Raw genomic sequence first — 55,444 nt, forward strand, 5'->3', positions numbered from 1 at the left:
ACCTGGTCTTCGAGACGAGCGCCGGGGTGTACCGCGTCCGCCGCACCCCGCCGTACGACCGCCCGAAGCAGCGGGGGACCGGCACGATCCGGCAGCAGTCCTCGGCGCAGCTCCTCCGGCTGGCCGACCCGTCCGACCTGGTCGGCGAACCGATCTCGCACCGGGCGCCGGAGATCGGCGTGGAGATCGCTCGCGTGGTCGGGCTGAACCGGGACCAGTTCCTGCAGACCGTGGTCCTGCCGCAGGGGGAGTTCGCGCGGTTCCTCCGCGCCCCCGGCGAAGACCGCCGCAAGCTCCTGCAGTCGCTGTTCGGCACCGCGATCTACGACCGGACCGCCGACGAACTCGCCGCCCGGCGCCGCACGGCCGTCGCGGAGGTCGAGGCAGCCGACGCCCGGGTACGGGACGCCCTCGGGCGGTTCCGGCAGGCGTCCGGGGACGACGACGCCGACGAGTCCACCGCCACCGACGTGGTCGCCACGCTGCACCGGACGGCGACCGAGCTCGAGCAGGCGCGGACGCATGCCCGGGTCGATGCCGAACAGGCCGTCGCCCACCTGCACGACGTGACCACGCGGCTCGCCGCCGTCGACCGACGACGCGCACTGCTCGCCCGTCAGGAGGCCCTCGCCGCCGACGCCGCGGCGGTCGCCGGACACCGTACCGCCCTGGGCCTCGCGGACCACGCCGCGGTGGTCGTCGCCGTCGCGGACGGAGCGGCCGCAGCCGAGGACCGCCTGACCGCGCTGGTGGGGGAACGCTCCGCCGTGCGTGACCGGCACGAGGTCACCGATCCCGTCCCGCGGGAAACACATGACCGGCTCGCGGCGGTCCGGTCCGAGGTCCGGCACCCGGTCGACCTCGAGCAGTCCATCGACCAGCGGGTCTCCGCCGTGCGCACGGCCACGACCGACCTCGAGCGGACGCAGACCCGGCTCGCCGAGGCGGCCACCGCGCTCGCGGTGCGGCCGGACGAGCGTGCCGAGATCGTCCTGGCTGCCGGACGGTCCGCGGCAGCCGCTGCCGACGCGCCCGCTGCCGAACGCGCGGTGGAGGCGGCGCAGGAGCTGGCCGTCCTGCTCGCCGCACACCGGGTCGCGTCCGGACGGACGTCGGACCTGGCCGCTGCCGTGACACAGGCCGCCACGACGGCCGCTGCCGCCCTCGCCACCGAGAACGACCTGCGGGCCCGACGCATCGCCGGGCTCGCCGGCGAACTCGGTGCAGCGCTCGTCGCCGGCGACCCCTGCCCGGTGTGCGGTGCCGTCGAGCACCCGGCCGTGGCCCGGCCGCAGGACGACCACCCGAGCGCCGACCAGATCGACGACGCCGCCGCGGCGCGTGCCGACGCCGAGCGGGCCCTCGCGGCCGCGACCGCCGACCACGCCGTCGCCCGGGCGGAACTCCTCCGGCTGACCGAGGCCGTCGGTGAGCACGATGACGAATCGGTCGCCCGGCAGCGCACCGACGCCGACGCTCGACTGGCCACCGCCCGTGCTGCGGCCGCCGCGGTCCAGGAGCACGAGCGACGGCTGCAGGCCCACGACCGCGCGACCCGCGCGCTCGAGGACGACCACACGGACCTGGTCACCCGGAGCCGACTGCTCGCCGACCGGATCGAGGGCGCCCGGTCACGCCTGGACGAGGACCGGGCCCGTGTCGACGAGGCCCGACGCAGCGTCCGCCTGGTGCTCGAGCAGGCCGTCTCGGCGGGTGCGGGGACCGAGGCGCGGGCCGCGGCCGAGGTCGACGCCCGCGACGGCTCGACCCTCGCCGAGGTCGTCGCGCGAGTCGCCGCAGCCGGGACGGTCCTCCGCACGGTGGCCGACCTCGACGACCGCGTGACCGCCGCCGAGCGCGAGGTCGCCGACCGCAAGGCCGAGGTCGACGCCGCACTGCAGGCCCAGGGCTTCACCGACGTCACCGCTGCCCGCGCGGCCGCGCTCAGCCGGACCGACGCGGACCGGTTGCGCGGGATCGTCGCCGCGGCGGACCGTGAGCAGGCCGTGGTGGAGGCCGGGCTCGCCGAGCCCGCGGTGGTCGCCGCAGCCGCCGACTCGTCGACGGGGACGGGCCCGGGGACCGTGCTCGACCGGGACGCCGCGCAGGGCGCACGGGACGCCGCTGCCGTCGCCCTCGACGACGCCACCCGGGCCGCCGCGGCCGCAGCCGACCGAGCGAGCTCCGCCGACGAGTGCGCCACCGGCCTGGCCCGGGCCGTGCACGCGCGAGCGACCACGAGCGCCGAGAGCCGGGCCGTGGTCCGCCTCGCCGACATCGCCGCCGCCGCTGCCCACGTCAACCCGACCGGCATCACGCTCGGCACCTACGTGCTGATGCGCCGGTTCGAGGACGTCGTCGCCGCGGCCAACGACCGACTCCGTGCGATGCTCGCCGGCCGGTTCACCCTCGAGACCTCCGACGAGCGGGAGTCCGGCACCCGGGCTCGCCGGACCGGGCTGGCGCTGGCCGTCCGCGACCACCTGACCGACAGCACGCGGGACCCGCGGAGCCTGTCCGGCGGCGAGACCTTCACGTTCTCGCTCTGCCTGGCGCTCGGGCTCGCGGACGTCGTGCAGGCCGAGGCCGGCGGGGTGTCGCTCGGCACGCTGTTCGTCGACGAGGGGTTCGGCACCCTCGACCCGGAGACCCTCGACGACGTCATCGGGCAGCTGTCCCGCCTGACCGCCGGCGGACGCCAGGTCGGCATCGTCAGTCACGTCGAGGAGCTCAAGCAGCGTATCCCGGAGCGCATCGCGGTGCGCCGGACCCCCGAGGGCGGCTCACGCGTCACGACCACGGTCTGACCGGAGCACCCGCGGGGGCGTCAGGGGTGCGGTGTCGCGTCCACGGTCCCGTCGGGCGGCGGCAGGATGTCGGCCGCGATCCACGGGAAGACCCACGTGAAGAGCACGAAGACGATGGCGACGAGGAGCACGAGGAGCTCCAGCACCTTCACGGCGGTCGGGCCGGGCAGCACGCGCCAGACGAGGGGGAAGATCACTTGGCGGCCTCCGTCAGTTCCTTCGGCGTGCCGTCGGACGCCTGCATCCAGTAGTCCATCTTCGCGTGCACGACGTACCGCTGGGCGGCGGACCACATCGGGTGGCAGGCGGTGAGGGTGAGCCAGCGGTCCTCGGCGGAGGGTTCCACGCCGGGCTTGTTCGGGACCGGTGCGATGGTCTCGATGTGGTCGGGGGTGACGATCTGACTGTCGGTGACCTTGTACACGTACCAGACGTCGAACTTGGTCTTCGCGTCGGTGACCCGGACGACGATGGGATCGCCGGACTTCAGGTCGGCGATCTGGTTCAGGGGCTTGCCGTAGGTGACGCGGTGGCCGGCGACGGCGAAGTTGCCCTCGGCGCCGGGCATCGCGGTGTCCTGGTAGTGGCCGAGGCCGATGGTGTTGAGGACCTGTTCGCGGTCGGTGCCCTCACCGATGGGCCGGTTGTAGTCGGCGCCGAAGCGCGGGATCTGCATCGTCCCGAACACCGTGGAGAGCCCCGGCGGTTCGCTGAGCACGGGGGCTGCGTCACGGCGCTCGGTGCCGACGACCTTCTTCGGTTCCGGCTGGTCGAGCGTCTGCACGAGCTTCGTCTGCTCGTTCACCGCGACGACGTCGGTCCACCACGCGGTCCAGATCACGTAGAGCCCGGTCCCGGCACCCGCGATGATCAGGAGCTCGGCGAGCAGGGCGACGAGCGCTCCGCCGACGGTCTGGCGTGGACGCCGACGTCGGGGCTGTCCGGGGACGTCGTCGTCGCGGGCATCGCGCCGCGACGGCAGCGTGTCGTGAGAGGTCACAGGGGCTCCGGATCGGTGAGGTCGGCGCAGTAGGTCTATCAGACCACGACGACGGCGTGCTGCGGGCACCTTCCACAACTCGGTCCGGCATCGGCGTCCGATCCACGGCCGGGATGCTCGGTACCGTTGTGCGGATGGAGTCCGTCATCCGTCCCTTCCGCCCCGCCGACACCGAGGCCGTCGTCGCGCTCTGGCAGGCCTGCGGCCTGGTCCGTCCGTGGAACGACCCACGCCGTGACATCGCGCGGAAGGCCTCCGTGCAGCCCGAGCTGTTCCTGGTGGCGACCGACCGGGAGGCCGTGGTCGCCGCCGGCATGGCCGGTTTCGACGGGCACCGGGGCTGGGTCAACTACCTGGCGGTGTCACCGGACCGGCAGGGCAGCGGACTCGGTCGGCGGCTGATGGGCGAGTTCGAGCGGCTGCTCACCGACCTCGGCTGCCCGAAGCTGAACCTGCAGGTGCGCGCCGGGAACGAGCGGGTGATCGCGTTCTACGAGTCGCTGGGGTACGCCGACGACCACACCGTGTCGCTGGGCAAGCGCCTGATCCGCGACGACCTGGCCTGAGCCGATCCGCAGGCGGACGGTCAGGCGGACGGTCAGGCGGCTCCGGGCGGGACCGGTCCGTCAGGACAGCGCGAGCCCGACCGACGCCGCGAACGCCAGCCCGATGCCCGTGGTCTGCAGTGCGGTGAGCCGTTCGCGGAGCACGATGCCGGCGAGCACCACCGTGCCGATCGGGTACAGCGCGTTGAGGACGCTGATCACCGGCAGGGTCGAGGGGTCGTCGCTCGAGTGCAGCCCCGCCTGGATGAACACGTTCGCCATCGCGTCGAGCACACCGCACCCGACGAGCACGAGCAGCAGGGCGTGCGGAGGTCGTACCCGACCGGCCGCGGGGCGGCCGTCGGTGGTCGTCGGGACGGTGGGTGAGCCTCCCGTCCGGATCCGGAGCGTGACCAGCGCCGCTGTGCCGAGCAGCACCACCTGCAGCGTCCGCGCGACCAGCAGGGTGGCGATGCCGGAGTCCGCCGGCGCGGCGTCGTAGCCGAGCACGACACCGCCGAAGCCGCACCCGGCCACCGCGGCGGTGACCACACCGCGGAGGGTGAGTCGGGCGCCTCCCGGGTCGGGGACGGCCGCGACGAGCGCCACCGCGACCACCGCCACGACGAGCGCGACCACCCCGAGCGGTGACAGCACGGTGCCACGGAACAGGGCGACGACGACCGGGACGACCGCGGAGAACACGGCGGTGAGCGGCGACAGCACGCTCATCGGTCCGATCGCGAGCGCCGCGTAGAGGAGGAGCACGCCGACCGCGCCGGAGACCCCGGCGACCACGCCGGCGACCGCGGCCGGTCCGGAGAACCGCCCGCCGAGGACCGCGAAGCCGACGAGCAGCGGCACCAGGCCGACCAGGGCCGCGACGGCCGCGACGGTCACGGGTCGGACCCGGCGCGACGCGAGCCCACCGAGGAAGTCGGCGGCGCCGTAGACGAGGGCGCCGCCGAGGCCGAGCAGGACGGTGATCACGGGTCCCATCCTGCCCGCACCGGTACTCTGCACGGCGTGAGCGTTCCCTACCACCGGTTGCCCCGTGTCGATGCGAACTGGCGGTGGTGGCGGCCACTGGTCGCTGTGGCGGTGTTCCTCGGCTTCTACCTGGTGTCGCAGTTCGTGATCGCGATCGCCTACTTCGTGCCGATCGGCGCGCAGCGCGGACAGGCCGGGCTCATCGACCTGACGGACAAGCTGTCCGCCGGCGCGCTCGACCCGACCGACCCGCTCGTCCTGTCGCTGACGCTGGTGTCGCTCGTGGTGCTCCTGCCGGCGGTCATGCTGTCCGCGAAGATCGCCGGACTCGGTCCGTACGGGCTCCTGTCGTCGGTGCGCACCCGGATCCGCTGGGGATGGCTCGGCTGGTGCCTGCTGCCGCTCCTGGCACTCGCGATCGTGATGTTCGCGGTCCAGGGCCTCGGGTACCTGGCGTTCGACGGCGGCCTGCACTGGAACACCGCTGCACTCGGGCAGTCGACCGTGACGCTGCAGACGCTGACCCTGACGATCCTGCTGGTGGTCCTGCTCGTGCCGTTCCAGGCCGCGGCCGAGGAGTACGTCTTCCGCGGGTTCCTCATGCAGACGATCGGCTCCTGGATCCCGGTCCGCGCCGTCGGCGCGGTCGTCGCGGTCGTGGTGTCGACCGTGCTGTTCGCCGTCCTGCACGTGCCGAACGGCTACAACGTCTGGGGCATCCTCGACGTCGGCTCGTTCGGCTTGGTCGCCGCGATCATCGTGCTGCGGACCGGGGGGCTCGAGGCGACGGTCCTCCAGCACGCGCTCAACAACATCATGATCTTCGTGCTGCAGGCGCCGGGATGGTCGAAGGTGGACCTCACCGGCGAGGGGGCGCAGGGCACGTGGCAGGGCTTCGTCGTGACGCTCGCGACCTCGCTCGGGTACTGGGGGCTCGTCGAGCTGATGGCGCACTGGCGGCGCTTGGACCGCCGGTTCCCGGGGCAGGAGGCACCGCGGTTCCGCGGGCACACGCCGCTCTGGGCGGGTGGCCGCCAGTGGCTCCGGCCGGGAGGCGCGGGCTGGTCGATCACGCCCGCTCGCGGCGACGAGACGGGCTCGTGCGGCGACCCGGTGCTGGTCGAGGCGGGTCAGGCTTCGCCGGTGGCATCCCCTGTCGAGAAGTCCGGTGGTGTCGGCCCGCGGCCGTAGGCTCGTCGCATGAGTTCGACTGGTGTCGCTGTGCCCGGCGTCGAGTCGGCAGGCTCCCGGTCTGCTGCCCTCGACGTGCTCCACCGGGTGTGGGGGTACGACGCGTTCCGCGGCGAACAGGCCCGGATCATCGACCGCGTGGTCGCCGGCGGCGACGCCCTCGTCCTCATGCCGACCGGTGGCGGCAAGTCCCTCTGCTACCAGGTCCCGTCGCTCGTCCGCGACGGCATCGGGGTGGTCGTCTCGCCGCTGATCGCCCTCATGCAGGACCAGGTCGACGCGCTCGCCGCCAACGGTGTCCGGGCCGCCTTCCTCAACTCCACGCAGGCTCCGGACGAGCGCGCCCGGGTCGAGCGTGACGTCGTCACCGGCCAGGTCGACATGCTCTACCTGGCTCCCGAGCGGCTGAAGATCGAGTCCACCCGCTCCCTGCTCGACCGGGCCCGGATCGCACTCTTCGCGATCGACGAAGCGCACTGTGTGGCGCAGTGGGGGCACGACTTCCGTCCGGACTACCTGGAACTCAGCGTGCTCCACGAGCGCTGGCCGGACGTCCCCCGGATCGCCCTGACCGCGACGGCGACCCCGCAGACCCACCGCGAGATCTCCGCCCGGCTCGGACTCGACGACGCCGCGCACTTCGTCGCCGACTTCGACCGGCCGAACATCCAGTACCGGATCGAGCCGAAGACCGGGGCGCTGCAGCAGCTCCTGACCTTCATCCGCACCGAGCACAGCGGCGACGCCGGCATCGTCTACTGCCTGTCCCGCAACTCGGTCGAACGGACCGCCGCGGCGCTCGTGCAGCAGGGCATCGCCGCGCTGCCGTACCACGCCGGTCTCGACGCCCGGGTGCGCGAGCGCAACCAGGCGCAGTTCCTCCGCGAGGACGGCATCGTCATGGTCGCCACGATCGCGTTCGGCATGGGCATCGACAAGCCCGACGTCCGCTTCGTCGCGCACCTCGACATGCCGAAGTCGGTGGAGGGCTACTACCAGGAGACCGGCCGTGCCGGGCGTGACGGCCTGCCCGCCACCGCGTGGCTGGCGTACGGACTGAACGACGTCGTGCAGCAGCGGCGGATGATCGACCAGTCCGAGGGCGACGCCGCACACCGCCGGCAGCTCAGTGCGCACCTGGACGCCATGCTCGCGCTCTGCGAGACGATCGAGTGCCGGCGCGTGCGCCTGCTCGCGTACTTCGGGCAGGAGTCGTCCGCGTGCGGCAACTGCGACACGTGCCTGGCCCCGCCGGAGTCGTGGGACGGCACGGTGCCGGCGCAGAAGCTGCTGTCGACCATCGTGCGGCTCGACCGCGAGCGCGGGCAGCGCTACGGCGTCGCGCACCTCGTCGACATCCTCACCGGCAAGCAGTCGCCCCGCGTGACCGAGCTCGGACACGACTCCCTCGCCACGTTCGGCATCGGCCAGGACCTGTCCGACGCCGACTGGAAGGCCGTCGCCCGGCAGCTGCTCGCACAGGGGTACGTCGCCGTGTCCGGCGACGGGTACGGCACACTCGTCCTCAGCCCGACGAGCGCCGAGGTCCTGGCCGGACGGGTCGATGTCCGGATGCGCCGCGACCCGGTGAAGGCCCCGCGTGCCGGTCGGACCCGGCGCTCCGCCGTGGTGTCGGACATGCCGCAGGAAGCCATGCCGCTCTTCGAGTCCCTGCGGCAGTGGCGTGCCGGGCAGGCCCGCGAGCAGGGGGTGCCCGCGTACGTGGTGTTCAACGACGCCACCCTGCGCGGCATCGCCGCCGTGAAGCCGTCCGACCTCGACGAACTGTCCGAGATCTCCGGCGTCGGTGCCGCGAAGCTCGAGTCCTACGGGCGGGCCGTGCTCGACGTCGTGGCGGCCGCGGTCTGACCCATGCCGCTCGGGGCATGCTGCCCCCGGGTCCGTCATTACACTCGGGAACTCCCGTCCGACAGGAGGCCGTGTGACCGGTTCGACGAAGTCCGCCACCGTGCTCGGGCGCGCCGTGGTGGCGCCCCTCGCGCGACTGCTGTGGCGGCCTGAGGTGGTCGGCCGGAAGAACGTCCCGAAGCGCGGTCCGGTGATCCTCGCGAGCAACCACCGGTCCTTCGTCGACTCACCGACGATCACGCTGCTGGCACCGCGGAAGGTGTCGTTCCTCGCGAAGCAGGAGTACTTCACCGGCACGGGCCTCCGGGGTGCGCTCTCGCGAGCGTTCTTCTCGGGGATCGGCGCGATCGGTGTCGAGCGGGGCGCAGGAGCCGCAGCGCAGCAGGCCCTCGACCTGGGTCTCGCCCGTCTGCAGGCGGGTGAGGCGTTCGCGATCTACCCCGAGGGCACCCGGTCGCTCGATGGTCGTCTCTACAAGGGGCGGACCGGTGTCGCCTGGCTCGCCCTGACGAGCGGAGCCCCGGTCGTCCCGGTCGCGCTCACCGGGACCGAGGACGTGCAGCCCGTCGGGTCGCGCCTGCCCCGGCTCGCTCGGGTGCGGATCGAGTTCGGCGAGCCGATCGACCTCTCCGGCTTCGGTGCCGCGACCTCGGGTCGCGCACGGCGGCAGGCGACGGACGCGGTGACCGCGGCGATCCAGGCCCTCAGCGGACAGGAGCCGGCCGGCGTGTACAACGAGCCGCCGGCGACCATCGTCGAGCGGGTGAAGCGGATGCTGCAGCACGACGACCGCGGGGACGGACAGCCCGACTGAGAGCGCTATTGCGGATGTGAAATACAAATACTATGCTCGATCCGGCTCGTCCGGATCAGCATCGGCGGGTCACCCGAACTCCTCCAGGGAAAGGCCCACCATGTCCTCGACGCCCCTCTTCGACGCGATCGCCCGGCGGAGCCAGCGCTCCGGACCAGCACCGACCGCTCGTCTGGACGCTCCCGCCGGCCTCACCATGGCGAGCGCCGCCGTGTCGGTCGCCAGCACGCCCGCATCACCGCTCGACGCCCCCGCTCCGGAGCCGGCCGAGGCTCCGGAGGCTCCCGTCGCCCCCGCCGCTGCCGTCGTCCCCGCTGACCTCGTGGAGGTCATCGACGGGATCCCCGCCAGCCTCCGAGCCTCGCTCGCACGCGAGCACGTCGTCTGCCGCGAGCAGCTCCCCTTGGTCGAGGCGGTCGTCGACGCTGTCACCCGCGCGGTGGTCGACGCCGTCGCGGTCGAGGTCGAGCGGATCGTCGCCACCGGTGTCGTCCGGGTCTGATCGGGCGTTCCGCGACGTGTCCTCGACCGGGTCGACGTCCCTGGCCAGCCCGACAGCACTGGCCAGCCCGACGTCCCCAATCCAGTACGGGTCCCGCCGAGCGCGTCGGGCTGCCGAAGAGGCCGCTCAGGTCGCCGCCGCCCGGGGTGGGCCGCTCGGCGCCGCCCGGGCCTCCGTGGTCCGGCTGTCCGGCTCGGCCGTGACCCGGCGATCGCTCCGGCCACGTGTCTCGCTCACCGTCGCCCTCGTCCACGCATCGGCCGTCTCCGCCGTGCAGGACGTCCGTGACCACTGGTGGGGGCGGCGCAGGCTGGCGGTGACGTCGGTCGCGATCACGACCTGTCTGCTCGTCACGGAGGCAGCCCCGCAGTCGGCCGTCGCCGCGCCGACCGTCGTGGTCGCGCCGCCTCCGCGGTCCCAGGACTTCCACGCGGTCGGCACCTCGCCGGACGCCCTGCCGCGTTCGGACTTCACCGTCGTCGGTCGGACCACGGACGGGGTGGTCCTCACCCGCCTGCCCGGGTCCGCCCAGGCGGTGGCCCGTCCGGTCGCCGGCACCATCCCGTCGGCGGGGAACTTCGGTGGGCGGAACGTCGCCGGGTGTGCTGCCTGCTCCACGAGGCACCAGGGCACCGACTTCGCCGCGGCGACCGGGACGCCCGTGTTCGCGGTGATGTCCGGCACGGTCGTGTCCGCGGGGGTGCTGGGCGGTTACGGCAACCAGGTGCTGCTCCGACACCCGGACGGCACCGAGACCCGCTACGGCCACCTGTCGGTCATCGGTGTGCGACCCGGGCAGTCGGTCAGCGTGGGGGAGCGCCTGGGCGCAGTGGGCAGCACCGGGGTCTCCACCGGACCGCACCTGCACTTCGAGGTGATCCTCGGCCACCCGGTCGACCCGGAGCCGTGGCTCGCCGCGCGGGGGCTCCTGCGCTGACGCCCTTCCTGCGCCGGCACTCCTCCTGCCCCGACACTCCTCCTGCACCGACGGGGGTCGGGCCGTCGTCATCCACGACCTGGCCGGCGCTGCGCCAGCACCCCGGGGAGCCGCGTACCGTCGAGTTCGTCGTGGCAGGGAGCCACACGGTGAGGAGACCACGGTGCGCGTGTCGGTGTTGGGAACCGGAGCGATGGGAGCAGGCGTCGCGCAGTCGCTGCTCCGTGCTGGGCACGACGTCACGGTGTGGAACCGGACCGAGGAGCGTGCACGGCCGCTCGCCGAGTCCGGGGCGGCGGTGGCCGCCGACGCTGCCGACGCGGTGTCGCAGGCACAGGTCGTGCTGCTGACCCTGTTCGACACCGACGCGGTGGTCGACGTCCTCGAGCACGCTGCCGGGGACGCTCCGCAGGACGCCGTGTGGGTGCAGGCGTCGACCATCGGTGTCGCCGGCACCGAGACCGTCGTGCAGCTCGCCGAGAAGTACGGCATCACCCTGGTCGAGGCGATGATGCTCGGCACCAAGGCACCGGCCGAGCAGGGCAAGCTGACCATGCTCGTCGCCGGTGCGGACGACCCGGTGTCGGTCGTCGAGCCGGTGCTGGACGCCGTCAGTGCCAAGGTCGTCCGTGCCGGGGACCAGGTCGGTCAGGGCACGGCGTTGAAGCTGGCCGCGAACGCCTGGATCGCCTCGATCACCGCCGCGACCGGTCAGTCGTTGGCGATCGCCCGCGCGCTCGGGCTCGACCCGCAGCTGTTCCTCGACGCGATCGACGGCTCCGCCAGCGACTCGGCCTACGCCCACACCAAGGGCGCGGCCATGATCTCGGGGGAGTTCCCGGCGCAGTTCGCGCTCGACGGCCTCCGGAAGGACATCGGCCTGATCACCGACGCCGCGCGCGACTCGGACGTCGACACGACCCTGCTGGACGCCCTCGGCCGGGTCTACGCGGACGCCAGTGCTGCGGGGCACGGCGGCGACGACATCGCGGCGGTCGGCACCGCGTTCCGACCGCTCGTCAGGACCGGCGGAACACGTCCCGAAGGCGACGGGCGAACCGGCTGACCGACTCGTCGTTCAGCGTGTTCGCCAGGTCGAAGGCCTCCCGAGTGGGGTCGGCCCCGTCGCGGATCCGCCGGAGAGCAGCGTCCGCACGCGCGCGTGCGTCGAGTTCGGAGGCGGGCATGTCGTCCTCGGGCTCGCGCATCGTGTCAGCGTACGCCGGGCGCTCGGTCAGTACTCGTCGCCGTCGGTCTCGTCGACCGCGCCGGCCATCTGCTGCAGGAACGCGACGACGACGGCCATGTCCTCGGGCGGCAGGTGCTGCGCGACCTCGACGGCGCGGGAGTCCAGGTCACCGATCACGGCGAGTGCCCGGCGCATCGACTTGCCCGTCGCGGTGAGGATGACACCCCGCCGGTCAGCCGGGTCTGCGTGCCGCTCGACGTGACCGGAGCGGACGAGTCGGTCGACGAGCGCCGAGGTGGACGCCGCGGTGATGCCCAGGCGCTCCGCGAGTTCCTTCGAGTTGACGGTGCGCCCTGAGGTCTCGGCGTCGACGAGCACCCGCAGGGCTGTCAACGCGTTCTCACCGATCCCGAGTTCTTCACGCACGCGACGCTGGGCTGAGCTCTCCGCAGTGCGGTAGCGACGCAGGGCGTTCAACACGTCCACTGCGTCGACCCTGGAGTCCTCGCCGTACCAGAACCCCGGGGCTGCTGTCGTCACCTCGGAAGTCATACGGACAATGCTAGACGCTCTAGTTAGTTTGTCTAGCGAGCGTGATGACTTGCACGTCCAGCGTCCAGGGATCCATCAAACGGTGTCCCCCGCAACACCGGTGACGCGGCTCGGAAACACCCCGGCAACGAGCCGTCAGTAGGTTCGGCGCATGCAGGAGTCGCCGTGCTGAACCGACTCGCCAGGAGCGTCCACAGTGTCGGGGGCGCGGTCGAGCGGACGGACGTCGTCGCGCGCCTGCTCGACGTGCACCTGGCCCGGCGGGATCCCTCGACCGACGATCCCGGGCTCGGGCGGGACCTCCGGGCGGTGGTCGGTGCGGCGGTGATGCCGGACACGGACCTCAGCCCCTCGGCGACCCTCGACGCCCTGGCCCTGGACCGCCACGAACCGGCCTCGATCGCCGCGGCCGTCGCCGTCGCTCGGGACGACGCCCGTCGTGCCCGGGACGTCGTGTCCACCGAGTTGTGGGACTGCCTCAACACGACGCGCTCCCGGCTGCCCCGCAAGGTCGTCGGGGAGAAGGCGCACGAGTTCCTCGGCTGGGTGCGGGAGCGTAGCGCCCTGGCGGTCGGCGTGGTCGACGGGGACGTCAGCCGCGACGAGGTGTGGGAGTTCTTCACGCTCGGTCGGTCGCTGACCCGGTTGACCGTGACCGCGCGGATGCTCGCCTCGGACCTGCTCGACCCCGGCTCGGCGGCCTCCTGGTCCACCGCGCTGCGGGCCTGCGGAGCGGGCGAGGCCTTCCACCGGGAGTTCCGGCACGGCAGTACCACCGCCGATGCGGCCACGTTCCTCCTGCTCGACGAGCACAGCCCCCGGTCGCTGCTGTTCCTGGCCCGTCGCAGTGAGGGGTGTCTGGACGACCTCGTCGGGGTGCACCTGGCAGCGGAGGTCCGGGCGTTCGGCGAGGCACGTGCCGAACTCGAGACGGTGACGCCGGAGACCGCGGTGGACGCTGCCCGGTCGGCGGGCTCCCGGCTGGCGGCAGCGGCGGAGACGATCACGGCGGCGCTCGACCGCCGGGTGTTCACCGCGCCCGAACCGGCGCACTGACGCAGCGGTCACGGTCAGGATCCCCGGAGCCGCTTCGGCTCAGACCGCGCTCGAGCGCTCCACGACCGCTTCGTCGTGCTCCAGGTCACGCCGCACCGCTGCCCGTGCTGCGCGGGTCCCGGGTGCCGGGGTGACCACCGGGAGTGACCGCGTGACGGCCAGGTGCAGGCGGTTGTCGGCGTCGTACCGCAGACGGACGTGCTGGAACCGGACGAGCCACACGAGGGCGACCGCCAGGGCGACGAAGCCCGAGGCCGCGCCGACCCCGATCGCCCACCGCGGGCCCCACGCGTCGGCGACCGCGCCGACGATCGGGGCGCCGAGCGGTGTCCCGCCGGCGAAGACCGCCATGTAGAGGGCCATCACGCGGCCGCGCATCGCCGGCGTGGTGGTGGTCTGCACGAGGGCGTTCGCGGTGGTCATGAACGTCAGGGACGCCAGCCCGACGAAGGCGAGCAGGACCGCGAAGGTCCAGTACGTCGGTGCGACGGCCGCGGCGGTGCACGCGAGGCCGAACCCGCCGGCCGCGATGGTCAACGTGCGCATCCGGGGGACCTCCCGACGCGCCGAGAGCAGCGCGCCGAGGACCGACCCGACCGCCATCACGGAGTTGAGGAGCCCGAACTCGCCTGCGCCGCGGTGGAACTCCACGCGTGCCATCGTCGAGGTGAAGATCGGGAAGTTCACACCGAACGTCCCGACGACGAAGATCATGCAGAGCACCACGATGATGTCCGGCCGGGTCCGGACGTACCGGAAGCCCGCGACGAGCTGTCCCTTGCCGCGTGGGGCTCGCGCCCGGTCGGCGAGCTGTCGCGGGTCGACGAACCGCAGTGCGAGGAGCACGGCGAGGAACGACCCCGCGTTGATGACGAACACCCAGCCGGACCCGATCGCCGCGATGAGGACACCGGCGACCGCGGGTCCGATGAGCCGGGCGGCGTTGAACGACGCCGAGTTCAACGCGACGGCGTTCGAGACCTGCTCGCCCGTCACGACGTCGGAGACGAAGGCCTGGCGGACCGGGGTGTCGAACGCGGCGACCACGCCGAGTGCGAGCGCGAACCCGTAGAGGGACCAGAGCGTCGCGGTGTCGGTCAGGACCATCACGGCGAGCCCGAGGCCGAGCAGCCCCATCAGCCCCTGCGTGAGCATGAGCATCCGGCGTCGGTCGAAGCGGTCGGCGACCAGGCCGGTCCAGGGCAGCAGGACCAGCTGTGGACCGAACTGCAGCGCCATGGTGACCCCGACGGCCACGGCGTCGTCGTGGGTCAGCTGGGTGAGGACGAGCCAGTCCTGGGCGGTGCGCTGCATCCACGTGCCGATGTTCGACACGAGGGCACCGGCGAACCAGATGCGGTAGTTGCGTCCCGAGAGGGACCGGAACATGGCACTCACTGGGCGGCGAGCCTCCGGAGGATGTCGGTGGCGGCGGTGAGCGTCTTCCGTTCCGCCGCGGTGAGGGCGGCGAGGCGCGGGGTGAGCCAACCGTCGCGTCGCTGCCGGGTCTCGACGACCAGGTCGTCGCCGTCGGCGGTCGGGCAGAGCAGGACCTTCCGGCGGTCGTCGCCGTGGTCGTCCTTGGTGAGCAGGCCGCGGCCGATCAGTGCGGTGACGGTCTTCGTCATCGAGGGCGGGGTGACGCCCTCGTGACGGCTGAGGTCGGCGAGGGTCATCGCGCCCTCGCGGTGCAGCAGGGCGAGCGCGGAGAACTGGGCATCGCTGACGGTCGTGTCGGCCTTCTGTGCCCGCAGCGTCCGTGACAACCGGTTCACGGCGATCCGGACGTCGCTGGCGAGGGAGGGGTCGGCCGATCGGCGGCGACGCGCAGTGGTGGGGAGCGGGTCGGTGACGGTCACGAGTCGTCAGCCTAACTCATTAGTTCAGCGAACGAATTATCCTGGCCCGACCACGCGGAGTTCCGCGGTCCGACGTCCGATCGACCCCCGGCGTGACGGGCGTACAGTGGGGTCCTGGGCAACAGGTGTTGTCCAGTCGACACGGGCCGGAAGGCACGGGAGGAGCAGGACACATGAACGGGTTCGAGGGCAAGGTCGCCATCGTCACCGGTGGTGGCAGCGGCATCGGCGAGTCGATCGCGAAGGAGCTGGCGGCGGCGGGAGCCTCCGTCGTCGTCACGGACATCAGGCAGGAGACCGCCGAGCGAGTCGCCGCCGAGATCGAGCAGGCCGGTGGCACCGCAGCCGCCGTCTCCGCCAACTCGGCGATCGCCGCGGACAACGAGCGCGCCGTCCGGTTCGCCGTCGACACCTACGGCGCACTGCACCTCGCCGTCAACAACGCCGGCATCGGCGCCGCGCCGCAGCCCATCGGTGAGTACGACATCGAGGCGTGGGACCGCGTCCGCGCCGTCGACCTCGACGGTGTCTTCTACGGCCTGCGCTACGAGATCCCGGCGATCCTGGCGGCGGGCGGCGGCGCGATCGTCAACATGTCCTCGGTGCTCGGGTCGGTCGGCATCGCGGACAACGCCGCCTACGTCGCGTCGAAGCACGCCCTCGTCGGCCTGACGAAGGTCGCCGCGCTCGAGTACACGGCGAAGGGCGTCCGCACGAACGCCGTCGGCCCGGGCTTCATCGACACCCCGCTCGTCCGCTCCTCGCTGAGCGGCGACGAGCTCGCCGGGCTCGAGGCGCAGCACGCTGCGGGACGTCTCGGCACCGACGCCGAGGTCGCCGCGCTCGTCCTGTTCCTGCTCAGCGACCAGGCGTCGTTCATCAGCGGCAGCTACCACCTGGTCGACGGCGGGTACTCCGCGCACTGACCCGCGCACCCGCGCACCCGCGCGACGCGGGGACCGGACGGGAGGCCCGGCGGACGTGAGCAGACCCGCCCACGTCCGCCGGGCCTCCCGTCCGTCATCCGGTCGACCCGGTCGGCCTACCGCGTCAGGACCGCGTCGTGCGGGAGCAGCGCGTGCACGCCCCAGGTGCGGTTCGCGACCTGGGTGACACGCATGCTCACCGTGACGCTCGCCATGCCGAGCGCCTCGGCGCGTGTGATGCCGTACGAGCCGGCGATCCAGTCGACCATCCGGTCGAGGGCCGTCGTGGTCGCGGCGTTGAGGTCCGCGTCGAACCCGAACGTGATGCGTCCCGCGGGGGTGTCGGCGTGGATGCCAGCGACCGGTGCGTCGTCCAGCAACGTCAGCGTCATCGTGGTCGTCATGCCGCACTCGACGGCGGTGCCGGACACCTCGCCGTCACCCTGTGCCGCGTGGCCGTCACCGAGCGAGAGCAGCGCCTCCGGGACCGTCACCGGCAGGTACAGGGTGGCGCCGGCGACGAGCTCGCGACAGTCGATGTTCCCGCCACCGAGGGGTCGCGGCGGGATCGTGGAGTGCTCGCCGGTGGCCTCCGGTGGGAGCCCGACGAGGCCGAGGAACGGGGCCGTCCGCACGCCGAGCCCGAGTTGGTTGTGCGCGGTGCCCGCGGTCGGGTCGACGTCCCACAGGAGCGGGCCGCGGGTCGACGGGTCGGCCAGGCCGAGGGCCCGGTTGAGCGGGGTGTCGACGCCGCCCGAGCCGGTGTACCCCCAGTCGTCCGGCACCAGGTCGTCGAACCGGATCGCGAGCACCTGACCGGGCCGTGCACCGGCGACCGCGATCGGACCGAGCAGGCAGTGGCCGCGGCGGGAGGGGATGAGCGTCGGGACCTCGACCCCCGGCGCCGACAGGCGTTCGGTGTAGCCGGCGGCGCTGAGGGTGTGCACCGTGACGGTGTCGCCCGGAGCGACGGTCAGCACCGGTCTGCGTTCGGCGGTGAGCACGTCGACGGCGGTGTCGGGAGTGGTGTCGATGCGGTGGTGGGTCACCCGGCGATCATCGCAGGCACGGCTCCTGACGGGCGGCGCCGGCGCGGCGTGCGGATTGGGTGGCGCGGGACGGACCTGTGTGTGAGTGACGCCGTCTTGTGTGTGAGACGCCGCCGATCGCGGCGGCGTCACGCGCACATGGCGGCGTCTCGGTCGGGTACCGGCGCTCAGTGGAACTGCGGGATCGTCATCCAGATGCCGGTGAGGACGGCCGCGATGCACACCGCGAAGCACACGCTCGCGCCGAGGTACGCCGCCGGCGGGGTCGTGCCGGAGCGCGGTGTCTCCTCGGAGTACTGCGTGCGCTCGCCGCCGGAGTCGGCGGGCTGGCCGGTCCCGAGCAGCCGCAGTCCGAGCGTGTAGAGCAGCACCACGCCGACGGCGGCGACGAAGCCGACCCCCGCGACGGTGCCGATGGCGGTGAAGTCGATGTTCATCGGTTCCTCCCTCGGTTCCCGGCGGCCACGGGCTCGCGCTCCGTGGTGCCCTCGTGGACGTCGTCCGCACTGATCGGCTTGCGGCGGGCCAGCACGAAGAAGGTCAGCCCGCCGACCAGGGCGAGCAGCGCCACGACGACCAGGCCGATCGTCGAGGTGGAGGCCAACCAGGTGGCGAGACCGCCCACGACCGCGGCGGACGGCAGTGTGATGACCCAGGCGATCACGATCTTGCCGACGACGCCCCAGTGCACGTCCGCCAGCTTCTTGCCGAGGCCCGAGCCGATGACCGACCCGCTCGTCACGTGCGTGGTCGAGAGCGCGAAGCCGAGGTGCGAGGACACCAGGATCGTCGCGGCCGAGCTCGTCTCCGCCGCGAAGCCCTGCGGCGACTGCACGTCGGAGATCTTCTTGCCGACGGTCTGCATGATCCGCCAGCCGCCCATGTACGTGCCGAGGGCGATCGCGAGCCCACAGGCCAGGATGACCCAGAGCTCCGGGCCGGTGCCCGGCCCCTGGTAGCCCGCGGCGATCAGGGTCAGCGTGATGACGCCCATCGTCTTCTGCGCGTCGTTCGTCCCGTGCGCGAGCGACACCAGCGACGCCGAGATCGTCTGCCCGTGCCGGAAGCCCGTCGCGGCACCGTGCGTCGTGGCGTTCTTCGTCAGCCGGTAGGCCAAGAAGGTGGCGACGAGGGCGATCACGCCCGCGATGACGGGGGAGAGCAGCGCCGGCAGCACGACCTTCGAGACCACCGTGGCCCAGTCGACCGACTGCAGCCCGGCACCGATGATCGACGCTCCGATCAGCCCACCGAACAGCGCGTGCGTGGACGACGACGGCAGGCCGAAGTACCACGTCGCCAGGTTCCAGAGCACGGCGCCGACGAGCCCCGCGAAGATCATCGTCGGCGAGATGTGGATGCCGTCCTGGCCCTCGCGGATGATCCCCTGCGAGACGGTCTTCGCGACCTCGGTGGAGAGGAACGCGCCGACCAGGTTGAGCACGGCGGAGATGAGGACGGCGGTGCGGGGCTTGAGGGCACCCGTGGCCACCGAGGTGGCCATGGCGTTTGCAGTGTCGTGGAACCCGTTCGTGAAGTCGAACACGAGGGCCACCACGATCACCAACACGACGGTGACGAGGACGTCCATGCGCGAGACGCTAGGCCCGCGGACGAGCGGCCGCGTGAACGCCGGGTGAACAGGTGCGCGGTCTGTCAGGATGCTGCCGTGCCCACGTTCTCCGCTGCCCGAGGCGACTCCTCGTTCACCGACGCCCACGGTGTCGAGATCGTCTACTCGACGTGGCGCGCGGGCAAGCCGAAGGGCATCGTGCAGATCGCTCACGGCGTCGGTGAGCACGGCCTCCGGTACGAGCCCCTCGCACAGGACCTCGTCCGAGCCGGGTGGACCGTGCACGCGAACGACCACCGCGGGCACGGGCGGACCGGCCTGGCGCAGTGGGACGGCGACCACGGCGAACTCGGGCGGCTCGGGCCCGGCGGCCTCCGCGCCGCGATCGCGGCCGTCGAGCAGATGACCGCGGTGGCGAAGACCGACGACCCCGGTCTGCCCGTCGTGCTGCTCGGTCACTCGTGGGGGTCCCTGATGGCGCAGCGGATCGTGAACACCTCGTCCGAGCAGTACGCCGGCGTGGTCCTGTCGGCCAGCGCCCTCCGCCTGCCCGGACTGATGAACGGCGGGGACCTGAACCGGCGGCACGCAGCCTCCGGTCCGACGAAGCACGAGTGGCTCACCCGCGACCGAGCGGTCATCGAGGCCGTCGGTCTCGACCCGCTGGCCGTCGAGGCGGACGTCCTCGGCCTCTTCGGTCTGCCCGACACCCTGCGGCTGCTCGGCCTGCCCCGTCGGCGGATCCCGCACGACCTGCCGATGCTGCTGCAGGTCGGGTCCGAGGACTCCCTCGGCGGGCCCCGTTCCGTCGAGCTGCTCGCCCGGACCTACCGGCGGCGCGGACGGCTCTCCGACGTCACCGTCCTCGTCTACGAGGGAGCGCGGCACGAGGTCTACAACGAGACGAACCGCGACGAGGTGGTCGCGGACCTCGTCGCCTGGCTCGACCGAGTCGTCGCGGGGCGCTGACCGGCGGCGCGACAGCAGGACGGCACGACAGCAGGACGGCACGACAGCACGACGGCACGAGATGACCACACTGGGGGAGTACATGTACCGAGCGCGCCATGAACGGCCGACGCGGCCGACCGCCACCGTCCGCCGGAGTCCGTGGGGCGCGGCCGCCCTGACGTCCGCCGCTGCGGGCATCACGGCCCTGGGCGTCCGGATGCTGTCCGCCACCGCGTTCTACGGCGACGCGGACCTCGTCCGGATCGGCACGGGCTCCTTCACGGTCGTCCTCGGCATCGGTCTGGTCCTGCTCGGCGTCCGGTCACTCCGCTCGCGCGTCCGGGTCTTCCCCGACCGACTCGAGGCCCGGTCCGGATTCGCACCCACGCATGTCGTCCGGCCGGGGGAGATCGTGCGCATCGAACCGCGGTTGTCGGGTCACGTCGGCGTCAGCGGGGTCACCGACGGGCAGGGCTCCTTCCTCGCGGGGCGGTTCGACCGCCACTACGACGTCCTCGCTGACTGGTTGTCGATGAACGCGACCAGACCGTGGGCGGAGTACCAGGACCTGCTCGGCGAGCTCACGCACCAGACCCGGCCCCGGGTCGTCCGGGGGACGCTCACCGGGCTGCTGCTCTTCGTCGTCATGGTGCCGGCGCTGGAGCTCTTCCCGGCCCTGCTGTCCCTCTCGGCGTACGACGACGCGCACCCACAGGACCGCACGTGTTCGGTCACGTCGGCGGAGGGGAGCACCATCTCCAGCCGCTCCGCCAGGGGGATCGGGTCGTCGCACCCGGCCGTGACGTTCACGACGCGTGACTGCGGCCCGCTCGTGATGCGTGACGGCGTGGACAGCGACTCCCGCGACGTGATCGCCCGTCGGTACGACCGTGCCCCCGGCGAGTACACGTTCACGCTCGGCGGTGGTTCGCTGTGGCTGCAGGAGCACCTGCCCTGGTTCCCTGTCCAGCCCGGCGTCGACGCGGTCCGCCCGGCGCGCTGACGTCCACGCGCGTCCTCGCCGCCGTGGCGGGCGCTGCCTGGCTGCCGCTGTCCTGTCTCGCACGGGACGACCCTGTTCGGGGAACCATCGGCCGGCCGGGACCGGGGGGGGGAACCGCCCACGAACGACGGGGACCCCGGCCTGTCGGGGGGAACAGACCGGGGCCGGACCACTCGACCCATTGGGGGGAACGGGTCGAGCGGCGACGCCCGAGGCTCGAGGGGGGTCGCACCCCAGGCGTGGTGACGACGGTACGCCCGCGCCCCCACAGCGGCAACTCGGTTCGCTTTCAGGTGGTCGCGTCGCGCCCGTCGGCCCCGCCCGCGGACGGGAGGCCCGGTGCGGCGCCGCCACGGGCCTCCCGGAATAGGGTGGCGGCATGCACGGTGAGTACAAGGTCCCCGGAGGCAAGCTCGTCGTCGTCGACCTGGAGGTCGTCGACGGCAGGATCGACCGGTTCCGGCTGGCGGGTGACTTCTTCCTCGAACCGGACGACGCGCTCCCGCTGATCGACCAGGCGGTGGACGGCCTGCGGGCCGACACCGACGCGGCCGGGATCGCCGCCGCCGTGCGACACGCGCTGCCCGAGGACGCCGTCCTGCTCGGCTTCACGCCCGAGTCCGTCGGGGTCGCCGTCCGCCGAGCCCTGTCGCGGGCCTCGTCGTGGCGGGACTACGAGTGGCAGGTCGTCCACGAGGGCCCGATCAGCCCGAACGAGCACCTGGCGCTCGACCAGGTCCTCACCGAGGAGGTCGGCGCCGGACGCCGGGGGCCGACCCTGCGGATCTGGGAGTGGGACCAGCCGGCCGTCGTCATCGGGTCGTTCCAGTCGCTGAAGAACGAGGTCGACCCCGCCGGTGCCGAGAAGTACGGCGTGCAGGTCGTCCGCCGCATCTCCGGTGGCGGTGCGATGTTCATGGACGCCGGCGCGATCATCTCGTACTCGCTCTACGTGCCGACCGAGCTCGTGCAGGGGATGACCTTCGCCGACTCGTACGCCTACCTCGACGAGTGGGTGATCGAGGCGCTGAAGTCACTCGGCATCGAGGCGTACTACCAGCCGCTCAACGACATCACCTCGACCAAGGGCAAGATCGGCGGTGCCGCGCAGAAGCGCCTGGGCACCGGGTCGCTGCTGCACCACGCCACCATGAGCTACGACATGGACGGCGAGAAGATGGTGGAGGTGCTGCGCATCGGCCGCGAGAAGATGAGCGACAAGGGGACGACGAGCGCCGCGAAGCGTGTCGATCCGCTGCGGTCCCAGACCGGTCTGAGCCGCGCCGAGATCATCGACCGACTCGTCGGCACCTTCACGAAGCTCTACGGGGCGACCGAAGGGCACGTCACCGACGCCGAGCGGCAGAAGGCGCAGGAGCTCGTGGCGACGAAGTTCTCGACGCGGGAGTGGCTCGAGCGGGTGCCCTGAGCGCAAGACTCGGCGCGTACGGATCGCGAGGATCAGCCGCGCGGCGGATGTCCTCCGCCGATCGGCAACGTAACGTCGCTGCCGTGAACTGGTTGATCTTCCTGGGGGCGGTGGCCGCTGCGGTCGTCGTGGTGTGGATCGCCGACCGTCTGGGCTGGATCGACCTGTCGAACAAGTCCACACGCGGGGGCGGCTCCGGTGGCGTGGTGTCGATGATGGACGAGGTCTTCGCGCCCACCCGTCACGAGACGCAGGCCGAGTACGAGCGGCAGGCGCGCCTCCCGCGCGAAGCGCCGACGCCGTCACGCGACGACCACGACCTGCTCAGCGGGACCGTGCTCATCCGGGTGCCCTCGAGTCGGGCCGGCAGCGGCACACATCGGGCGGGGACGCACGACCGGTCGTACTGACACCCCGCGCGTCCGACCCGGCGGGTCAGCGCGTGGTGAGGTCCTGGTGGTCCGGGTGCCGTTCGAGCCACGCGGCGACGTAGCTGCATTCGGCGACGACGCGACGGTCGGAGTTCGCGCGGACGTCGTCCAGCGCGTTCTCGACGAGGATCGAGGCGTGGCCGCCGCCGCGGTGCTCCGGGTCGACCTCGGTGTGGACGAAATGGATCGCGTCCCCGTCGATCTCGTAGGCGGCGAGGCCGATGACGTCGCCGTCCTCGACGAGGGAGTACTGGTTCTGGTCGGTGTCGTTGCGGACTTCGAGACTCATCCTCTGGACGCTACGCCGGGCACCTTCCGCGGAACGCAACGTGGGCGGTTGCACACCGCGGAGTACCGCTGCGTGCAACCGCCCACGTTGCGTGTTGCGAGGGGCTACCCGGCCGTGTGGCGACCGTGCGGGTGCTCGTCGGTCTCGCCGGCGGCGTGCGCGCCGTGCTGCACCCGGAGCACACCGGTCGCGGCCGGAGGCTCGTCCACCGGGGTCGACGACGAGTGCGCGCCGTGCGTGGACGCGTGGGGCAGGGGCGCCCGGGTGCCGTCCGCTCCGACAGCGCGGGCCGAGCGCGGCTGCGCGGGCACATCGGGCGACGTGGGCACGATCGACATCGACCCCGTGTCGGGCGAGACGAGCGAGCCGGAGCCTGCCGCTGCCTGCTGGGCGTCGACGGTCAGTCGGTCGTCATCCGCGCTCTTGCGTGCGGCGTCGGCCTGCTCCTGGAGCGCCGACGTCTTGCGGAGCGGCGGCACCTTGAAGAACCAGGTCAGGACGAAGGCGAGCAGGATGACCGCGAGGCCGACCCAGTAGACCGTGACCGCCGAGTCGCTGAACCCGACCAGGAACGGACGACTGAGCCGCTTGTCGGACCCGTTGAGGAACGACGTGTCGTTGGTGGACGACGTGCTCGAGGAGGTGCCGCCCTTGCCGTCGCGCAGCTGGTCGACGAGCTTCGGCGCGACCGTGTCGACGATGTCCCGGCGCTGCGCGGCGTTCGAGTAGTCGACCTGCAGGGTGCCGTCGACGACCTCGGCGCCCGCCTTGGCCGCGGCGGTCTGCAGCGCCTTCTGCTCGGCGTCGCCCTTCGCGTCGGCGATCTGCTGGGCGATGACCGTGTCGGCTGCCGCGGCGGGGATCGTGCCGGCGTCGACCTGCTGCTGCACGGCGGCGGTGACCTGCTTCGTCACGGCCTGGTCGGCGGCCTGCTTCGCCTGCACGGCGCCCTGGTCGAGACCGTCCTGTACGTTCCGCTTGATCGGCGTGACGATCGGGTCCCAGATCTGGTCCATCACGCCCTTGTTCTGCTCGGCGTCGGCCACCGCCGGGTTCAGCGCCGCGTTCAGGGCGCTCTTCAGGTCGGACTCGTTCTGCAGCGCCCCGGTGATGTTCGTCGGCATCAGGCTGAAGAGCACGGACAGGAGCACCGCGGTGCCCATGGTGCCGCCGATCTGGCGGAAGAAGGTCGCGGCGCTGGTGGCCACACCGATGTCCCGCGGCGACACGGAGTTCTGCGCGGCGAGCGTCAGCGTCTGCATGAGCTGGCCGAGCCCGAGGCCGATGAGGAACATGCCGGTCATCAGGAACCACAGCGGCCGGTCGGCGGTCAGGAACGTCAGCACGGTGTAGCCGACCGCGGTGAAGGCCGTGCCGGTGACCGGGAAGATCCGGTACCTGCCCGTGCGGGACACTATCTGACCCGAGGCGATCGACGAGATCATCAGGCCGAGGACCATCGGCAGCATCGCGAACCCGGACTCGGTCGGGGTGACGCCCTTGACGATCTGCAGGTACAGCGGGATGGTCAGCATCGCGCCGAACATGCCGAAGCCGATGAGCACGGACAGCACGGCGGCCATCGAGAACACGTGCGAGCCGAACAGCTTCAGCGGCAGGATCGCGTCGTCGCCCATCGCCCGCTCGACGATGACGAACGCGATCAGACCGAGCGCCCCGACGCCGTAGCAGGCGAGGGCCCCGGGGGAGCCCCAGCCCCACTCGCGGCCCTGCTCGGCGATGAGGAGCAGCGGGACCAGCGTCACGATGACGAGGGACGCGCCCCACCAGTCGATGCGCGGCTTGCGGCGTTCGCCGTACTTCGGCAGGTGCAGGAACGTCAGCACCATGAACAGCGCGATGATGCCGATCGGCACGTTGATCAGGAAGACCCAGCGCCATCCGGAGATGAAGAGCAGTTCGTTCGCGCCGGCGAAGACACCGCCGACCAGCGGACCGATGACGGACGAGATGCCGAACACGGCCAGGAAGTAACCCTGGTACTTCGCGCGCTCACGCGGGGCGAGCATGTCGCCCATGATCGCCAGCGGCAGGGACATCAGACCACCGGCACCGAGGCCCTGCAGCGCGCGGAACCCGGCGAGCATCAGCATCGACGTCGAGAACGACGCGGCGAGCGAGCCGAGGATGAAGATCGCGATCGCGGTGATGAACAGCGGACGTCGGCCGAAGAGGTCGGAGAGCTTGCCGTAGATCGGCGTGGTGATCGTCGAGGCGATCAGGTAGCCGGTCGTGACCCAGGCCTGCTGGTCGAGACCGTGCAGGTCGTCACCGATGGTGCGGATCGCGGTGCCGACGATCGTCTGGTCGAGGGCGCCCAGGAACATGCCGGCCATCAGGCCGTAGATCACGAGCAGGATCTGGCGGTGGTTCATCACGGCGTTCGAGGACGTCGTGGGGGCCGCGGGTGCGGTCGCGGTCTGTGTCATGTGCGGGACTCCCGAGGATTTTGCGCTGCCTGCAAAGTTACAACTCGGGCAACGGCGGCGCGCACCGGGAGCGCGTTCCTGTGGGGATCGGCAGCCCTCCACAGCGTGATGTGGGGCAGACCTCCGGCGTGCTCCGTCGGGACCCCCTCGTCAGGCGACGGCTTGCTCGAGGGCCTCCTGGAACCGCTCGTCGACCTCGATGCGGAGTTCGCCGGTCTCGTGGTCGAACGTCGACACGGGGGACACGTGGTCGTGGCGCGAGAACAGCAGGTGCGGGCTGAGCAGGCCACCCGGCAGCCCGGCGTCCTCGTCCCCGAGGATCTGCACCAGCAGCCCGGCGAGCGTCTGGATCGCCTGCAGGCTGTCGGCGTCGCGGAGCGGGACCGCGAGCAGCAGGTGGCGGTGCGGCACCGCGAACACCGTGCCGAACGGGGCGGCACCGAACAGTGCCGGCAGGTTGACGGCCTTCGACGCGATGAAGAGGGACTCGCCCTCGACGATGTGGACCCCGGGGGCGATCTCGGCGTTCGCGTCGACCGCTTCGGCGTCGGTGTTGAACCGGGCCATGGCCCACAGCTCGTCCGCGCCGAGGGCGAGTTTCGGCAGCGTCTGGGTCGCCAGGGTGCTCACCGTCGTCGGGTAGTCCACGCACAGCCCGAGGACGAGACCCGGTGCGAACGGACGCGCGTACGTCAGGTCGGTGGGGTCGGCGCCGTCCTCGGCGAGCAGGCGCAGACGCACCCGGTCGCGCAGTTCGTCGGCACTGAGCTCTTCCGGCGTGGGCTCTCGGTGGGCCTGCAGCATCCGGTCGAAGTGCGCACGGACGATGTCCGTCCGACGCTCCTCGGTCTCTCCGCGGACCTGCGCGGCGAGGTTGGCGAGCAGGTAGACCTGCCCGTCCGCACCGAGCAGACGCACGTGCATCGGATCGCCGGGAGGCCCGTCCACCGTCGTCTCGACGCCTCGCTCCGCCAGGGTGCGCTGCGCGAGCACGACGAGTGGCAACGGCTCTGCCACCGGCTTCTTCCGTCCGAACAACGCCATGCGGCTCAGCCTTGCACGGAAAGGCCGCCGCTGTCAGGCCCCGAGTGCGGCGTCGACGATCTCCTTGGCTTCGCGCTGGACCTGCTCCAGGTGCTCCTGCCCGACGAAGCTCTCGGCGTAGATCTTGTAGACGTCCTCGGTGCCGGACGGTCGGGCCGCGAACCAGGCCTTGTCCGTGACGACCTTGACGCCGCCGACGGCCGCGTCGTTGCCCGGGGCCTTCGAGAGCTTCGCCGTGATCGGGTCACCGGCCAGGGTCTCGGCGGTGATGGCGTCGCCGTCGAGCTTCGACAGGCGGGCCTTCTGCTCCTTGCTGGCGGCGGCGTCGACGCGCTGGTACACCGGGTCGCCGAAGCGCTCGGTGAGTTCGGCGTACAGCTGCGACGGGGTCTTGCCGGTGACGGCGACGATCTCGGACGCCAGGAGCGCCAGGATGATGCCGTCCTTGTCGGTCGTCCACGCGGTGCCGTCCATGCGGAGGAACGACGCGCCCGCGGACTCTTCGCCACCGAAGGCGACCGAGCCGTCGATCAGCCCGGGGACGAACCACTTGAAGCCGACCGGGACCTCCCACAGGCGACGGCCGAGGGACTCGGCGACGCGGTCGATGATGCTCGACGACACCAGGGTCTTGCCGATCGCCGCGTCGTCACGCCAGTGCGGACGGTGCGCGTAGAGGTACTCGATCGCGACGGCGAGGTAGTGGTTCGGGTTCATCAGTCCGCCGTCGGGCGTGACGATGCCGTGCCGGTCGGAGTCGGCGTCGTTGCCGGTCAGGACGTCGAAGTCGTCCTTCCGGGCCACGACCGACGCCATCGCCGAGGGGCTCGACGGGTCCATCCGGATCTTGCCGTCCCAGTCGAGCGTCATGAACGACCAGGTCGGGTCGACGTCCGGGTTCACGACGGTGAGGTCCAGGCCGTAGTGGTCGCGGATGAGGTTCCAGTAGGGCAGCGAGGCACCACCGAGCGGGTCGGCGCCGATCTTCACCCCGGCGCGCTTGATGGCGTCGATGTCGATGATGTTCTCAAGGTCGGCCACGTAGTTGTGCAGGAAGTCGTAGCCGTCGTGTGTGGCGTGCTCGGCGCGCTGCACCTCCGCGTTGCCACCCGCGATGATCGCGTTGGCACGGTCGGCGATCCACGTCGTGGCGTCGCTGTCCGCGGGGCCACCGTGCGGCGGGTTGTACTTGAAGCCGCCGTCGCGGGGCGGGTTGTGGCTCGGGGTGATGACGATGCCGTCGGCGGTGTCGTCGTGTCCGGCGGTGTTGTGGGCGATGATCGCGTGGCTCAGCGCCGGGGTCGGGACGTACCCGTTGTCGGAGTCGGCCAGGACGTGCACGCCGTTCGCGGCCAGGACCTCGAGCGCGGTCCGCTCGGCGGGGCCGGAGAGCGCGTGGGTGTCGCGGCCGATGAACAGCGGGCCGTCGGTGCCCTGCTCGCTGCGGTACTCCACGATCGCCTGCGTGATGGCGGCGATGTGCGTGTCGTTGAACGCACTGTCCAGCGACGAGCCGCGGTGCCCCGAGGTGCCGAAGACGACCTTCTGCTCGGGGTTCGTCACGTCCGGGACCCGGTCGTAGTACGCGGCGATGAGCGCATCGAGGTCGACGAGGTCGTCTGCGGTGGCTGGGGTTCCGGCACGGTCGTTCATGACCCCATCCTGGCATCGCCGCGATGGACGCGCCCACGGTTGTGGAGAACCGTGCGGGGTCCCGGTGGCCACGAGCGCGGGCGGCGGCCGGGTCAGGCCGTGCGGAACGACCCGGTCGCGGTACGGACCGACCCGGTGACGGTCCGGGTGCTCGACGTCGCCGTGCCCGGGCGACGGAACTGGGTGTCCACGAACCGACCGACGCGTCCGGCTGGAACGCCCGTGTACGTACCGGTCTCGGTGTCGACGCGCGGCGCACGCCCGGTCGAGGTGTAGGTGCCGAGCTCGTCGCGCTGACGGAGTCCGCTGACGAAGGTCCCGCCGAGTGGGAAGGTGCTCATGGTGCTCTCCTCGCTGTCGTGCCGAGGCGCCGCGACCGTCGAGCCGACGGGTCCGCGACACCATCGACTGCTGAAGAACACTGTACGTCCTTCTCTTGCACCATGCAAAACAACGACGTGGTGTCAGGCGATGAGCTCACAGAAGTGTCGACCGCCGTCGGTCCAGCTCTGCCGGACGGTCAGCCCGGCCGTCGCGGCGTGGACCTGCAGCGCGGTGCGTCCGACCTCGGCCCACGGGAAGGCGGAGCTCGCGTGGCCGTCCGTGTCCGTCACGGTGGCGACGTAGGCGCGATCGACGTCGACGTCGCGGTTCGTCTCGACGACGACCCGGCCACCGACCCGGACGATCTCGGCCGCACGGGTGAGCAGGGCGACGGGGTCGCCGCCGATGCCGATGTTGCCGTCGATGACGAGCGCGGTGTCCCAGCGCCCCTCATCGGGCACCGGCTCGAACACCGAACCCTGGACGGCCCGGCCGCCGGACCGGGTGGCGATGGCGACGGCCTCGGCCGAGACGTCGACGCCGAGTGCCGGCACACCCATCCGCAGTGCGGCGACCAGCATCCGACCCGGACCGCAGCCGAGGTCGATGACCGGGCCGTCGGCTCCCTCGAGCAGGGACCGGTCGACACGGTCCGCCGCGGCGCTCCAGCGTCCGACGTCCATCGTGACGACCTCGCCCGGACGGTCGGGGTCGGTCAGGCGGAGTCGTCCGTCGGAGCGCAGGGCCCGTGTGTAGGGCTCGTCACCGCCAGCCCCGAAGGCCTGCAGGGTGCTGGTCGTGTCGGTCATCGGACATCTCCGGAGGTCGTCGTGGACTCGTCGGCCAGGGCCGCCGCGAACCGCGTGGTGGGAGCGAGTGCCGCGACGCGCTCGGCGTCGGGCAGCGTGTCGACGTCGAGCAACTCGGCCAGGAGGCCCGTGTCGAGCCCGGCGGACCGCAGCCGCTCGAGCTGCACGGACCCGGTGTCGTCCTGCGACATCGGCACGCCGCGGATCAGGTCACCGGTGGGTTCGCGCATGAACAGCGACCAGAAGCCACCGTCCTCCGCCGGACCGAACCACGCGTCGCGCTCGGCGCCGTCGAACACCGGGGCGAGGGCGTCGACCGACACCTGCGGTGTGTCCATGCCGACCAGGAGCAGCGGCTCCTGCACGGTGTCGAACAGGAAGCCCAGGCGCTCGTCGAGTCCGCCGCCGGGCTGGTGCAGGACGTCGAAGCCGTCCGCGCCCTCGGGCAGGACGTCACCGTCGTAGAAGAGGACCCGACGGGCTGCCGGCAGGGCCGACACCGTGGCGAGCGTGTCGGCGAGGCTGGCGGCGGCGACCCTGGCCGCACCCTCCGGCGTCAGGGCAGGGGTCAGGCGCGTCTTCACCTTGCCGGGCAGGCACTCCTTGGCGACGACGGCCACGGTGATGCCGGTCACGAGCGGACCTCCGCTGCCGACTGCTCGGCCGCCGACTGGTCGGCCGCGGGCGATGCGGCCGCGGGGGATGCGGAGGCGGCGCGCTGGCGGACCGACACGGGTGCGGCGGACCGGGTGCGGGCCTCCCGACGGTACGCACGGAGCAGGCGCGACATGTCCTTGACGGCGTTGACCGTGCCGCGGAGGGTCCCGGTGACCTTGCTGTCGCCGATGCGCTGCGCGTACCCGATGTCCGACTCGTCCACACGCCAGCCGGCGGCGTGCGCGGCGAGGACCATCTCGAGCGGGTAACCGCTGCGACGGTCCCGGAGGTCGAGGGCGACCAGGTCCTCGCGGCGCATCACGCGCATCGGTCCGAGGTCGGTCAGGCGGTAGCCGGTCGCGCGCCGCATCAGGACGGCGAGGACACGGTTCGCGAAGCGTGCGTGCGGTGCCCAGGCCCCGCGGGTGGTGGGGACGCGGCGGCCGAGGGCCAGGTCGACCCGGCCGTCCGCGACGCGCTGCACGAGGGTGGGGAGTTCGGCAGGGTCCATCGACGCGTCGGCGTCGCAGAAGGCCACGTAGTCGGCGGTCGCGGCGGCGACGCCGGCGGCGCAGGCCGACCCGAAGCCGCGGACCGGCTCGGTGACGACGAGGGCGCCGTGGGCGCGGGCGACGTCGGCCGAGCCGTCGGTCGAACCGTTGTCGACGACCACGGCCCGGTACCCCTCGGGGAGGCGGCCGATGACGGACGGCAGTGCGTCCGCCTCGTCGAGGCAGGGGAGGATCACGTCGACGCTCATGGAGACCATTCGGTGCGGGTCCTCGGAGCGATGGGTCGGAGTCGTCACCGCCTCAGCCGGGCGCGTCGGTTCGGGTCCGACGGCGTCCGCTGCGGGGTGTTGTGTCATGCACCCAACACAACACGACGTCGCTGGTCGGGGTACGCGGTCGCGCGCCCCGATGGCCGATCTCCGCACCGCGCAAGCGGTCGCGGCTCCGAGCCGGACGGGAGGCCCGCCCCGGCTGGGGAACGGGCCTCCCGTCCGGTGCGTGGTCGGGCCGGGTTCGGTGGCTGGGGCGGGACCGGTGGTCGGGCCGGGACCGGTGGTCGGGATCGATCCGTGGCCGGTTCGCGCGCGCTTGCGTCAGCGCACCGCTGCGCGGAGCGGTGCCGTCGCGAAGTCGCGCATGCCCTGCGTGAAGTCGATCTGCGCGTGCCAGCCGAGCTCCTCGGCGATGCGAGCCGAGGACGCGGTCACGTGCCGGACGTCGCCCAGGCGGTACTCGCCCGTGACGACCGGCTGCGGGCCGTCAGGACCGGCGATCGCTGCGGCCATCTCACCGATCGTGTGGACCGTGCCGGAGCCGACGTTGAACGCCCGGAAGGACTCCGACGGGGCGGACTCGGTCGCCGCGATCGCTGCGAGGTTCGCACCGGCGACGTCGTCGACGTGCACGAAGTCACGGCGCTGCGCGCCGTCCTCGTAGACCCGGGGCGCCTCGCCGCGAGCCAGGGCCGAGCGGAACAGCGACGCGACGCCCGCGTAGGGCGTGTTCGCGGGCATGCCCGGGCCGTACACGTTGTGGTAGCGCAGCGCGACCGCTCGTCCGCCGGTGGCACGCGTCCAGGAGGAGGCGAGCTGCTCCTGGGCGACCTTCGTCTGCGCGTAGACGTTCCGCGGGTCGAGCGCTGCCGACTCGTCGATCAGACCCGGCAGCAGGGGGCGCCCGTCCGGACCGATCGGGTCGAACTGCCCGGCGTCCAGGTCCTCGCGGCGGCGGGCCGGCGGTCGGAGGGGTTCGCCCTCGGCCGTCGTGTACGCGCCTTCGCCGTAGACGACCATGGAACTGGCGACCACGAGTCGACCGAGGTCCAGGCGGTCCATCGCGGCGAGCACGTGCGCGGTGCCGGCGTCGTTGCTGGAGACGTAGTCCGGCGCGTCCTGGAAGTCGACGCCGAGCCCGACCTTGGCGGCCTGGTGGCAGACCACGTCGACCTCGTGGAGGGCGGCGTCGAGGGCCACCCGGTCACGGACGTCGCCGTGCACCAGCTCGATGCCGGCGGTGCGGTGGGCGGTGACCACGGCCTCCGGGTCGCCGTGCACGTCGGTGCGGAGGGAGTCCAGGACCCGGACCTCGTACCCGGCGGCCAGGGCCTGCCGGACGATGGTCGAGCCGATGAAGCCGGCGCCGCCGGTGACCAGCAGGCGGGTCACGGGCGGAGCTCCAGCACGCGGGCGGAGGCACTCGCCGGGACGAGTTCGCGCGGCGTGTAGTCGTCGGGGACCGCGGCGACGATCGAGCCGATCGCCCGGACGATCACCTCGTTCGCGCGGGCCAGGCGGTCCATCACGGCCTGGTGCGTGACCGGGGCCTCGGTGGCGGCCTGGTCGTTGCCGGTCGTCGCGTCCGCGGCCGGCGCGAGACCCGCGTCGGCGTCGGTGACGAACGACAGGTTGACCGTGCCGATGCCGAGCTCGGCGGCCAGGGGGACTTCGGGCGACATCGTCATGTTGATGGTGTGGCCGCCGGCCTCACGCATCCAGACGGACTCGGCACGACTCGAGAACCGCGGGCCCTGGATGACGACGCAGGTGCCCGTCGGACGGAACGGCACGTCGAGCGCCGCGATGGCGTCGATCGCGGCACGGCGGAGCACCGGGTCGAACGGGTCTGCGAAGGAGAGGTGCTGCACCTCGTCCTCGAAGTACGTGTCGGCGCGGCCCCAGGTCCGGTCGATCAACTGGTCCGTCACCACGAAGGTGCCGGGGGCGTAGTCGGGGTGCAGGCCACCGACGGCGCTGGAGGACACCACGGCCCGGACGCCGAGCGACCGCAGCGCCCAGAGGTTCGCGCGGTGCTCGATCCGATGCGGGGCGACCGAGTGCGTCCGCCCGTGGCGGGTGAGGAACGCGACCCGACGGCCGGACATCGTGCCGATGCTGATCGGGCTCGAGGTCGCGCCGAAGGGCGTCGGGACGTCGATCTCGTCCGCGGTCCCGGGCTCGAACAGCTCGTACAGGCCGGAACCACCGATCACTCCGATCGTTGCCGTCTTCTCGTTCTCCACAGGTCCTCCGGTCGTCCTCGGCGCTGGTCGGCGCCGTCGTTACGCTACAGATGCGGGCCAGGAACGGCCCGCGAGCGGTGCGTCGTCCGATGCGCCGCGTCAGGACCATTCGGAGGCGCGCGTGCGAACGATCGGTCAGCACCGGGAAGCAGTCCAGGCGCTCGTCGAGCCGGTGCTGCCCGGTGGACACGGAGCGGGGCCCGGATCGGGGTCGGGTTCTGCGTCGGTCGAGACGGTGTCGGTGGTCGACCTGGCGGTCGCGTCCGGCGCGGGGCGCGGGTACCGGGTCCTCGCGACGGCCGTCCCCGCGCCGACACCGCTGCCGGCGTTCGACAACAGCCAGATGGACGGGTTCGCCGTCCGCGCTGCCGATGCCGGCACCACGCTCCGCGTCGTCGCGCCGATCCCGGCCGGCCTCGTGCCCCCGCCGCTTGAGCCGGGCACCGCGGCACCGATCATGACCGGAGCGCGGATCCCCGATGGCGCCGACGCGGTGTTCCCGGTGGAGTCGACTCCGGCCGGCTCCTTCCCCGCAGCCCTCGACACCGAGTCCGTCCCGGTGCCGGACGACCTCGTCGCGGGGACCTTCGTCCGGGTCGCCGGGTCGGACCTCCGCGCCGGAGCAGCCATCGCCAGGGAGGGAGAACCTCTGACTCCCGCCGTGCTCGGCGCGCTCGCCGGGGCAGGGGTCGCCGCGGTCGATGTGTTCCGCCGTCCCCGGGTGCTCGTCGTGTCGACCGGCAGTGAACTGCTCGACGACGATGCCGCGGGCGTCCGTGCGGGCGTCAGGGCGGCCGTCGACCTGAGCGCGGGCGCGGTCATCGGCGACGCGAACGGGGTGGCGCTGTCCGCCGCGCTCTCCGAGGTGGGCGTCGAGACCCGCCGCGTCCGGGTGCCCGACGACCCCGAACGGTTCGTCGACGCGCTCGAAGACGCCGCAGGGGAGTGGGCCGACCTCGTCCTCACCACGGGTGGCATCAGTGCGGGGGCGTACGAGGTCGTCCGGCAGGCTCTCGAGCCCCGCGGACTCGAGATCACGCCGGTCGCGATGCAGCCCGGCGGTCCCCAGGCCCTGGGCAGCGTGACGATCGCCGACCGGTCGGTGCCCGTCATCGCCTTCCCCGGCAACCCCGTCTCGGCGCTGGTGTCGTTCGAGGTGTTCCTCCGCCCGGTCCTCGCCCGCGCCGCCGGCCTGCCCGATGCCCGTCCGAGCGTCGACGTGCCCTGTGCCGACTCCGCCTCCTCACCCGCAGGCAAGCACCAGGTCCGGCGCGGCACGATCGTGGACGGCCGCGTGCAGTTCGTCGGCGGGCCCAGCTCACACCTGCTCTGGCACTACGCGGAGGCCACACACCTCGTCCACGTCCCGGTCGGCACCAGTCAGGTCGACCCGGGAGACGTCCTGACCGTCTGGAGCATCCGATGACCGACCTGTCCCACGTCCGCGCCGACGGCAGCGCGCACATGGTGGACGTCTCCGACAAGGACGTCACCGCGCGGTCCGCCACCGCCACCGCCACACTCGTGACCCGGGCGGACGTCGTCGCCCGCATCCTCGACGGCTCGCTGCCCAAGGGCGAGGTGATCGGCACCGCCCGGATCGCGGCGATCATGGCGGTGAAGAAAACGTCGGACCTCATCCCGCTCTGCCACCCGCTGCCGATCGCCGGAGTCGAGGTCGACATCACCGGCGCCGACGACCGCGTCGTGATCCAGGTGTCCGTCCGCACGACCTCCCGCACCGGAGTCGAGATGGAAGCCCTGACCGGAGCGAGCGTCGCCGCCCTCACCGTGTACGACATGGTCAAGGCCGTCGACCGCGCCGCCGTGATCAGCGACATCCGGGTGCTCGAGAAGCACGGTGGGCGTTCCGGCGACTGGAGCGCATCGTGACCGACGCCGCAGTCGACCAGGGCCGCGCGGCCGTCCTCGTCGTGTCCACCTCGGCCGCCACTGACCCCGCGCTCGACCACACCGGGCCGGTCATCGCCGAGTGGCTCCGCACCCGCGGGTTCACCGTCGGCGACCCGGCGATCGTCCCGGACGGCGGTCCCGTCGCCGACACCCTCACCGCAGCCGTCAGCGGTGGCGCCCGCGTCGTCATCACCACGGGCGGCACCGGTGTCACCCCGACCGACCGCACCCCCGAAGCCGTCGCGCCGCTGCTCGACCTGGAACTCCCCGGCATCGTCGAGGAGATCCGGCGCCGCGGCCTCGCCGGAGCCGGCCCCACCGCACTGCTCAGCCGTGGAGTCGCCGGGGTCGTCGGCGGTCGGGCCTTCGTCGTCACGCTGCCCGGGTCCCGCGGCGGGGTCGCCGACGGGCTGGCCGTGCTCGACGGACTCCTCGACCACCTGCTCGCCCAGCTGCACGGCGACGGGCACGCCCCGCGGAGCGCCTCGTGAGCGCCACCGCAGCCGAGCGGGTCGTCGTGGCGGACGTCGTCGACCGCGACATCACCGTGGACGAGGTGTCCGCGGTCGTGGCCTCCGACCACGACGGGGCGGTCGTCACGTTCGCCGGCGTCGTCCGCGACCACGACGGCGGCAAGGGCGTCACCGCTCTCGACTACGAGCGGCACCCGAGCGCCGGTGACGTCATCGCCTCGGTCGCCCGGACCATCGCAGAGCAGCACCCCGAGGTCCGCATCGCCGTGCTGCACCGCGTGGGCGCCCTCGGCATCGGGGACGTCGCGCTCGCCGCAGCCGTGGCGTCCGGACACCGGGCAGAGGCCTTCGCAGCCTGCGCTGCCTTGATCGACCTCGTGAAGGAGCAGGTGCCGATCTGGAAGCACCAGCGCTTCACGGACGGTTCCGACGAGTGGGTCGCCGCGCTCTGACCAGTCCGCGAAAGCGACAGATCAGCGCCGGGTTCTGCGGCTGATCTGTCGCTTGGCGGAGGAGACCAGCCCTACCGGGGCCGACCCGCCCCACGAAGGCGGGCGTAGCGGCTGGACTCAGCACACCCATAGGATCCGGAGCCATGGGAATCCTGCTGTCCGGCGTGAGCGTCGTCCTGCTCGTGTTCGCGTTGATCGACATCATCACGCGCACCGACAGCGAGGTCCGGGGCCTGCCGAAGGTCGCGTGGATCATCCTCGTGATCCTGCTGCCCGTCGTCGGCAGCATCGTCTGGTTCGCGATCGGGCACGACTGGGCTGCCGGTCCTCGGAACCACGGCCGGTACCTGGAACCCACCCGCCACGAGGACCGCTACGCCACCCTCGGTGCCGCCAAGAGCGCACACGGGGACAAGCGGGTCACGAGCACGGAGCAGGAACTCGCCGAGCTCGAGCGCGAGATCGAGTACTGGGAGGCGCAGGCGCGCCTGAAGCGGGCGAAGGAAGCCGCCGGCGAGGGCGACCCGACCCCGGCGACGTGAGCAGGGCCTCCAGGCCGGACGCCTGGGCCGACGTGCCACCGCTGTCCGTCGACGACCGCCGGTGGGACCTGGTGGACCAGCGGTCCGCCTTCCTGTCGGGCGGCGACGAACCACCGACTTCGAGTGACCCGGACCGCAGCCGGCGTCGTCGTGTCCGGCTGGCGGCGGCGGCCGCAGTCGTCGTCCTCGCTGCTGCGGCCGGGGCGTGGCTGGCCGTGCGGACGACGATGCCCGCTCGACGGCCGTCCGACACGCAGTTCCTCATCGGCTCGGGCGTCTTCGTGCTGGGGCTCGTCGTGTGGGCGATCGGGGTCACGCGGATCGTGCGGATCGGACGGGCGCACTCGCGGCCGGCGATGTGGTCGGACCCGCTGTCCGGGATGTCGATGCGCGAGCGGCGGGAGGTCGACCGTGTCCTCCGTGGTCGTGCACCCGCGGAGCCGCACCGGGTCCGGGTGCTCCGACGTCTGGCGCTCCTGCGACTGCGGCAGAGCGAGTGGACGCTCTGGTTCACCGCGGGGTGGGTGCCGTTGGCGGCGGGGCAGTCCCTCGGCGCGCGTGATGACTTCATGCTCTGGGTCGAAGGCATCCTCGCGATCGTGTTCGGGGCGATGTTCCTCGTCGTGATGATCGAGCGGGAGCACTGGCGGGCGTTCCTCGACCGGACGGCCTGAGCCGCGCCTCCCGGCCGGCCGCCGTACCCGGCGCGAGCCGGACCCGCACAACGACATCGTGCTCGCGCCACGGAATCCCACGGCGCGAGCCGGATCTCGTTGTGCGCAGCCGGCCGGAACCGGCCAGCCGGCCGAAACCGGCCCGCCGCCACCGCCCGACACCCACCCCTGGCGGACGCGACCCCCGCGTCCGCCTACCCTGGTCAGGTGGCTCATCTCCTCGGCGCCGAGAACGTGCATCTCGAGTTCCCCACCCGTGTCGTCTTCGACAGCGTGACCATCGGCCTCGACGAGGGCGACCGGATCGGCGTGGTCGGGCGCAACGGCGACGGCAAGTCGACGTTGCTCGCCCTGCTCGCGCAGCGCCTCGAACCGGACGACGGTCGGGTGACGCACCGTCGCGGGGTGACGATCGGCTACCTGGACCAGCGGGACATCCTGCCGGAGGGCGAGACCGTCGGGCAGGTCGTCGTCGGCGACCTCGCGGAGCACGAGTGGGCCGGCGACGCGAAGATCCGCGACGTCATCGGCGGCCTGGTGTCGGACATCCCGTGGGACGTCACGGTGGACGAGCTGTCGGGCGGGCAGCGGCGTCGCGTGGCGTTGGCGCGCCTCCTGGTCGGGGACTGGGACGTGCTGTTCCTCGACGAACCGACCAACCACCTGGACGTCGAGGGCATCCAGTGGCTGGCCGAGCACATCAACCGCCGCTGGTCCGCGAACCAGGGCGGCATGGTCGTCGTGACCCACGACCGGTGGTTCCTGGACGCCGTGTCCACCGACACGTGGGAGGTGCACGACGGCGTCGTCGAGCCCTTCGAGGGCGGCTACGCGGCGTACATCCTGCAGCGCGTCGAGCGTGACCGGCAGGCCGCGTCGAGCGAGCAGCGCCGGCAGAACCTGGCCCGCAAGGAGCTCGCCTGGCTGCGCCGCGGCGCGCCGGCCCGCACGAGCAAGCCGAAGTTCCGCATCGACGCGGCGAACGCCCTCATCGACGACGTCCCGCCCATCCGTGACACGGTCGCACTGTCCCAGATGGCGACGGCGCGCCTGGGCAAGGACGTGGTCGACCTCATCGACGCGGGCGTGTCCTTCGACGGCACGATGATCATCGAGGACATCGAGTGGCGCATCGCGCCCGGTGAGCGGACCGGCATCCTCGGCCCGAACGGCGCCGGCAAGTCCACGCTGCTCAACCTGGTCTCCGGCAAGCTCCAGCCGACGACCGGCCGGGTGAAGACGGGCAAGACGGTGCAGATCGCGGTCCTCGACCAGCAGCTCGCCGACCTCGCCCAGTTCGCCGAGGACCGCGTCCGCGAGGTCGTGGCGCGCAAGAAGACCAGCTACGTCGCCGACGGCAAGGAGATGACGCCGTCGCAGCTGCTCGAGCGCCTCGGGTTCACGTCGGAGCAGCTCTCCACCCCGGTGAAGGACCTGTCCGGTGGGCAGAAGCGCCGCCTGCAGCTCATGCTCATCCTGCTCGACGAGCCGAACGTGCTGATCCTCGACGAGCCGACGAACGACCTCGACACGGACATGCTGGCCGCGATGGAGGACCTCCTCGACACCTGGCCGGGCACGCTGCTGGTCGTCAGTCACGACCGGTACCTGCTCGAGCGCGTCACCGACCAGCAGTACGCCGTCCTCGGCGGGCACCTCCGCCACCTGCCCGGTGGCGTCGACGAGTACATGAAGCTGCGTGCTGCGGGCACCGGCGGCGGGACGGCGTCGGCTGCTGCCGCGGCATCGGCCGGGAGGCCCGACACGGCCGGATCCTCGGCCGTCGCCGCCGCCTCGGGGCTGCGTCCGGCAGCGGCGACGGCTACGCCGACCCTGTCCGGCGCCGAGCGTCGCGTGGTGGAGAAGGAGATGTCGGCGCTCGACCGCCGCATCGGCAAGCTCGCCCAGGACCGGAAGAAGCGGCTCGACGCGTTCGCCGCGCACGACCAGTCGGACTACGAGGGGCTCGGCAAGCTGCAGGCGGAGCTGACCGCGCTGGACGCCGAGGTGGAGCAGCTCGAGGAGCGGTGGCTCGAGGTCGCGGAGCAGCTCGGGGTGTGAGACTCCCCGCGCCGGTCGAGCCGAGCGCTAGTCACCCAGGCCCAGGATCAGTCGCCGGAGCAGTGCCGCCAGCTGGCCCCGCTCGCCGTCGGACACCCCGGCGAGGATCGCTCGCTCGGCTTGCAGCAGGTCCGCGATCGCCGCGTCCACCGCGCTCCGACCCGTCGGCGTCAAGGACACGAGGACGCCTCGGCCGTCACGGGGGTCCGTCCGGCGAGCGACGAGCCCGCGGGCGGCGAGGCGGTCCACCCGGTTCGTCATCGTGCCACTCGTCACCAGGGTCTGCTGGAGGAGCGTCTTGGGGCTCAACTCGTACGGGTCGCCCGCGCGCCGGAGTGCCGACAGGACGTCGAACTCCCACGGCTCCATCCCGCCGGCCTCGAACGCCTGACGTCGGGCGCGGTCCAGGTGCCGGGCGAGCCGGTCGACCCGCGACAGCACGTCGAGCGGGGCGAAGTCCAGATCCGGACGCTCCCGACCCCACGCCGCGACGATCCGGTCGACCTCGTCCTCTGGCGGCATCCGTCCATCATGGCGTGGATCGGCGGCGCACGACCAGTGTCGGGCACATGGGAAGATGGTCGAGCTCCTCCGGGGGCGTTCCGCCTTGGTGTAATGGCAGCACGACGGCCTTTGGTGCCGTTAGGTCCGGGTTCGAATCCTGGAGGCGGAGCTGTGGCGTGTTCGGTCTTAGCGGGATTCCTGGTCATTCTTTTGTCTGTGAAGGCTGCTGGCGCCGCCAGAGCGTGGCTCAGCAGTGCTCTGGACCTCGTCCTGGCCGTTCGGCGAGCCCGAGCCCATGGCGAGCAGGCGGTTCCGTGAACGACGAAGGCCCCCTGACCTGTTTTCGGGCAGGGGGCATCGGCTCGATTGCCGAGCGAAGTCGTTTACTTCGTGCCGTCGAACAGGCTTGCCGAGAGCGAGTGGTCAGCACGCTCCGGCTCGACACTCGCGCTGCCCTATCGGAGGCATGCGCCATGTACGAGCGGAACGGATTCGAGCGCGTCGACGCGTTCAACGACGAGCCGTACTCGGACCGCTGGTACAGCAAGACGCTCGCTGAGTGCGTCCGGTAGCGGGTGGGCTGCCGAACGCTGCTCCGGCGCTCTTGGTCGTTTCGGTAGGGAATCGGGCTACGGGCGGGTGAGGGCCTTGGATGAACGCCCGGGATCTGATTCTCGATCGTCGTCGCGCTCTGCGCAAAGCGCGCGTCGACCGGCGATCCGCTGATAGAGCTTGTAGACGAAGACGAATTCCAGGAATCCGAAAAGCCCCAGGGCAGCGATGGCGAACAGGACACTTGCCGGGGGGTCACCAGTGGTGGATGCAATGGTCGGCGAACCCACCACAAGGCCACTGCCTAGGAGAGCGTTGAACCAAGCGCCAGGGACACCACCCGGAGCATCAGGCACCCTGTCGATCCAGCGATCAGTCACGATGCGACGGTACTCGGTAGCCCGGCTTGAACGCTGTCCGATAGCCGATCCCTTACCGGAACGATCAAGAGCGCCGGAGCCAGCGTTCGGTAGCCCACCGGCTACTGGGCGGTCAGGAGGGCTGCCCTGTAGGACTGTCGCATGATCGATCTTGCCGAGACCCGTGAAGTCACGCTCGATAGCCCCCAGCCCTGCGAGCGCGCAGTGCAAGTCATCGCCGGTTGGCTAACCGAGAAGAGCGGCAGCCCCGCTAAAGTGACGACGGAGGGTGTTGTCGATCTGGGCTCGCGGTTCACGTACCGGGTGTGGGGCGCCACGCGACGAGGCTTACGCAAGCTGCCGACGCGGCTGACTTGGCGTGTTGCCGGCAGTGCGACGGGTAGCAGCATCTCGATTCAGATGCGCAGCGACGAGGGCAAGTACCTCGTCCGTACCTACCAGCATCACCTGATCTACCAACGCACGTTCGACGTGTTGAGCGACGAGCTGACCGCGCTGTTGACATAGCTGCTCTGCGGCGACCGTTCGAGGATCCGCTATTGGATACAGAACCGGGCCCAAGAGTCCGGCGGCAGGCCCCGGTCCTGGAGCGTTGCCCTAGCGCTCGGACCGGAGTGCGGTTGCCCTAGCGCTCGGACCGGAGTGCGATTGCCCTCGCGGCACGCCGCCGGGGCGGCGAGATGCGGTTAGCAAGTCTGCGCTGTATGAATGGTCAGGCGCGGGTGGGGGCCGTAGGGGCGGCCACGGCGCAATACCAAAGGGGGGTCGCTTCGTGCGACTAAAACGACTACATCTTGCCGCCGTCGCCGTAACGGTGGCGGCTCTCGCTGCTTCGCTGACCGCCGGGCCAGCGAACGCTTCGAGCACACTGACAGCGAGCACCGCTCCTGCACTTGTCGAGCGAGCGGAGCTCGCCGTTGGCCTGCAGGACGACACGGTCCCTGGGGCAACGGAGGTCCTGGAGCCGGGGAACATTGCCGAAATCGCTGCGACAGACGAGACGCCCGCTCTGTCGGTGGAGGTCGGTGCTGACCAGGGGTCTAACGCCGTTTACACGGCAGATGCGCTGACGGCTACGTCGACTCGCTTCGCAGCTGTCTTCGCCTCGTCGAGCGTCGGTACTGCGTCATGGGATCTGGGAAGCGGGACCGAGCTCTACACGCTCCCTGACGGACGAGTAAGTGTTGGCGACGCGGAGGGGAACCTCCTCGCCGGGGTCGACGCTCCGTGGGCGGTTGACGCCACCGGCAAGGCAGTCGCAACTCACTACACGGTCGACGGGACCACCCTCACTCAACACTTGGATTATACGGCTGACACTGTGTTCCCAGTAGTCGCTGACCCGAAGATCACCTCGTTCCCGGGGTACTGGACGATCAGCCTCAACAGGTCCGAAAGCCTGAAGGCGATCGGCACTGTGGCGTCGTGCGCTGCGCTGTTCTCCAAGTCGCCGGTGCCAGGATTGAGGGTGGCTACGGTCGCCTGCGCCGTACTTGCCGCGTATGGCACGCCACAGCTTGCTGGCGGTAAGTGCTTGCGAATCCACATTGTCGGTGCCGTGCCGCTCTTCGCAACCTGGTGGCCGACCTGGCCGAAGTGCTAGGAGCACTTCATGACAGTTTTGCTCGGTCTGGTTGTCGGCCTCGCGTTCGGGGTAGCTTCGGCGTTCGCTAATCGTCGGTGGGGCACTGTCCTTGCCTGCATTCCTGTGGCGGGCTGGTTCGTCATCTTCGGAATCTGCAGCCTCGACGGGCTGCAGGACAGCGAAGTAGCGCCACTGTGCTACGGCCTTCTCGGAATCGTCCTCGGGCTTCTCGTCGGGCAGGTCTTCGACCGTCAACGCAACAAACGCGCCCAGTCACATCGCTGACAAGGAACGCGCGACGGACGCCCCCGCTCTCAGGACGGGGGCGTTCTTGCGTGCGCATACAGCCGGCGATTGGGCTGCGCCGAACCGGCACGGGACTGCTGCAGGTTTGGTTGACTCCTGACAGGTAGGGGCATTGGCTCCTGCTGGAAGGATGTGCGCCATGGTGAAGGCGTATCCGGAAGAGTTCCGCCGTGACGTGATCGCGGTCGCCCGGAAGGGCGAGACGTCAGTGCGGCAGGTCGCGAAGGACTTCGGTGTGTCCGAGTACTGCCTGGCCCGCTGGTTGCGCCTCGCGGACCGCGACGATGGCGTCGGTGCTCTTGTGTCGCCGTCGGCGAAAGCGGTGGAGCAGGCTGAGCTGCGGGAGGCGCAGAAACGGATCCGGCTGCTCGAGCAGGAGAACGAGATCCTCCGTCGGGCAGCGGCGTACTTCGCCCAGTCACAACTCCCAAAATGATCTACCCGCTGGTCCTCGAACTCGCCGACGACGGTGTTCCTGTCGCGGTGGCCTGCCGGGTACTGGGCTTCTCGAAGCAGGCGTTCTATCGGTGGCGCGCCAGCCCCGTGTCCAAGCGGGACTGGGACGACGCGCACCTGACCAACGCCGCCATCGATGCGCATCGGGACGATCCGACGTTCGGGTGCCGGTTCATCGCCGACGACCTCGTCGCGGGCGCGCGAACTGCAGTTGACTGCCGCTGCACGGGGAGCGTGGAGCGTCTGGCTTGGAACAAAATCCCGAATCCCGTGGAACGCCCTTTGTTGCTGGTATTCGGGATCCGCGCCACCACTGACACCCGCGAACAGACCGAACACCTCGCCGTAGCCGTGGAGCGTCACCGATGTCGTGCCGCCGCGGGCGGGAGTGAACGGGTCCATCACCGCGCCTGCTCGTCGGCCAGCAGCATCTCGGTCAACGGCGGAGGGTCACCCGCGGGTACTCGCCGAATCGCTGGAGGTACGCGTTGGAGAACCTGCCCATGTGCGCGAACCCCCATCTCGACGCGACATCCGCGACGGAAGTGGCGATCGGGTCCGCGTGCAGGAGATCGGCGTGGACGTGGCGGAGTCGCACTTCGCGGAGGTACGTCATCGGTGTGCGATCGAGGATGCGCTGGAACGACTCCTGGAGTCCGCGAACACTGAGATCGGCCGCTCGGGCGATGTCCGCGACGCTCAACGGCTCCCCGGCGTGCTCGTGGATGAACTCGACTGCCCTCCGGACGCGCACGTTCTTGCGGTCCCCGTAACCGTGGGGGAACCCTTCGCTCTGGAACCGGTAGAGCCCGAACAGCGATCGGGCGACGTCGCGCTGCGCCTCGTGCCATGCCAGGGAGGAGGTTCCGCCTGAGCGCAGCGCCTGCATCGCAGCAGCAACCGAGCTGCGCCATCGCATGACTGCGCTGGCTGTGGGCGTGACGCTGCGGTCGAACCCGAGCGTGCCGTCGACCAGGTGCTGCTCGGCGGCGACGTCGAGAACGAGGTCTCGGTTCAGGTGTACGAGACGCTGATCCCAGTCCTCGTACGCCATCTCGAACCGCTGCTCGATCGGGAACAGCGTCGGGACGCCCGGTTGCATCTGCACTTCGTCACGGCCGACATCGACACGGGCATCACCGGAGTCGATCCACTGCACGACGACCTCGCCCTCGACAGCGACGTCGCCCCGGAGACGACCGTGCATCTGGGAACGTCGGATGCTCATCTGGCCGTCGCCGACGCCGACGTACTTGTACCAGTAGTCGGAGCTGACCGGCGAGGAGTGCCACGCGCGGCCGGCGTACATGCCGGCGAGGTCTTGGATGGCGCCGTCGGTGTCAGTGCCAGCGACTGCCACGATCGGGCGGACCGGGGTCTCCGCCAGCGCGTCGGTCGTCACCGCGTCTCCCCGAGGACGTGGAAGCAGAGTCTGCCGGTTCTCCCGAGCGCAGTGGCGCCCGCCGTGCGAGGAGTGCCCTCGTGGACGAGTGCGGAGGGCAGGAACACAGTTGTGGCGGTCATGGGACCGGCCTTCCATGAGGCTGTGAGAGCCTCATCGCTGCCGGACCGTCCTGCTGTGCCAGCGCTCCACATGCCGCGGAGACCATCGTGACGACAGGACCGCAAAGTGGCCCGGTTCCTCCACCGTACGGAGGCCCGCGGCTCTGCTCAACAAGAGTCCCCGGAACGCGGTTACGCGACGCGCTCGCTCCGAGCCTGATCCGCGGAGCGCGGCGGGTTGAAGCGGCCCCGCGACAAGACCGAGGTGCAGGCATGGGTGTCGCCGGGTCTAGCGTGGGGAGGTCTGGTTGCAAGCAGAGCAGGTAGGAGACCACTCGCGATGACCACGCTCACGCTGCAGCACGACACGGACGACATCGACACGGTCGCGACAGTCCTCGGACAGATGTACCCGAAGGTGCGGTTCGACCCCCCGCGGGGCAAGGTGCACTTCCAGGCCGACATCCGCGGCGACGAACAGCTCAGCCTCGCTCGCCTCACGATGGGGTTCCACGCCCAGGTGACCGTCGAGCCCGAAGGGGTCTTCACGTCGGCGATGCTGCTCGGCGGCCGCCTCGCGACGGTGCACGGTGACGGCGCGAACGCCGGAGGCGTCATCTTCGGCCAGGAGGAGACCGCTGCGGAGTACAACGGTTCGGAACTGCTCGTCGTCAACCTGCCCGAAGCCTCGCTCATCCGCCGTGCGGTCCGAGCGAGCGGCGCGGACAGTGGCGTCGTCCGGTTGCGCGGACACCACCCTCGGCCCGAGCACGCTGCCCTGTGGGTCCAGGCCGTGTCGCACGTCCACCGGAGCGTGGTGCAGGTCGAGTCCGCGTTCGAGAACGACATCATCCGCACCGCGGCCTTCGACTACCTGTTGGGACTGGCGACGACGGCCCTGCCGTTCGAGGTGGTCACCCGCGTCCCTCCGGGCGTCGGGGCCGGCGAAGCGACCGTGCGCCGGGCCGTCGCGTACATGGACTCGCACCTGGCCGACGCGATCACGATGGAGGACATCGCCGCAGCCGCCCGGGTGTCACCGCGCGGTCTGCAGGCCGGCTTCCAGCGGCACCTCGAGATGACGCCGATGACCTACCTGCGCCGCGCCCGACTCGCCGAAGCCCACCGGGAACTGCTGCACGACCCGACCAAGACCATCAAGGCGGTGGCCGAGAAGTGGGGCTTCAGCAACCAGGGACGCTTCACGCGCATGCGGCGCGAGGTGTACGGGATCGAGGAACGCACCGGCTGAGCGTCGACGGTCGGGCGGTGGACAGGGGTGCGCGAACTGGACGCCGTGGCCACGACGACGTCCGCACGCTGGAGGTCGCCCGTGAGTTCCGGGAGCGGCCGACGGCTGTCCTCCCCGCAGACCCGGGCAGGGCCGCCGATCGGGACGTTCGAGCGCATCGATCTGAGGAACGGGCACGTTTGCGGTCGGTGTCACGTCCTCAGTACGGTCGATCTGTCCACATCGCGAGATGGGCATCCGCCAGCGCCGTCGACGGGAGCACCCCAATGTCCACCGAGTCCGTGATCACCAGCCCCTACCGGAAGACCGGCACCGCGAACGGGCCGCGCGCCGGTGGCACGTCGACGTACTCGGCACTGCTGCAGCAGGTGAAGGACGCCGGGCTCCTCCGACGCCGCCGCGGTTTCTACTGGTCCGTGTTCGCCGCCCTCGTCGTGGCGTCCGCGGCCTGCTGGGTCGTCTTCGCGCAGCTCGGCTCCTCGTGGTTCCAGCTGATCGTGGCGGGCGCGCTCGGCGTGCTGTTCACCCAGTTCGCGTTCCTGTCGCACGAGGCGGCCCACCGGCAGGTGTTCGACTCCCGCAAGTGGAACGACCGTGCGGGCCGCTGGCTCGGCACGTTCGTCGTCGGCCTGTCGTACTCGTGGTGGATGAACAAGCACACCCGGCACCACGGCAACCCGAACACGATCGGCAAGGACCCGGACATCGCGCCGGACGGCGTCGTCTTCATCCCCGAGGACGCGGCCGCGACGAGCGGACCGATGCGCTGGCTCGTGCGGCACCAGGGGTGGCTGTTCTTCCCGCTCCTGACCCTCGAGGGCATCAACCTGCACCGGCACGCGGTCACCTCGGTGCTCCGCGGTGTCGACGGGAAGAGCGACCGCCGTGACCGCGTCGTCGAGGGCGTCATGCTCCTCGCCCGGTTCGCGATCTACCTGCCCGTGGTCTTCGTGTTCCTGCCGTTCGGGATGGCGTGTGCGTTCCTCGGGGTGCAGCTGGCCGTGTTCGGCGTGATGATGGGCGCCTCGTTCGCCCCGAACCACAAGGGCATGCCGACCATCGCGCACGACGCGAAGGTCGACTTCTTCTCCCGTCAGGTCCGCACCTCGCGCAACATCCGCGGCGGCTGGTGGGTGTCGTTCCTGATGGGCGGCCTGAACTACCAGGTCGAGCACCACCTGTTCCCCTCGATGCCCCGCCCCGCCCTCAAGCAGGCGCGGCTCCTGGTCCGGGACCACTGCGACAGCCTCGACGTGCCCTACACGGAGACCACGCTGCTGCGCTCCTACGGCATCGTCGTCCGGTACCTGAACCGCGTCGGACTGGCCGCCCGCGATCCGTTCGACTGCCCGATGACCAGCGAGCTCCGCATCGGCTGACCTCGACGGAGCCGGCCGCCCGGCCGGCATGACCGCCCAGCCGGCATGACCGAACGGACCGCCCGGCCGCCCGGCCGGCACGACCGAACGGACCGCCGGCCGACACGTCCACCTCGCGTCGGCCCGCGGTCCGTTCGTCGTCCGGACTGCTCAGACCGTGATCGTCTCGCCGTCCGCCAGCGTCACCAGCTCCACCCCGGTGAGCTGACCGGCGAACTGCGCGAACGAGCCCTTGCCGACCTCGCTGAGCATCAGGTCGTGGATCTGCACGGCCCGCGTCGGCTGCACGGCACGGACGAAGTCGACGAGTTCACCGAGCTTCGCCCACGGCCCGGACGTCGGCACGAGCAGCGTCTCGACCGGCACGCCCGGCACCGCGTACGAGTCGCCCGGGTGGAAGACGCGGCCGTCGACCAGGAACCCGACGTTGCTCATCGGCGGCACGTCGGCGTGGATGACGGCGTGGTCGCCGCCGAACACGCGGACCTCGAAGCCGCCGGCGGTGATCGTGTCGCCGGGGGAGACGGCGACCACACGGCCGTCGTGGTCGCCGAGCGCGTCGACGACGGACGCCGGCGCCCAGATGCGGAGGCCCGGCTGCGCGTCGAGGGCCGCGCCGAGGACGTCGGCGTCGAAGTGGTCGGGGTGGTCGTGCGTGACGAGCACGGCGTCGGCTGCGGCCACGAGGTCGGCGGACGTCGCCGTGTAGGCGCCCGGGTCGAGGAGGACGCTGCGGTCGCCGTCGCGGAGGACCACGGTGGCATGGGTGTGCTTGGTGAGTTCCATGAGCGGAAGTGTACAGCCAACCTGTACACTTCCGTCCATGGCCCTCCGCGACTTCACGCTCGACGACGCGAACGCCCTGCGCCGCGCGATCGGGGACAGCACCCGCGCCGTCCGCCGTTCCGAGGCCACTCCGGAGGGCCAGGTCGAGACACTCGGCTTCCTGGCCCGCGACGGTGCTCAGAGCATCGCCGCGCTGGCGCGACTCCGACGGGTGCGGCACCAGTCCATGCGGGTCACGGTCGCCGACCTCGAGGCGCAGGGGCTCGTCGAGCGGACCCCGGACCCGACCGACGCACGAGGGGTCCTGATCTCGTTGACCGACGCCGGCCGGACCGTGATCGACGAGCTCCGGATCCGCCGGTCCGCCCGTGTCCTGGCTGCCGCCGAACGCGCGCTCACGCCTGAGGAGCGCGCCACCCTCGCCCACGCGGCCGACGCGATCGTCAAGCTCACCGCGGCGCTGGAGACGGACGGCAGCTGACACTCGGTGACGAGTGACCGGAGACCGGCGACCGGTGACGGGTGATGGGCGACGGACGGGAGGCGCGGTGCGGGCCCGCCCCGCGCCTCCCGTCCGGCCGCGCCCCCGTCACCGCCGCGACAGGACGGGCCCCGAACGGGTCGTCACCCCGCTCGGCGTACCGTCCGGGTCGTGTCCGACGACCAGCAACCACGACCCGACCCGACGCGCGTCGGTGACCAGCCGGCGCTCCGCACGCGCTCGGGTTCGAACTGGCTCGCGTGGGGTGCGGTCACGACGGTCCTGGTCGCGGCGGTCATGGTGCTGATGGGCATCCGGCAGCCCGCGGTGGGGTGGCCGGCACTGGTGGTGGTCGTGGTCCTGTTCCTCACGATGGTCGTCGTCCGCGGGGCCGTCCGCCCCCTGCGGACGCGCCTGGTGACGCTCGCGGTCCTCGACCTGGGGATCGTCGCTGTGGGGTTGGCAGCAGTGCTCGTGGTCCTCGTGACGGCACCGGGCTGACCACCGGTGCCGGTGACAACTCCGGTGGTGGCTGGGTGCCCGCCACCGTCGCAGTCGTACCGCCGGTGTACATTGAGCCGAGTACGGACCATCCCGATGCGTGCGTTCCCGACGAGACCGTTGCCCTGACTCGGTTGCGGGTGCCCCGCTCCTCCTGGGGGTCCACCTGTGCACACCACCGCCGGCCTCCGCCGTGCATGCATCGAACTGGTCAGAACCGGCTCACCATGAAGTACGTCGTCTACGGACTGACATCCGTCCTCACCAGCAGTGCCGCCGCCTCCGCCGTGATGCGGTACGCGGTCGCGCTCGGGCAGACGGGCAGCAGCGACCTCGTCGCGATCCCCGCCGTCGACATCGCGGGCGTGCCGATCGCGGTCGAGGTGTTCCTCGGCCCGGGCGTCCCCCTCCTCGCGGAACCCGCCGCGGACGACCTGCTCGAGCCCGAGCACCAGGAGTTTGTCGACGACCTCGCCGAGCGCACCCGCTTCCTCGCGGCGCGGCGGTCCGAGCGGGCCTGACCGGCTCCGTCAGCTGCGCTCGACGACCAGCGTCCCCGCCCCGACGGGCAGTGTGCCGGCGCGGTACGCGATGACCGCGCCCGCGGCAGTCGTGGCGTCGAGGCGGATCGAGGCGGCACCGAACCGCCAGCTGCGGTTGACGCAGAAGACGGCGAACTCGACGGTGCCCTCGTCCGGCAGCACCCAGGTGCCGGACCCCCACTGCGCCGGCTGTCCGACGCCGTCCACGCTGACGGTCGGCCGCGCACCCCAGGCGAACCACGGCCTGTGCAGGCGGAGCTCGACGCGACGACGGGTGGTGCCGGACGGCAGCGGAGCCCCCGTCACCACCCGAGCGTCCCGGGCTCGCCCTTGAACGGCCCGACGATGTCCGCGGTGATCCAACCACCGTAGAAGTCGCCCTCCTGCGCGCGGACACGCTCACCGGCGACCTCGCACGAGTCCATCTGCGACGGGTACACGGCCACCAGGTCGCGCAGCTCGCCGTACCCCTGCCACGGCGTCGGGTAGGTCCAGGCACCCCGCCGGACGACCCGGTCGCCGCCGTGCACGTCGAAGTACGAGGCACTGCCCTTGAACTCGCACATGCTCGACCCGCTGGTGGGGACGAGGGCGTCGGGCGCGAAGTCCGAGATCGGCAGGTAGTACACCGGCGGGTGGCTGGTCTCGAGCACGCGGACCGCACCGATCGTGTCGGCGACGACCTGGCCACCGAGCCGCACGACGACGCGGGACGCGGTCCGCTCGACGCGCGGCGGACGCGGGTAGTCCCACACCGACTCCTGGCCGGCTCCGGGGACGTCGGGGGTGGGGTGGCTCGGGCTGCGTCGGGTCATGTCCCCAGTTCTACCCGCCGGAACCGACGGACTGGAGGCTCGTCACCAGCTGGCACGTCGGCACGTGCGATCAGGGCGAGGATCCGGACGACGCCCCTGGCCTCCGGAGCGTGGCGGGGCTACGCTCCGGACACCACCTCCTCAACGACGAGAGGCTGTCCCGTGCGCCGAACCATCGCGATCACCCTCGCGGCCGTGACCATCGTCGGGGCGCAGGCCCTGGCCGGACCTGCGACCGCCGCACCACCACCGACGACGACCGCAACCACCGGTGCTGCCTCGACCGGTCCTGCCTCGACCGGTCCTGCCTCGACCGGTCCTGCATCCACCAGTGCGGTGACCAGCGCCGCCGCCACCGCCGGACGCGGCCACGCGCCGGCGGCGACACACCAGAACCCGATGGCACTGCGCCTCCCGGACGGCCAGACGGCGGCGAGCTGCGCCGACCCGACCGCGATCCACGGGGTCGGCCGCGACCGCAACTGGTACCTGTACTGCACGACCGACGCCCTGACGGCGACGGAGGAGACCGCCACCGGTGAGCTCGTGCAGCACAGCGTCCCGACCTACCGGTCCACGAACCTGACGGACTGGACGTACGTCGGCGACGCGTTCACCACGAAGCCGGCCTGGGTCGGCGAGGCCAACGGCATCTGGGCGCCCGAAGTCGTCCAGCGCGGCCGCACCTGGTTCCTCTACTACACGGCGTCGGACACCCCGTCGGCGACCGGCCCCACCGGCGGTGGATCGGCGATCGGCGTCGCCACGAGCAGCAGCCCGACCGGCCCGTGGACGGACTCGGGCGGACCGGTCGTCGCTCCGCAGACCGCACCGAATGGTGACGGCTTCCGGTGGTCGTTCGACCCCGAGGTCATCACCGACTCCGGTCGCACCTACCTGTACTTCGGGAGCTACTTCGGCGGCGTGCACGTCCGACAGCTCACCGCGGACGGACTGCGCTCGCTGCCGGAGACCGAGCGGCAGATCGCGATCGACAACCGCTACGAGGGCTCGTACCTCATGCGGCACGGCGGCTGGTGGTACTACATGGGCTCCGCGACGAACTGCTGCAACGGCTCGCTCACCGGCTACGGCGTCTTCGTCGCCCGCTCGAAGAGCCCGCTCGGACCCTTCCGCGACCGTGACGGCGTCGCGATCACCGACACCCGGGTCGGAGGCTCGCCCCTGCTCGCACAGAACGGCAACCGCTGGGTGGGTACCGGGCACAACACGGTGGTCACCGACTTCGCCGGTCAGGACTGGGTGATCTACCACGCCGTGGACCGCAACGACCCGTACTACGCGGGGCAGACCGGCTACACGAAGCGCCCGGCGCTCATCGACCCGCTCGACTGGGTCGGCGGCTGGCCCGTCGTCCGCGGTGGAGCAGGACCGTCGGACTCGGTGCAGCCCGCTCCGGCCGCACAGCCGGGGCAGCGATCGGCGTACCGTCCGCGCCTCGCCCCGGTCGACGTGCCGGCCCGCACGATCCGGTCGCTGTCCACCGACTTCCGGGGTGACGCGCTGCCGCCGGCGCTGACCTGGACGCGGCAGCCCGATCCGTCGACCTACCGGGTCCGGGGCGGTGCCTTCTCGTGGCAGACCCAGGACGCGGACCTGCACCCACCGCAGACCCCGCTCGCGTCGGTGCTGACCGAAGCGGCACCCGCCGGTGACTACGTCGTCGAGACCCGCGTGCGGATGGACACCCCGGCCACCGGCGACTCGTTCAACTACCGGCAGGGCGGGCTCGTGGTCTACGGCGATGACGGGAACTACGTCCGACTCGTCTCGAACTCGATCTTCAACACGCGGCAGACGGAGTTCGGCAAGCAGGTCAGCGGGCAGCCCGAGGGCGCGCCGACCTACGGCAACATGGTCGTCGGGCCGGTCGGTGACGCGACCACGCTCCGGATCGTGCACCGGCTCGTCGACCGTGAGCACCGCTACACGGCGTACACCAGCGTCGACGGTCGGCACTTCGTGCGCGGCGGCACCTGGACGGCGGACCTCGGGTCGACACCGCGGATCGGGCTCATCTCCCTCGGCGGTGCCGGTTCGACGAGCACGTTCGAGGACCTGCTGGTCAGCACCGTGCGGTCGGTCCGGTAGACGACGGACGGCCGACAGGCCCGGTGCGACTGCACCGGGCCTGTCGGCCGTCCGCCGGAGCGGGACCCGCTCAGGTCAGCTCCGGAGCGTTGCCCGTGGGTACTCGCCGAACTCGTTGCGGTAGGCCGCCGAGAAACGGCCGAGGTGCGCGAAGCCCCAGCGGCGGGCGACCGTCTGGACGGACGTGCCGGAGGGGTCGGCCTGCAGCAGATCCCGGCGGACCCGCTCGAGTCGGGTCCGGAGCAGGTACGTCATCGGCGTCTGGTCCAGGTGCCGCTGGAACGCCTCCTGGGTGGCACGGACACTCAGTCCGGCGGCGCCGGCGATGTCCGAGACGCTCATCGGCTCCGCCACGTGCTCGTGGATGTACTCGACGGCGGCGCGCAGACGTGCCCGTCGGGGCAGCAGCACGGCGGGCGGCAGGGCCGTCACCGTCGGCGGGTACATCCGGAGGAACGCCGCCGCGGTCCCACGCGTCAGGTTGTGCCAGAGCAGGGTGTCGACCCCGCCGGTCCGGAGCTCCCGGGAGAGCAGTGCCAGGCTGTTCCGCCACTGCGTGATCGCAGTCGGGTCGAGGGTCCGCAGGTGGTCGATGCCGAGATCGACGACCTGACCGGTGTGGAACATCTCGTCGGCGACCTCGTGCACGAGCGGGCGCGACAGGTGCACGAGCCGTTGGTCGTAGTCCTCGTACTCGAAGACGAACTCACGGCAGGTCGGGAAGAGCATCGGGACGTCGAGCTGCAGCGGCACCCGGTCCTGCGTGACGTCGGGGACGCCCTGCCCGGACGTGATCCACTGCACGACGTAGTCGGGTGAGCGGGGGATGGCCCCGCGGATGTGTCCACCGATCTGGGACCGGCGGAGCGTCACGTCCCGGTCGCCGACCGCGCTGTACCGGTAGGCGAACGGGTGGTCGGTGGTCCGGGCCTGCCATTCGCGGCCGTCGTAGAGACGACCGATGTCGGCGACGACCGCGTCGCTCGAGGTCCCGGACGCCTCGATCCGCACCGGTCGTACCGTGTCGGTGGCCCACGTGCTGGTCTCCGCCCGTCGGGCGGTGACGTCGAGCGTGCTGGTCATGATCGTCTCCCTGTCGACCACCGGAGGGGCGGTCGGGTCGCTGCTGTCCCTGTCAGCGCTCCGTTGACGTTCGATGCACTGGACGCCGAGCGAAACTCGTTGACTGAAACGGTACCCAGTTGTCCGTCAGGCGTTCAGGGGTTGACGTTCTCGTCATAGAAGTGGTAGCGGCCCGACCGTCATCCAGGGGAGATCAGACAGCGGCCACCGACCCCGCCGCCCGGTCCGCCGTCGCGTCGTCGCGCAGCATCCGGTCCGCCGTCCGCAGGGACAGCGCCATGATCGTCAGCGCCGGGTTCGCGATCACCGCGCTCGGGAAGACGGAGTTGTCGCAGACCCACAGGTTCGGGACGTCCCAGGACCGGCCCGCCGCGTCGACGACGGAACTGCCGGCGTCGGCACCCATGCGAGCGGTGCCGATGGTGTGCGCGGTGCGCTCGAGGACCCGGACATCCTGTCCGCCGGCCGCCTCGACGATCGCGGTCATCGTCCGGACCGCGTGCCGACCGATCGCCTCCTCGTTCTCGCCCGGGGTGAACGTGATCGTGGCCTTGCGGATGCCGTGCTCGTCGACCTCGTTCCCGAGCACGAGCCGGTTGTCCGGGTACGGCAGGCACTCGGCGTTGATGCCGACCCCGGCCATGTGCGGGTAGTCGCGCATCGCCCTGACCAGCGCTGCGCCGCGGAGACCGCCGCCGCGGACCAGGGAGGTGGCGAAGGTCAGCGGCTGCACGCCGAGGCTCTGGATGAGGTACCCGCCGGCGAAGTCCGCGTCGGTCGGTCGGACGAAGTCCTCGCTGATGATCGAGGACGGGTAGCCGCGGTAGGAGCGCATCGACTCGTCGAAGCGGGCCCACACCTGGGTGGCGCCGTGCGCCGTGAAGTTCCGACCGACCTGGTCGCTGCTGTTCGCGAGCCCGGTGTGCAGCAGCAGGCGGGGGGTCTCGACCCCACCCGCGGCGAGCACGAGGGCGCGGGTGCGCTGCCGGTGGTCCTGGCCGTCCTGGCGGTACACGACCGCCTCGACCTCGCCGCGGGCGTCGAGTTCGATGCCGTGCACGAAGGCCTCGGGGCGGATCTCGGCACCGAAGGCGACCGCGGCCGGCAGGTAGGTGGTGTCCATCGACACCTTCGCGCCGTTCCGGCAGCCCTGGTGGCAGGAACCGCACGAGACGCAGGCGTGCCGGAGACCGTGGTGCTCCTGGTGGCGGTCCTTGGTGGTCAGGGCGACGGGGGCGTCGGTGGCGGTGATCCCGACCGCCGCGGCGCCGCGCATCATCATGTCCGAGGACGCGTTCCGGCCCGGCGGGCGCATCGAGTAGTGACGGGACGGGTCCCACGGGTAGTGCGCGGGGCCGGCGACCCCCACGTCGTGCTCGACCTGCTCGATGGACCGGATGAGCTCGGCGTGGTCGATCGGCCAGTCGTGCCCCTGCCCGGACTCCGTCGCCAGGTGCAGGTCGTGGGCGCTCGGCCGAGGCGTGAAGGCGCCCCAGTGCAGCGTCGAACCGCCGACACCGGTGCCGCTGTTGTTCGGACCGAAGGCGGTCGGGGCCCCGCCGCCACTGATCCGCTCCTCCATCCAGTTGATGTCCGCGGGAGCCTCGACCTCGTCGGGCAGGTGGTCGCCCGGCTCGGTGTTGCGGCCGGCCTCCAGCGCGACGACCCGCAGGCCCGCCCGGGCCAGGCTCGCGAGCAACGGCGCGCCGCCGGCCCCCGTACCGACCACGACGACGTCCACGATCTCGTCCTCGCCGTGGCGCCGCTGGTGTTCGAGCCTCATGGTGTTGCTCCGTCCGGTTCCCACGCTTCGCGTTGTCCGGCTCCCAGCAGTTGGAAACCCTGTTTGCGGACGCCGTCCCCGCCGTTGGCGAAGCCGTCGTAGTCGATCGCGGCCATCGTCGCCGGGTGGGCGAGCCACTGTTTGACGAGGTCGACACCGGCGTCCTTGAACCAGGCACGCAGCTGCCCGGCGTCGAGGACCCCACCGACGGGGGCGCCACCGACCGTGGTGCCGCCGACGGGGCTGTACGAGCCGTCGTCGACCGCGTCGAGGACGCCGGCGAGGTGCTCGTCCGAGACCGCGGCCTCCGGGGCGAGCGCGTCGAGTGCGGCCCGGTAGGCGTCCGGGTCGGCGGGCAGTCCGTCGACGCGCCATCCGT

At 71.6% G+C, this 55,444-nt stretch carries 58 protein-coding genes, 1 tRNA gene and 1 pseudogene (2 of these 60 cut by a window edge); 31 read left to right on the top strand and 29 right to left on the bottom strand.

The genetic code is table 11. The annotated features are described in order from the left end of the window. Positions 1 to 2,807: the 3' portion of an AAA family ATPase gene (locus DEJ33_RS12230; RefSeq protein WP_111195127.1), read on the top strand. The gene continues 238 nt to the left of window position 1, outside the view; 2,807 of the gene's 3,045 nt are visible here — the last part of the coding sequence; its start codon lies off the left edge, out of view; the stop codon is at positions 2,805 to 2,807. Between the two features lie 20 nt (positions 2,808 to 2,827). Here DEJ33_RS12230 and DEJ33_RS17290 read toward each other — a convergent pair whose 3' ends face one another. Next, positions 2,828 to 3,004, bottom strand: coding sequence for a hypothetical protein (locus DEJ33_RS17290; RefSeq protein WP_181421606.1), 177 nt, complete (start codon positions 3,002 to 3,004; stop codon positions 2,828 to 2,830). Further along, positions 3,001 to 3,807 carry a class E sortase gene (locus DEJ33_RS12235; RefSeq protein ID WP_258378163.1) on the bottom strand — a complete coding sequence of 269 codons (807 nt, stop codon included), beginning with the start codon at positions 3,805 to 3,807 and terminating at the stop codon, positions 3,001 to 3,003. Before DEJ33_RS12235 ends, DEJ33_RS17290 begins: the two co-directional genes overlap by 4 nt. Positions 3,808 to 3,941: 134 nt before the next feature. Between DEJ33_RS12235 and DEJ33_RS12240 the strand changes: the two genes are divergently transcribed. Next, entirely contained in the window at positions 3,942 to 4,373 is a 432-nt protein-coding gene (locus tag DEJ33_RS12240; RefSeq protein ID WP_111195128.1) for a GNAT family acetyltransferase, read from the top strand. Positions 4,374 to 4,433: 60 nt separating this feature from the next. Here the strand turns inward: DEJ33_RS12240 and DEJ33_RS12245 are convergent, their stop codons facing one another. Beyond that, a complete protein-coding gene (locus DEJ33_RS12245) occupies positions 4,434 to 5,342 on the bottom strand; it encodes an EamA family transporter (RefSeq protein WP_111195129.1) in 909 nt (302 codons plus the stop codon). A gap of 36 nt (positions 5,343 to 5,378) precedes the next feature. On the opposite strand from DEJ33_RS12245, the gene DEJ33_RS12250 reads away from it, so the two are divergent. The 6 genes from DEJ33_RS12250 to DEJ33_RS12275 all read left to right on the top strand — a co-directional run bounded on the left by DEJ33_RS12250 (position 5,379) and on the right by DEJ33_RS12275 (position 11,721). Beyond that, positions 5,379 to 6,533: a CPBP family intramembrane glutamic endopeptidase gene (locus tag DEJ33_RS12250; RefSeq protein ID WP_146242612.1), complete on the top strand. Its 1,155-nt coding sequence runs from the start codon at positions 5,379 to 5,381 to the stop codon at positions 6,531 to 6,533. Between the two features lie 9 nt (positions 6,534 to 6,542). Further along, positions 6,543 to 8,402 (top strand): DNA helicase RecQ, encoded by a 1,860-nt coding sequence (gene recQ / locus DEJ33_RS12255; protein ID WP_111195131.1) that lies wholly within the window; start codon positions 6,543 to 6,545, stop codon positions 8,400 to 8,402. Between the two features lie 73 nt (positions 8,403 to 8,475). Next, a complete protein-coding gene (locus DEJ33_RS12260) occupies positions 8,476 to 9,216 on the top strand; it encodes a 1-acyl-sn-glycerol-3-phosphate acyltransferase (RefSeq protein ID WP_111079051.1) in 741 nt (246 codons plus the stop codon). Positions 9,217 to 9,316: 100 nt separating this feature from the next. Continuing rightward, positions 9,317 to 9,718 carry a hypothetical protein gene (locus DEJ33_RS17610; RefSeq protein WP_146242613.1) on the top strand — a complete coding sequence of 134 codons (402 nt, stop codon included), beginning with the start codon at positions 9,317 to 9,319 and terminating at the stop codon, positions 9,716 to 9,718. Beyond that, complete coding sequence (locus tag DEJ33_RS17700; RefSeq protein ID WP_309147118.1) at positions 9,702 to 10,655, top strand: M23 family metallopeptidase; 954 nt, start codon at positions 9,702 to 9,704, stop codon at positions 10,653 to 10,655. Before DEJ33_RS17610 ends, DEJ33_RS17700 begins: the two co-directional genes overlap by 17 nt. Positions 10,656 to 10,734: 79 nt before the next feature. Further along, positions 10,735 to 11,721, top strand: a complete 987-nt coding sequence (locus DEJ33_RS12275) for an NAD(P)-dependent oxidoreductase (protein WP_375334712.1) — start codon at positions 10,735 to 10,737, stop codon at positions 11,719 to 11,721. On the opposite strand, the gene DEJ33_RS12280 is transcribed toward DEJ33_RS12275, so the two are convergent. Further along, positions 11,675 to 11,863 (bottom strand): hypothetical protein, encoded by a 189-nt coding sequence (locus DEJ33_RS12280; RefSeq protein WP_110904091.1) that lies wholly within the window; start codon positions 11,861 to 11,863, stop codon positions 11,675 to 11,677. The two genes, DEJ33_RS12275 and DEJ33_RS12280, sit on opposite strands and share 47 nt — an antisense overlap. A 26-nt stretch (positions 11,864 to 11,889) precedes the next feature. After that, on the bottom strand, positions 11,890 to 12,396 hold the full coding sequence (locus tag DEJ33_RS12285) for a MarR family winged helix-turn-helix transcriptional regulator (RefSeq protein ID WP_110904092.1): 507 nt from the start codon (positions 12,394 to 12,396) through the stop codon (positions 11,890 to 11,892). 165 nt (positions 12,397 to 12,561) lie between these two features. On the opposite strand from DEJ33_RS12285, the gene DEJ33_RS12290 reads away from it, so the two are divergent. Further along, entirely contained in the window at positions 12,562 to 13,452 is an 891-nt protein-coding gene (locus DEJ33_RS12290; protein WP_111079052.1) for an alpha-E domain-containing protein, read from the top strand. A gap of 39 nt (positions 13,453 to 13,491) precedes the next feature. On the opposite strand, the gene DEJ33_RS12295 is transcribed toward DEJ33_RS12290, so the two are convergent. Together DEJ33_RS12295 and DEJ33_RS12300 are read right to left on the bottom strand one after the other, a co-directional pair. Continuing rightward, entirely contained in the window at positions 13,492 to 14,841 is a 1,350-nt protein-coding gene (locus DEJ33_RS12295; protein ID WP_111079053.1) for an MFS transporter, read from the bottom strand. Between the two features lie 5 nt (positions 14,842 to 14,846). Continuing rightward, positions 14,847 to 15,311 (bottom strand): MarR family winged helix-turn-helix transcriptional regulator, encoded by a 465-nt coding sequence (locus tag DEJ33_RS12300; RefSeq protein WP_111195133.1) that lies wholly within the window; start codon positions 15,309 to 15,311, stop codon positions 14,847 to 14,849. 173 nt (positions 15,312 to 15,484) lie between these two features. Here DEJ33_RS12300 and DEJ33_RS12305 point away from each other — a divergent pair, with 173 nt between their 5' ends. Further along, positions 15,485 to 16,237: an SDR family NAD(P)-dependent oxidoreductase gene (locus DEJ33_RS12305; protein ID WP_111079055.1), complete on the top strand. Its 753-nt coding sequence runs from the start codon at positions 15,485 to 15,487 to the stop codon at positions 16,235 to 16,237. 116 nt (positions 16,238 to 16,353) lie between these two features. Here the strand turns inward: DEJ33_RS12305 and DEJ33_RS12310 are convergent, their stop codons facing one another. The 3 genes from DEJ33_RS12310 to DEJ33_RS12320 form a co-directional block, all read right to left on the bottom strand. After that, positions 16,354 to 17,286: an acetamidase/formamidase family protein gene (locus DEJ33_RS12310; RefSeq protein WP_111079056.1), complete on the bottom strand. Its 933-nt coding sequence runs from the start codon at positions 17,284 to 17,286 to the stop codon at positions 16,354 to 16,356. 167 nt (positions 17,287 to 17,453) lie between these two features. After that, positions 17,454 to 17,723, bottom strand: coding sequence for a hypothetical protein (locus DEJ33_RS12315; protein WP_111195134.1), 270 nt, complete (start codon positions 17,721 to 17,723; stop codon positions 17,454 to 17,456). Continuing rightward, the gene (locus DEJ33_RS12320) at positions 17,720 to 18,877 is read right to left on the bottom strand and encodes an inorganic phosphate transporter (RefSeq protein ID WP_111195135.1); all 1,158 of its coding nucleotides are present in this window, start codon (positions 18,875 to 18,877) and stop codon (positions 17,720 to 17,722) included. Before DEJ33_RS12320 ends, DEJ33_RS12315 begins: the two co-directional genes overlap by 4 nt. 78 nt (positions 18,878 to 18,955) lie before the next feature. On the opposite strand from DEJ33_RS12320, the gene DEJ33_RS12325 reads away from it, so the two are divergent. The 4 genes from DEJ33_RS12325 to DEJ33_RS12340 all read left to right on the top strand — a co-directional run bounded on the left by DEJ33_RS12325 (position 18,956) and on the right by DEJ33_RS12340 (position 22,652). After that, a complete protein-coding gene (locus tag DEJ33_RS12325; protein WP_111079059.1) occupies positions 18,956 to 19,828 on the top strand; it encodes an alpha/beta hydrolase in 873 nt (290 codons plus the stop codon). 61 nt (positions 19,829 to 19,889) lie between these two features. After that, the gene (locus DEJ33_RS12330) at positions 19,890 to 20,813 is read left to right on the top strand and encodes a hypothetical protein (protein WP_111195136.1); all 924 of its coding nucleotides are present in this window, start codon (positions 19,890 to 19,892) and stop codon (positions 20,811 to 20,813) included. Between the two features lie 379 nt (positions 20,814 to 21,192). Beyond that, a complete protein-coding gene (locus DEJ33_RS12335) occupies positions 21,193 to 22,242 on the top strand; it encodes a biotin/lipoate A/B protein ligase family protein (RefSeq protein WP_111195137.1) in 1,050 nt (349 codons plus the stop codon). An 83-nt stretch (positions 22,243 to 22,325) separates the two neighbouring features. Next, entirely contained in the window at positions 22,326 to 22,652 is a 327-nt protein-coding gene (locus tag DEJ33_RS12340) for a hypothetical protein (RefSeq protein WP_111044736.1), read from the top strand. A 25-nt stretch (positions 22,653 to 22,677) separates the two neighbouring features. Here DEJ33_RS12340 and DEJ33_RS12345 read toward each other — a convergent pair whose 3' ends face one another. From DEJ33_RS12345 to DEJ33_RS12390, 10 genes are all read right to left on the bottom strand, one after another. After that, positions 22,678 to 22,962, bottom strand: coding sequence for a GNAT family N-acetyltransferase (locus DEJ33_RS12345; protein ID WP_111195138.1), 285 nt, complete (start codon positions 22,960 to 22,962; stop codon positions 22,678 to 22,680). Between the two features lie 104 nt (positions 22,963 to 23,066). Continuing rightward, entirely contained in the window at positions 23,067 to 25,412 is a 2,346-nt protein-coding gene (locus tag DEJ33_RS12350; protein WP_111195139.1) for an MDR family MFS transporter, read from the bottom strand. Positions 25,413 to 25,562: 150 nt separating this feature from the next. Beyond that, positions 25,563 to 26,456 carry a hypothetical protein gene (locus DEJ33_RS12355; RefSeq protein ID WP_111195140.1) on the bottom strand — a complete coding sequence of 298 codons (894 nt, stop codon included), beginning with the start codon at positions 26,454 to 26,456 and terminating at the stop codon, positions 25,563 to 25,565. Between the two features lie 33 nt (positions 26,457 to 26,489). Next, entirely contained in the window at positions 26,490 to 28,109 is a 1,620-nt protein-coding gene (gene pgm / locus DEJ33_RS12360) for a phosphoglucomutase (alpha-D-glucose-1,6-bisphosphate-dependent) (RefSeq protein ID WP_111195141.1), read from the bottom strand. Between the two features lie 92 nt (positions 28,110 to 28,201). Continuing rightward, positions 28,202 to 28,450: a hypothetical protein gene (locus DEJ33_RS12365; RefSeq protein ID WP_146242614.1), complete on the bottom strand. Its 249-nt coding sequence runs from the start codon at positions 28,448 to 28,450 to the stop codon at positions 28,202 to 28,204. Between the two features lie 123 nt (positions 28,451 to 28,573). Then, positions 28,574 to 29,242 carry a bifunctional 2-polyprenyl-6-hydroxyphenol methylase/3-demethylubiquinol 3-O-methyltransferase UbiG gene (locus DEJ33_RS12370; protein WP_111195143.1) on the bottom strand — a complete coding sequence of 223 codons (669 nt, stop codon included), beginning with the start codon at positions 29,240 to 29,242 and terminating at the stop codon, positions 28,574 to 28,576. Next, positions 29,239 to 29,877, bottom strand: coding sequence for a DUF2064 domain-containing protein (locus DEJ33_RS12375; RefSeq protein WP_181432929.1), 639 nt, complete (start codon positions 29,875 to 29,877; stop codon positions 29,239 to 29,241). The genes DEJ33_RS12370 and DEJ33_RS12375 overlap by 4 nt, the downstream gene beginning before the upstream one ends. Then, complete coding sequence (locus DEJ33_RS12380; protein WP_309147119.1) at positions 29,874 to 30,659, bottom strand: glycosyltransferase family 2 protein; 786 nt, start codon at positions 30,657 to 30,659, stop codon at positions 29,874 to 29,876. Before DEJ33_RS12380 ends, DEJ33_RS12375 begins: the two co-directional genes overlap by 4 nt. A 345-nt stretch (positions 30,660 to 31,004) precedes the next feature. Beyond that, a complete protein-coding gene (locus DEJ33_RS12385) occupies positions 31,005 to 32,075 on the bottom strand; it encodes an NAD(P)-dependent oxidoreductase (RefSeq protein WP_111195144.1) in 1,071 nt (356 codons plus the stop codon). Continuing rightward, positions 32,072 to 32,929: an MTAP family purine nucleoside phosphorylase gene (locus DEJ33_RS12390; RefSeq protein WP_111195145.1), complete on the bottom strand. Its 858-nt coding sequence runs from the start codon at positions 32,927 to 32,929 to the stop codon at positions 32,072 to 32,074. The genes DEJ33_RS12385 and DEJ33_RS12390 overlap by 4 nt, the downstream gene beginning before the upstream one ends. A gap of 121 nt (positions 32,930 to 33,050) precedes the next feature. Between DEJ33_RS12390 and glp the strand changes: the two genes are divergently transcribed. The 7 genes from glp to DEJ33_RS12425 all read left to right on the top strand — a co-directional run bounded on the left by glp (position 33,051) and on the right by DEJ33_RS12425 (position 39,045). Further along, positions 33,051 to 34,355, top strand: coding sequence for a gephyrin-like molybdotransferase Glp (gene glp, locus DEJ33_RS12395; protein WP_111195146.1), 1,305 nt, complete (start codon positions 33,051 to 33,053; stop codon positions 34,353 to 34,355). Continuing rightward, positions 34,352 to 34,822: a cyclic pyranopterin monophosphate synthase MoaC gene (gene moaC / locus DEJ33_RS12400; RefSeq protein ID WP_111079071.1), complete on the top strand. Its 471-nt coding sequence runs from the start codon at positions 34,352 to 34,354 to the stop codon at positions 34,820 to 34,822. The genes glp and moaC overlap by 4 nt, the downstream gene beginning before the upstream one ends. After that, the gene (locus DEJ33_RS12405; RefSeq protein WP_111195147.1) at positions 34,819 to 35,334 is read left to right on the top strand and encodes a molybdenum cofactor biosynthesis protein B; all 516 of its coding nucleotides are present in this window, start codon (positions 34,819 to 34,821) and stop codon (positions 35,332 to 35,334) included. The genes moaC and DEJ33_RS12405 overlap by 4 nt, the downstream gene beginning before the upstream one ends. Then, the gene (locus DEJ33_RS12410; RefSeq protein ID WP_111079073.1) at positions 35,331 to 35,768 is read left to right on the top strand and encodes a molybdenum cofactor biosynthesis protein MoaE; all 438 of its coding nucleotides are present in this window, start codon (positions 35,331 to 35,333) and stop codon (positions 35,766 to 35,768) included. The genes DEJ33_RS12405 and DEJ33_RS12410 overlap by 4 nt, the downstream gene beginning before the upstream one ends. 143 nt (positions 35,769 to 35,911) lie before the next feature. Next, a complete protein-coding gene (locus tag DEJ33_RS12415) occupies positions 35,912 to 36,310 on the top strand; it encodes a PLD nuclease N-terminal domain-containing protein (protein WP_111079074.1) in 399 nt (132 codons plus the stop codon). Next, complete coding sequence (locus DEJ33_RS12420; protein ID WP_146242615.1) at positions 36,307 to 36,984, top strand: hypothetical protein; 678 nt, start codon at positions 36,307 to 36,309, stop codon at positions 36,982 to 36,984. Before DEJ33_RS12415 ends, DEJ33_RS12420 begins: the two co-directional genes overlap by 4 nt. Positions 36,985 to 37,191: 207 nt before the next feature. Continuing rightward, on the top strand, positions 37,192 to 39,045 hold the full coding sequence (locus DEJ33_RS12425) for an ABC-F family ATP-binding cassette domain-containing protein (RefSeq protein ID WP_111079076.1): 1,854 nt from the start codon (positions 37,192 to 37,194) through the stop codon (positions 39,043 to 39,045). A 27-nt stretch (positions 39,046 to 39,072) separates the two neighbouring features. Here the strand turns inward: DEJ33_RS12425 and DEJ33_RS12430 are convergent, their stop codons facing one another. Continuing rightward, positions 39,073 to 39,567: a MarR family winged helix-turn-helix transcriptional regulator gene (locus tag DEJ33_RS12430; protein WP_111079077.1), complete on the bottom strand. Its 495-nt coding sequence runs from the start codon at positions 39,565 to 39,567 to the stop codon at positions 39,073 to 39,075. A gap of 79 nt (positions 39,568 to 39,646) precedes the next feature. On the opposite strand from DEJ33_RS12430, the gene DEJ33_RS12435 reads away from it, so the two are divergent. After that, a tRNA-Gln gene (locus DEJ33_RS12435) sits at positions 39,647 to 39,718 on the top strand. A gap of 460 nt (positions 39,719 to 40,178) precedes the next feature. Here DEJ33_RS12435 and DEJ33_RS16940 read toward each other — a convergent pair. Beyond that, complete coding sequence (locus DEJ33_RS16940; RefSeq protein WP_146242616.1) at positions 40,179 to 40,481, bottom strand: hypothetical protein; 303 nt, start codon at positions 40,479 to 40,481, stop codon at positions 40,179 to 40,181. A gap of 141 nt (positions 40,482 to 40,622) precedes the next feature. Here DEJ33_RS16940 and DEJ33_RS12440 point away from each other — a divergent pair, with 141 nt between their 5' ends. The 3 genes and pseudogenes from DEJ33_RS12440 to DEJ33_RS17620 all read left to right on the top strand — a co-directional run. Next, complete coding sequence (locus tag DEJ33_RS12440; RefSeq protein WP_111079078.1) at positions 40,623 to 40,988, top strand: hypothetical protein; 366 nt, start codon at positions 40,623 to 40,625, stop codon at positions 40,986 to 40,988. Positions 40,989 to 42,093: 1,105 nt separating this feature from the next. After that, the gene (locus DEJ33_RS16945) at positions 42,094 to 42,351 is read left to right on the top strand and encodes a hypothetical protein (RefSeq protein WP_146242617.1); all 258 of its coding nucleotides are present in this window, start codon (positions 42,094 to 42,096) and stop codon (positions 42,349 to 42,351) included. A 160-nt stretch (positions 42,352 to 42,511) separates the two neighbouring features. Next, positions 42,512 to 43,050: pseudogene (locus tag DEJ33_RS17620) on the top strand (transposase); the annotation flags it as partial. 214 nt (positions 43,051 to 43,264) lie between these two features. Here DEJ33_RS17620 and DEJ33_RS17500 read toward each other — a convergent pair. Next, complete coding sequence (locus tag DEJ33_RS17500) at positions 43,265 to 44,230, bottom strand: helix-turn-helix transcriptional regulator (protein ID WP_220034037.1); 966 nt, start codon at positions 44,228 to 44,230, stop codon at positions 43,265 to 43,267. 441 nt (positions 44,231 to 44,671) lie between these two features. Here DEJ33_RS17500 and DEJ33_RS12460 point away from each other — a divergent pair, with 441 nt between their 5' ends. Together DEJ33_RS12460 and DEJ33_RS12465 are read left to right on the top strand one after the other, a co-directional pair. Continuing rightward, entirely contained in the window at positions 44,672 to 45,583 is a 912-nt protein-coding gene (locus DEJ33_RS12460) for a helix-turn-helix transcriptional regulator (RefSeq protein WP_111079081.1), read from the top strand. Between the two features lie 266 nt (positions 45,584 to 45,849). Next, positions 45,850 to 46,962 (top strand): acyl-CoA desaturase, encoded by a 1,113-nt coding sequence (locus DEJ33_RS12465; RefSeq protein ID WP_111079082.1) that lies wholly within the window; start codon positions 45,850 to 45,852, stop codon positions 46,960 to 46,962. A 150-nt stretch (positions 46,963 to 47,112) separates the two neighbouring features. On the opposite strand, the gene DEJ33_RS12470 is transcribed toward DEJ33_RS12465, so the two are convergent. Further along, a complete protein-coding gene (locus DEJ33_RS12470) occupies positions 47,113 to 47,748 on the bottom strand; it encodes an MBL fold metallo-hydrolase (RefSeq protein WP_111079083.1) in 636 nt (211 codons plus the stop codon). Between the two features lie 37 nt (positions 47,749 to 47,785). On the opposite strand from DEJ33_RS12470, the gene DEJ33_RS12475 reads away from it, so the two are divergent. From DEJ33_RS12475 to DEJ33_RS12485, 3 genes are all read left to right on the top strand, one after another. Further along, the gene (locus tag DEJ33_RS12475; protein ID WP_181436616.1) at positions 47,786 to 48,229 is read left to right on the top strand and encodes a MarR family winged helix-turn-helix transcriptional regulator; all 444 of its coding nucleotides are present in this window, start codon (positions 47,786 to 47,788) and stop codon (positions 48,227 to 48,229) included. 171 nt (positions 48,230 to 48,400) lie between these two features. After that, positions 48,401 to 48,730 carry a hypothetical protein gene (locus DEJ33_RS12480; protein ID WP_111079085.1) on the top strand — a complete coding sequence of 110 codons (330 nt, stop codon included), beginning with the start codon at positions 48,401 to 48,403 and terminating at the stop codon, positions 48,728 to 48,730. Positions 48,731 to 48,957: 227 nt separating this feature from the next. After that, entirely contained in the window at positions 48,958 to 49,251 is a 294-nt protein-coding gene (locus DEJ33_RS12485; RefSeq protein WP_111079086.1) for a hypothetical protein, read from the top strand. Positions 49,252 to 49,260: 9 nt separating this feature from the next. Here the strand turns inward: DEJ33_RS12485 and DEJ33_RS12490 are convergent, their stop codons facing one another. Next, positions 49,261 to 49,578, bottom strand: coding sequence for a hypothetical protein (locus DEJ33_RS12490; protein ID WP_146242618.1), 318 nt, complete (start codon positions 49,576 to 49,578; stop codon positions 49,261 to 49,263). Continuing rightward, complete coding sequence (locus tag DEJ33_RS12495; protein WP_111079088.1) at positions 49,575 to 50,087, bottom strand: DUF427 domain-containing protein; 513 nt, start codon at positions 50,085 to 50,087, stop codon at positions 49,575 to 49,577. The genes DEJ33_RS12490 and DEJ33_RS12495 overlap by 4 nt, the downstream gene beginning before the upstream one ends. A 162-nt stretch (positions 50,088 to 50,249) precedes the next feature. On the opposite strand from DEJ33_RS12495, the gene DEJ33_RS12500 reads away from it, so the two are divergent. Next, the gene (locus DEJ33_RS12500; protein ID WP_111079089.1) at positions 50,250 to 52,199 is read left to right on the top strand and encodes a family 43 glycosylhydrolase; all 1,950 of its coding nucleotides are present in this window, start codon (positions 50,250 to 50,252) and stop codon (positions 52,197 to 52,199) included. A 75-nt stretch (positions 52,200 to 52,274) separates the two neighbouring features. Here DEJ33_RS12500 and DEJ33_RS12505 read toward each other — a convergent pair whose 3' ends face one another. The 3 genes from DEJ33_RS12505 to DEJ33_RS12515 form a co-directional block, all read right to left on the bottom strand. Beyond that, complete coding sequence (locus DEJ33_RS12505; RefSeq protein WP_146242619.1) at positions 52,275 to 53,282, bottom strand: AraC family transcriptional regulator; 1,008 nt, start codon at positions 53,280 to 53,282, stop codon at positions 52,275 to 52,277. Between the two features lie 193 nt (positions 53,283 to 53,475). Further along, the gene (locus DEJ33_RS12510; RefSeq protein WP_111079091.1) at positions 53,476 to 55,065 is read right to left on the bottom strand and encodes a GMC family oxidoreductase; all 1,590 of its coding nucleotides are present in this window, start codon (positions 55,063 to 55,065) and stop codon (positions 53,476 to 53,478) included. Further along, positions 55,062 to 55,444: the 3' end of an alpha/beta fold hydrolase gene (locus DEJ33_RS12515; protein WP_111195148.1), read on the bottom strand. The gene runs 997 nt beyond the window's last position; 383 of the gene's 1,380 nt are visible here — the last part of the coding sequence; its start codon lies beyond the right edge, outside the window; its stop codon occupies positions 55,062 to 55,064. Before DEJ33_RS12515 ends, DEJ33_RS12510 begins: the two co-directional genes overlap by 4 nt.

This window comes from Curtobacterium sp. MCPF17_047 (assembly GCF_003234045.1).
Classification (GTDB): Bacteria; Actinomycetota; Actinomycetes; order Actinomycetales; family Microbacteriaceae; genus Curtobacterium.

Bases quoted from the DNA above. Each gene is read 5' to 3' on its own strand.
- DEJ33_RS12495 (WP_111079088.1), bottom strand. From the start codon at position 50,087: ATGACCCGACGCAGCCCGAGCCACCCCACCCCCGACGTCCCCGGAGCC.
- DEJ33_RS12430 (WP_111079077.1), bottom strand. From the start codon at position 39,567: ATGCCGCCAGAGGACGAGGTCGACCGGATCGTCGCGGCGTGGGGTCGG.
- DEJ33_RS12465 (WP_111079082.1), top strand. From the start codon at position 45,850: ATGTCCACCGAGTCCGTGATCACCAGCCCCTACCGGAAGACCGGCACC.
- DEJ33_RS12485 (WP_111079086.1), top strand. From the start codon at position 48,958: ATGAAGTACGTCGTCTACGGACTGACATCCGTCCTCACCAGCAGTGCC.
- DEJ33_RS12370 (WP_111195143.1), bottom strand. From the start codon at position 29,242: ATGACCGACACGACCAGCACCCTGCAGGCCTTCGGGGCTGGCGGTGAC.
- DEJ33_RS12240 (WP_111195128.1), top strand. From the start codon at position 3,942: ATGGAGTCCGTCATCCGTCCCTTCCGCCCCGCCGACACCGAGGCCGTC.
- DEJ33_RS16945 (WP_146242617.1), top strand. From the start codon at position 42,094: ATGACAGTTTTGCTCGGTCTGGTTGTCGGCCTCGCGTTCGGGGTAGCT.
- DEJ33_RS12315 (WP_111195134.1), bottom strand. From the start codon at position 17,723: ATGAACATCGACTTCACCGCCATCGGCACCGTCGCGGGGGTCGGCTTC.
- DEJ33_RS12320 (WP_111195135.1), bottom strand. From the start codon at position 18,877: ATGGACGTCCTCGTCACCGTCGTGTTGGTGATCGTGGTGGCCCTCGTG.
- DEJ33_RS12335 (WP_111195137.1), top strand. From the start codon at position 21,193: ATGCACGGTGAGTACAAGGTCCCCGGAGGCAAGCTCGTCGTCGTCGAC.
- DEJ33_RS12440 (WP_111079078.1), top strand. From the start codon at position 40,623: ATGATCGATCTTGCCGAGACCCGTGAAGTCACGCTCGATAGCCCCCAG.
- DEJ33_RS12305 (WP_111079055.1), top strand. From the start codon at position 15,485: ATGAACGGGTTCGAGGGCAAGGTCGCCATCGTCACCGGTGGTGGCAGC.
- moaC (WP_111079071.1), top strand. From the start codon at position 34,352: ATGACCGACCTGTCCCACGTCCGCGCCGACGGCAGCGCGCACATGGTG.
- recQ (WP_111195131.1), top strand. From the start codon at position 6,543: ATGAGTTCGACTGGTGTCGCTGTGCCCGGCGTCGAGTCGGCAGGCTCC.
- DEJ33_RS12475 (WP_181436616.1), top strand. From the start codon at position 47,786: ATGGCCCTCCGCGACTTCACGCTCGACGACGCGAACGCCCTGCGCCGC.
- DEJ33_RS12505 (WP_146242619.1), bottom strand. From the start codon at position 53,282: ATGACCAGCACGCTCGACGTCACCGCCCGACGGGCGGAGACCAGCACG.
- DEJ33_RS12350 (WP_111195139.1), bottom strand. From the start codon at position 25,412: ATGACACAGACCGCGACCGCACCCGCGGCCCCCACGACGTCCTCGAAC.
- DEJ33_RS12295 (WP_111079053.1), bottom strand. From the start codon at position 14,841: ATGTTCCGGTCCCTCTCGGGACGCAACTACCGCATCTGGTTCGCCGGT.
- DEJ33_RS12280 (WP_110904091.1), bottom strand. From the start codon at position 11,863: ATGCGCGAGCCCGAGGACGACATGCCCGCCTCCGAACTCGACGCACGC.
- DEJ33_RS12460 (WP_111079081.1), top strand. From the start codon at position 44,672: ATGACCACGCTCACGCTGCAGCACGACACGGACGACATCGACACGGTC.
- DEJ33_RS17610 (WP_146242613.1), top strand. From the start codon at position 9,317: ATGTCCTCGACGCCCCTCTTCGACGCGATCGCCCGGCGGAGCCAGCGC.
- DEJ33_RS12285 (WP_110904092.1), bottom strand. From the start codon at position 12,396: ATGACTTCCGAGGTGACGACAGCAGCCCCGGGGTTCTGGTACGGCGAG.
- DEJ33_RS12365 (WP_146242614.1), bottom strand. From the start codon at position 28,450: ATGAGCACCTTCCCACTCGGCGGGACCTTCGTCAGCGGACTCCGTCAG.
- DEJ33_RS12510 (WP_111079091.1), bottom strand. From the start codon at position 55,065: ATGAGGCTCGAACACCAGCGGCGCCACGGCGAGGACGAGATCGTGGAC.
- DEJ33_RS12345 (WP_111195138.1), bottom strand. From the start codon at position 22,962: ATGAGTCTCGAAGTCCGCAACGACACCGACCAGAACCAGTACTCCCTC.
- pgm (WP_111195141.1), bottom strand. From the start codon at position 28,109: ATGAACGACCGTGCCGGAACCCCAGCCACCGCAGACGACCTCGTCGAC.
- DEJ33_RS12470 (WP_111079083.1), bottom strand. From the start codon at position 47,748: ATGGAACTCACCAAGCACACCCATGCCACCGTGGTCCTCCGCGACGGC.
- DEJ33_RS12330 (WP_111195136.1), top strand. From the start codon at position 19,890: ATGACCACACTGGGGGAGTACATGTACCGAGCGCGCCATGAACGGCCG.
- DEJ33_RS12355 (WP_111195140.1), bottom strand. From the start codon at position 26,456: ATGGCGTTGTTCGGACGGAAGAAGCCGGTGGCAGAGCCGTTGCCACTC.
- DEJ33_RS12415 (WP_111079074.1), top strand. From the start codon at position 35,912: ATGGGAATCCTGCTGTCCGGCGTGAGCGTCGTCCTGCTCGTGTTCGCG.
- DEJ33_RS12380 (WP_309147119.1), bottom strand. From the start codon at position 30,659: ATGAGCGTCGACGTGATCCTCCCCTGCCTCGACGAGGCGGACGCACTG.